37 protein-coding genes and 1 rRNA gene (1 of these 38 running past the window's edge) are annotated in these 51364 nt (G+C 40.4%); 16 read left to right on the top strand and 22 right to left on the bottom strand.

From position 1 onward, the window contains the following. A 16S ribosomal RNA gene (locus IEE83_RS32240) occupies positions 1–97 on the bottom strand; the annotation flags it as partial. A gap of 75 nt (positions 98–172) precedes the next feature. Between IEE83_RS32240 and IEE83_RS33370 the strand changes: the two genes are divergently transcribed. The 3 genes from IEE83_RS33370 to IEE83_RS32230 all read left to right on the top strand — a co-directional run bounded on the left by IEE83_RS33370 (position 173) and on the right by IEE83_RS32230 (position 3323). After that, complete coding sequence (locus IEE83_RS33370; RefSeq protein WP_262893283.1) at positions 173–304, top strand: hypothetical protein; 132 nt, start codon at positions 173–175, stop codon at positions 302–304. Between the two features lie 508 nt (positions 305–812). Beyond that, positions 813–2525: a GMC oxidoreductase gene (locus IEE83_RS32235; protein ID WP_194124808.1), complete on the top strand. Its 1713-nt coding sequence runs from the start codon at positions 813–815 to the stop codon at positions 2523–2525. A gap of 57 nt (positions 2526–2582) precedes the next feature. Continuing rightward, entirely contained in the window at positions 2583–3323 is a 741-nt protein-coding gene (locus IEE83_RS32230; RefSeq protein ID WP_194124807.1) for a DUF72 domain-containing protein, read from the top strand. A gap of 332 nt (positions 3324–3655) precedes the next feature. Here the strand turns inward: IEE83_RS32230 and IEE83_RS32225 are convergent, their stop codons facing one another. From IEE83_RS32225 to IEE83_RS32205, 5 genes are all read right to left on the bottom strand, one after another. Then, positions 3656–4636 (bottom strand): potassium channel family protein, encoded by a 981-nt coding sequence (locus tag IEE83_RS32225; protein WP_194124806.1) that lies wholly within the window; start codon positions 4634–4636, stop codon positions 3656–3658. Positions 4637–4801: 165 nt separating this feature from the next. Next, positions 4802–5848 carry a T9SS type A sorting domain-containing protein gene (locus IEE83_RS32220; RefSeq protein WP_194124805.1) on the bottom strand — a complete coding sequence of 349 codons (1047 nt, stop codon included), beginning with the start codon at positions 5846–5848 and terminating at the stop codon, positions 4802–4804. A gap of 765 nt (positions 5849–6613) precedes the next feature. Beyond that, positions 6614–7111, bottom strand: coding sequence for a GNAT family N-acetyltransferase (locus tag IEE83_RS32215; RefSeq protein ID WP_194124804.1), 498 nt, complete (start codon positions 7109–7111; stop codon positions 6614–6616). Between the two features lie 184 nt (positions 7112–7295). Further along, the gene (locus tag IEE83_RS32210; protein ID WP_194124803.1) at positions 7296–9770 is read right to left on the bottom strand and encodes a hypothetical protein; all 2475 of its coding nucleotides are present in this window, start codon (positions 9768–9770) and stop codon (positions 7296–7298) included. 108 nt (positions 9771–9878) lie between these two features. Further along, the gene (locus IEE83_RS32205; protein ID WP_194124802.1) at positions 9879–10874 is read right to left on the bottom strand and encodes a GlxA family transcriptional regulator; all 996 of its coding nucleotides are present in this window, start codon (positions 10872–10874) and stop codon (positions 9879–9881) included. A 130-nt stretch (positions 10875–11004) separates the two neighbouring features. Between IEE83_RS32205 and IEE83_RS32200 the strand changes: the two genes are divergently transcribed. The 4 genes from IEE83_RS32200 to IEE83_RS32185 all read left to right on the top strand — a co-directional run bounded on the left by IEE83_RS32200 (position 11005) and on the right by IEE83_RS32185 (position 13759). Next, positions 11005–11412 carry a VOC family protein gene (locus tag IEE83_RS32200; RefSeq protein ID WP_194124801.1) on the top strand — a complete coding sequence of 136 codons (408 nt, stop codon included), beginning with the start codon at positions 11005–11007 and terminating at the stop codon, positions 11410–11412. A gap of 91 nt (positions 11413–11503) precedes the next feature. Beyond that, positions 11504–11983: a hypothetical protein gene (locus tag IEE83_RS32195; protein ID WP_194124800.1), complete on the top strand. Its 480-nt coding sequence runs from the start codon at positions 11504–11506 to the stop codon at positions 11981–11983. 2 nt (positions 11984–11985) lie between these two features. Next, a complete protein-coding gene (locus tag IEE83_RS32190) occupies positions 11986–12483 on the top strand; it encodes a DUF1579 domain-containing protein (RefSeq protein ID WP_194124799.1) in 498 nt (165 codons plus the stop codon). 106 nt (positions 12484–12589) lie between these two features. Continuing rightward, the gene (locus IEE83_RS32185; protein ID WP_194124798.1) at positions 12590–13759 is read left to right on the top strand and encodes a peptidoglycan DD-metalloendopeptidase family protein; all 1170 of its coding nucleotides are present in this window, start codon (positions 12590–12592) and stop codon (positions 13757–13759) included. Positions 13760–13851: 92 nt separating this feature from the next. Here the strand turns inward: IEE83_RS32185 and IEE83_RS32180 are convergent, their stop codons facing one another. Further along, on the bottom strand, positions 13852–14133 hold the full coding sequence (locus IEE83_RS32180; RefSeq protein WP_194124797.1) for a hypothetical protein: 282 nt from the start codon (positions 14131–14133) through the stop codon (positions 13852–13854). 263 nt (positions 14134–14396) lie between these two features. On the opposite strand from IEE83_RS32180, the gene IEE83_RS32175 reads away from it, so the two are divergent. Continuing rightward, the gene (locus IEE83_RS32175; RefSeq protein ID WP_194124796.1) at positions 14397–16340 is read left to right on the top strand and encodes a tetratricopeptide repeat-containing sensor histidine kinase; all 1944 of its coding nucleotides are present in this window, start codon (positions 14397–14399) and stop codon (positions 16338–16340) included. 35 nt (positions 16341–16375) lie between these two features. Next, positions 16376–16996 (top strand): response regulator, encoded by a 621-nt coding sequence (locus IEE83_RS32170; protein ID WP_194124795.1) that lies wholly within the window; start codon positions 16376–16378, stop codon positions 16994–16996. On the opposite strand, the gene IEE83_RS32165 is transcribed toward IEE83_RS32170, so the two are convergent. From IEE83_RS32165 to IEE83_RS32135, 7 genes are all read right to left on the bottom strand, one after another. After that, on the bottom strand, positions 16973–18046 hold the full coding sequence (locus IEE83_RS32165) for an aminotransferase-like domain-containing protein (RefSeq protein WP_194124794.1): 1074 nt from the start codon (positions 18044–18046) through the stop codon (positions 16973–16975). The two genes, IEE83_RS32170 and IEE83_RS32165, sit on opposite strands and share 24 nt — an antisense overlap. 81 nt (positions 18047–18127) lie before the next feature. After that, on the bottom strand, positions 18128–19720 hold the full coding sequence (locus IEE83_RS32160; protein ID WP_194124793.1) for a sulfatase: 1593 nt from the start codon (positions 19718–19720) through the stop codon (positions 18128–18130). A 33-nt stretch (positions 19721–19753) separates the two neighbouring features. After that, on the bottom strand, positions 19754–21196 hold the full coding sequence (locus IEE83_RS32155; RefSeq protein WP_194124792.1) for an arylsulfatase: 1443 nt from the start codon (positions 21194–21196) through the stop codon (positions 19754–19756). Between the two features lie 440 nt (positions 21197–21636). Next, entirely contained in the window at positions 21637–23118 is a 1482-nt protein-coding gene (locus IEE83_RS32150; RefSeq protein ID WP_194124791.1) for an arylsulfatase, read from the bottom strand. Between the two features lie 131 nt (positions 23119–23249). Further along, complete coding sequence (locus IEE83_RS32145) at positions 23250–24701, bottom strand: sulfatase family protein (protein WP_194124790.1); 1452 nt, start codon at positions 24699–24701, stop codon at positions 23250–23252. Between the two features lie 3 nt (positions 24702–24704). Then, positions 24705–26297, bottom strand: coding sequence for a RagB/SusD family nutrient uptake outer membrane protein (locus tag IEE83_RS32140; RefSeq protein ID WP_194124789.1), 1593 nt, complete (start codon positions 26295–26297; stop codon positions 24705–24707). Between the two features lie 30 nt (positions 26298–26327). Then, on the bottom strand, positions 26328–29435 hold the full coding sequence (locus IEE83_RS32135) for a SusC/RagA family TonB-linked outer membrane protein (RefSeq protein ID WP_194124788.1): 3108 nt from the start codon (positions 29433–29435) through the stop codon (positions 26328–26330). 578 nt (positions 29436–30013) lie between these two features. Here IEE83_RS32135 and IEE83_RS32130 point away from each other — a divergent pair. The 7 genes from IEE83_RS32130 to IEE83_RS32100 all read left to right on the top strand — a co-directional run bounded on the left by IEE83_RS32130 (position 30014) and on the right by IEE83_RS32100 (position 39029). Continuing rightward, positions 30014–31081 (top strand): LacI family DNA-binding transcriptional regulator, encoded by a 1068-nt coding sequence (locus tag IEE83_RS32130; protein ID WP_194124787.1) that lies wholly within the window; start codon positions 30014–30016, stop codon positions 31079–31081. 179 nt (positions 31082–31260) lie between these two features. After that, positions 31261–32259: a Gfo/Idh/MocA family protein gene (locus tag IEE83_RS32125; protein ID WP_194124880.1), complete on the top strand. Its 999-nt coding sequence runs from the start codon at positions 31261–31263 to the stop codon at positions 32257–32259. 50 nt (positions 32260–32309) lie between these two features. Next, entirely contained in the window at positions 32310–33704 is a 1395-nt protein-coding gene (locus tag IEE83_RS32120; RefSeq protein WP_194124786.1) for a Gfo/Idh/MocA family protein, read from the top strand. A gap of 172 nt (positions 33705–33876) precedes the next feature. Beyond that, positions 33877–35199 (top strand): sugar MFS transporter, encoded by a 1323-nt coding sequence (locus IEE83_RS32115; protein ID WP_194124785.1) that lies wholly within the window; start codon positions 33877–33879, stop codon positions 35197–35199. A 302-nt stretch (positions 35200–35501) separates the two neighbouring features. Beyond that, the gene (gene nagA / locus IEE83_RS32110; RefSeq protein WP_194124784.1) at positions 35502–36707 is read left to right on the top strand and encodes an N-acetylglucosamine-6-phosphate deacetylase; all 1206 of its coding nucleotides are present in this window, start codon (positions 35502–35504) and stop codon (positions 36705–36707) included. 90 nt (positions 36708–36797) lie between these two features. Next, positions 36798–37568: a glucosamine-6-phosphate deaminase gene (locus tag IEE83_RS32105; protein ID WP_194124783.1), complete on the top strand. Its 771-nt coding sequence runs from the start codon at positions 36798–36800 to the stop codon at positions 37566–37568. A 72-nt stretch (positions 37569–37640) separates the two neighbouring features. Continuing rightward, positions 37641–39029, top strand: coding sequence for a putative oxidoreductase C-terminal domain-containing protein (locus tag IEE83_RS32100; protein ID WP_194124782.1), 1389 nt, complete (start codon positions 37641–37643; stop codon positions 39027–39029). A gap of 286 nt (positions 39030–39315) precedes the next feature. Here IEE83_RS32100 and IEE83_RS32095 read toward each other — a convergent pair whose 3' ends face one another. From IEE83_RS32095 to sov, 8 genes are all read right to left on the bottom strand, one after another. Continuing rightward, the gene (locus tag IEE83_RS32095; protein ID WP_194124781.1) at positions 39316–40242 is read right to left on the bottom strand and encodes an anti-sigma factor; all 927 of its coding nucleotides are present in this window, start codon (positions 40240–40242) and stop codon (positions 39316–39318) included. Next, entirely contained in the window at positions 40239–40949 is a 711-nt protein-coding gene (locus IEE83_RS32090) for an RNA polymerase sigma factor (RefSeq protein ID WP_310588631.1), read from the bottom strand. Before IEE83_RS32090 ends, IEE83_RS32095 begins: the two co-directional genes overlap by 4 nt. A gap of 223 nt (positions 40950–41172) precedes the next feature. After that, positions 41173–41901 (bottom strand): gliding motility-associated ABC transporter permease subunit GldF, encoded by a 729-nt coding sequence (gene gldF, locus IEE83_RS32085; RefSeq protein ID WP_194124780.1) that lies wholly within the window; start codon positions 41899–41901, stop codon positions 41173–41175. A gap of 112 nt (positions 41902–42013) precedes the next feature. Then, positions 42014–42529 (bottom strand): DUF4199 domain-containing protein, encoded by a 516-nt coding sequence (locus IEE83_RS32080; RefSeq protein WP_194124779.1) that lies wholly within the window; start codon positions 42527–42529, stop codon positions 42014–42016. A gap of 49 nt (positions 42530–42578) precedes the next feature. Further along, positions 42579–43139 (bottom strand): DUF4199 domain-containing protein, encoded by a 561-nt coding sequence (locus tag IEE83_RS32075; RefSeq protein WP_194124778.1) that lies wholly within the window; start codon positions 43137–43139, stop codon positions 42579–42581. A gap of 72 nt (positions 43140–43211) precedes the next feature. Beyond that, positions 43212–44495 carry a dihydroorotase gene (locus IEE83_RS32070; protein WP_194124777.1) on the bottom strand — a complete coding sequence of 428 codons (1284 nt, stop codon included), beginning with the start codon at positions 44493–44495 and terminating at the stop codon, positions 43212–43214. A 133-nt stretch (positions 44496–44628) separates the two neighbouring features. Further along, positions 44629–45009, bottom strand: a complete 381-nt coding sequence (gcvH, locus tag IEE83_RS32065; protein ID WP_194124776.1) for a glycine cleavage system protein GcvH — start codon at positions 45007–45009, stop codon at positions 44629–44631. Positions 45010–45086: 77 nt separating this feature from the next. Then, on the bottom strand, positions 45087–51364 hold the 3' portion of the coding sequence (sov, locus tag IEE83_RS32060) for a T9SS outer membrane translocon Sov/SprA (protein WP_194124775.1). It continues 898 nt past the right edge of the window; 6278 of the gene's 7176 nt are visible here — the last part of the coding sequence; its start codon lies beyond the right edge, outside the window; it ends in the stop codon at positions 45087–45089.

Below are 51364 nucleotides of genomic sequence, written 5' to 3'. Positions count from 1 at the left end.
CGCACCCGTACGACGGTGACATTGCTGCCCCCTCGCCTTGCATGTATTAAGCCTGCCGCTAGCGTTCATCCTGAGCCAGGATCAAACTCTCCATTGTAAATTTTTGTTTGTGGTAACCCCGAAAGATCCCACGTTATCTTCTTAAACGAACTATCTTGTTACTCTCTTCATCATGTCAAAGAACTGTGCTCCGCATCTTCCGGAACTCGCTGCGCTGATCGTTTTCAGCGCCGTACTACCCGATTGGGAGTGCAAAAGTGCAGCCTTTTTTTTTAACACGCAAGTGCAAAGCCAAAGTATTTAAAAATCTTTTTTGAAATAATTTGTAAGAAGCTCAAAATGAGGAAAATCCACCCCAAAGTTTTTTTGAAGTTCATCGATGTAGTTGAAAATACGCGAGATTTGGCCACGTTCATGGATAGTGAGGATTGGAGATAAGGTAAATTGTAGCTTAATCTCTTTTCAAAGTTGATGCAAATGATACCCGAAAGTTCTTTTTATAATTAGGAATCAAATTTCTTTGAAGAATTGTACTTCTAAGCACAAAACGAAGAACAATTCTTCACCTACTTTGGAAATACTACTTTCTATATCAAAAAAGGGTTAATAGATTTTTCGTTGTTTATATATAGGAAGAACTTTGCGCTACATTAATATAAGATTCGCAACAGCCTGACTACATAATGGCTTCAATTATAATCAGCCTAAACAGTTTTATTAATCTTACAGTAATTATATTAATCTCTTCCTTTTAAGATAAATAATTTGTTCGGCACGTCCGGATTACCATCACCCATGAACAAATTCCTGAAATGTCAAACCTTAATATAGATTCAGTAAAAGCTCGCACTTTTGATGCCATTGTGATCGGTACCGGGATAAGCGGCGGCTGGGCGGCGAAAGAACTTACTGAAAAAGGATTAAAAACACTCGTTTTAGAACGCGGAAAAGATGTCAAACATATTGTAGATTATCCAACTACCAACATGCAGCCCTGGGAATTTCCACATTTGGGACAACCCACTTTGGCGTTGCGTGAACAAAACCCGATTGCCAGCAAGCATTATATATTCAGGGAGGATTCGGTGCATTTTGTAATGAAAGATGCCGAACATCCTTATATACAAGACAAGCCTTTCGACTGGATGCGCGGATATCAGGTTGGCGGACGCTCGTTATTGTGGGCGAGACAAACCCAGCGCTGGTCGGATTTTGATTTTGAAGGTCCTGCCAGAGACGGTTTTGCTATCGATTGGCCAATTCGTTATGCAGATATTGCTCCCTGGTATAGTTATGTCGAAAAGTTTGCAGGCATTTCAGGAAATAAAGATGGATTGCCTCAATTGCCCGACGGCGAATTTTTACCTCCTCACGAACTGACGTGCGTCGAAAAACATTTCAGCGAACAAACTGCTAAAAATTATAATAACACCCGTCCGATAATAATAGGAAGAGCGGCACATATTACGGATCCTCAGCCAATTCACACGGAACAAGGCCGGGCAAAATGTCAGCATCGAAACATTTGTCAGCGTGGATGTCCGTTCGGAGGATATTTCAGCAGCAATTCATCAACAATTCCCTGGGCAGAACGTACGGGAAATCTGACTTTACAACCCTATTCTGTCGTTCATTCTATTATATATGATGAAAAGAAAAAGAAGGCAACCGGTGTGCGTGTTGTAGACACCAATACAAAAGAAATGACGGAATATTATGCCAAAATCATTTTCCTGAATGCCTCTGCCATTAATTCTAATTTGATTTTGTTGAATTCTACCTCCAACCGTTTTCCAAATGGATTAGGAAATGACAGTGGTGTATTGGGCAAATTTATCGGTTTTCATAATTATCGTGGACGAATCACAGCCGGTTATGACGGATTTTTGGATTCTACAACGGATGGAAAAAGACCCAATGCTGCTTATATTCCGCGTTTTCGTAATGTTGTTAAACAGGAAACTGATTTTCTCCGGGGCTATGCAGCTTCCTTTTCTTCCAACAAAATGGGAAACCCAACAGACGGAATTGGAGAATCATTAAAAGAACGTTTGCTAAAACCAGAAATCGGCGGATGGACTGCCGGTGCTCAAATGATGGGTGAGACTTTGATGAAGGAAACCAATTTTATAGCATTGGATCAAACTCGGAAGGACAAATGGGGAATTCCGACACTAAGAATGCATGTCGATTTTGATGATAATGACATGAAAATGGTCCAGGATTTTTATGTCCAACTTTCTGAAATGCTGGATAAAGCCGGATTTAAAAATATTAAAACATCAGATACCAAACGAAATCCGGGAAGCGAAAACCATGAAATGGGCGGGGCCAGAATGGGAAAAGATCCTAAAACTTCTATTTTGAACAAATGGAATCAGATGCACCAATGTTCCAATGTATTTGTAACAGACGGTGCTTCTATGGTTTCAACAGCAACCCAAAACCCTTCATTAACCTACATGGCGCTGACTGCGAGAGCGGTAGATTATGCAATTAAAGAAATGAAAAAAGGGAATATTTAGTTTGCCGGTTCTCTGGCAGGATTTTTTCTTATCCGTTGACGATTAAACGAATCATCAATGGATAAGAAAGCCAAAATTCACATTGGAACTTCGGGGTGGAGCTACAAACACTGGGCTGGAATTTATTACCCGGATGGCTTGAAACCAACCGATTATCTTTCTTACCATTCCAAACAATTTCACACCGCGGAAATCAATACCAGTTTTTATCATTTGCCAAAAGAAGAAACAGTTAAAAATTGGGTCAAACAAGTTCCTGACGAGTTTCTCTTTTGCCCAAAAATGAGCAGATATCTAAGTCACATGAAAAAGCTTCATGATGCGCAGGAACCTGTTGACAGATTTTGCAGCATTTTTGATGAAATCAAGCAACAATTAGGTCCTGTCCTTATTCAGCTTCCTGCCAGCGTACATTTTCATGAAGAACTTACCGAAGAATTTTACCAAGTTTTAAAAACGAAACCGGATTATAAATTTGCCATGGAAGTGCGTCACGAATCCTGGTTTTCTGATGAAAGTATTATGCTTATGAAAAAATTCGGAGTTTCATTAGTATTGGCGCATTCCAACAATTTTCCATATCTCGAAGCGATTACTGCCAAAGATATTTATGTAAGATTTCATGGCCCAATGGGCCTTTATTCTTCATCTTACGATGATAATTTTCTGGCGGATTATGCTGAAAAATTTAAAAGCTGGAAATCAGAAGGGCATAACATCTGGGCATATTTTAATAACGATATAAATGGATACGCGCTGGAAAATGCCAGAAAATTGATTGATCTGACGCAAGATTAATCTTCTTTTAAATGGAAAAATCTCTATTTAATTATCACTGATTAAGCTTGTATAATCCTTTGAGCAGGAATATCATTCCTCATTATTCAGCTTTTATTCAAAATATTAATAAATATAGATGGTCCTTCAATTATAAGTTGTTAGATATTTGAATTGGAGCAACTACTTTGAAAATTTGCATTGGAGACAAAGTTGCTGTCAAAAAACTGGTAATTGAATAAATCGCGTTTGAATTTGTCAAAAATATTTTCAAATCACTTTATCAGAAGAGAATGGCTCAGACTTGAAAGCCTGAGCCATTCTCTTCTGATAAGTGGTATTTATTATTCTAATCAACCTAACAAAACAGTAGCCGCCTTGATCTGCTGTCCGCTTCCCATTAATAATAAACCTTCTCCCGGCGTGGTTATGTAAGCCGGCTCGGGGTTGCGGTGGTATTTTCCATTGATCATTTTAACACCCAAAATCGTACAGCCCGTTTGCTGCCATAAATTAAGCTGTCCTAAATGAATGGAATTATGCACTTCAATTTCTGTAATCTGGAATTTTTCATTGTGCTGGGAACTGATAAGGGAAATGAATTCCTGAACATCGGGAATAAGTACCAGACTGGCCATATGTGCTCCACCCAGTTTGTCGGGCATGATCACGTTACTTGCTCCTGCAATTTTTAATTTGTTAACACTCTGGTCATAAGAAGCCCTGCTTATAATCACAATGGAAGGATTCAACTGTCTTGCTGTTAATACGATGAATAAATTAGCGGCATCGTCCGGTAAGGAAATGATAATGGCTTTTGCTTTTAAGATTCCGGCCTCAATTAAAACCTCGTCCCGGGTTGCATCAGCATAAATGATCACATCTCCCGGATGAGGCGCAGCCACTTTTGAAGATTCAATAACCGCAAATCTGACATCATTTTGCCTGAGAATCTCACAAGCCTGACGTCCGTTTCGCCCATAACCGCATACCACCACGTGGTTTTCCATTTTTTGCAGATAATTGTGTTGTTTATATTGCTGATATTCCCGGCTCCATTCTCCATCGGCAAGCAGCCTTGTTACGAGTGTCAGATAATACGCAACAAGCCCCACGCTGCTCACAATCAGAAGAATCGTGAAAAGACGGCCGCCATCACTCAACTTGTTCACTTCTCCATAACCAACCGTGCTGATGGTAATTATGGTCATGTAAAGTGAATCCAGCCAACGGTAATCTTCAATGATTACATAACCAAACGTACCGACCAATGTAAGGAAGCCCAGATATACCAGAGGGCTAAAAAACTTTTTAAAAAGTAACCAGCGATTCATCCATTATAGCGTTCGACAATTTACTAACCCAAAGTCCTTATTAAATGTAATGAGAAAAGCCATTAGCTAAATTAATAAACCTCTGATTGTCAATTGAAATTCTAAAATAACGATTCTATTACAATTTTAAGCCGGTTATGCAAGATTGGAATAAAATTGTTCAGATTACCTCGACACTATAATTTTCTGAGTTGCCCAGGAGCCATCAGTTTTCCCAATTTTCATAATGTAAATTCCCTGTTTCAGGTTTGTCACATTTACAGATTGTAAAGGCGTCTTGCCAGAATCATATACCGTGGCTCCGGAAAGATTTATCAGTCTGATATTATTCACATTAACCCAGTTATTCGTCTTGATTGTAAGGTGATCCGCAACCGGATTCGGAAATATTTCCAGATCTAAATTTTCAAATTCGATATTTTTAATAGAACTAAACGCAAAAGTTTCATCCTTATCGATCATTTTCAGACGGTAATAATTATTTCCATTCGACGGATTTGTATGTAAAAAATGATAATCCAGTCTGCTTTTACTTTCGACACCGGAGGCTACTGAGCCAATTAAATTCCAATCTTTTCCATCCTGACTATGCTCAATATCAAATCTGTCACTGTTCGTTTCCGAGGTTGTTGACCAGTCCAGATTAACCTGCGTATTTTCCTTAGTGGCCTTAAACGACAATAATGTTACCGGAAGAGGTGATATAACAGAAACCGGAGCGGACATGAGATCATTGCCTGGAATTAAATTTCCAGAAGGAGGATAGCTAAGGTTAAATTCTGTTACAACAGTTGCGTATAAAATCTCTGCATCACCTTTCACCGCCACTAAAGGAATCTTTACAGTTCCGTAACTTCCTTTCGGGATCCCATCCGGCACCGTCAGTTTGATAACCGTTGATCCTGAAAAAGTTGACATCTGGCTCACTATTATCACATCAAAAGGGACTTTCGAAAAGTCCAGAGGTCCGTTTACTTTCAGAATATATGGAATACTAATCGTAAACGTAGCATCATACGGTGTTAAAGCCTTCCCGGTGGAAAAACCACCTGAATAGTTGCCAATAATTACTTCAAGTGCTCCCTTTCCGTTTATTTGAAAAATAGATTGGGTGAAACCCATTCCAGACGAACCAGGATCAGCCTGTCCATAGATTGTTCTAAAAGAGAAAAGACTAATAATCAGTAGTAAAAATTTTGCGATAGATTTCATAATTTAAGTTGTTAGAAGAGGGTAAATTCGTCACCGTAAGGTCGTTGAATTAACAGTAAACAGACAGATCGTCCCAAGCTGAGCCTAAAACGATAGTCAGACACTTATTAATTTTCCTAAGTTCTTGAAAGCATAAATAGTAACCGCCAGTTTCAAATACTCACAGCAATATCCCAAACAGTTTTCGCCTGTTGATATGAACTATGACAGAAGCTGATTCGGTTAATTCGCAATACCTAGAAATGGCATCGGCGGTTGTTTTGTACCACTCTGTATCTCGACTGAATTTCAGAGTGTAACTTGTAGTGTAATGGGCTGTGATTCTCAGGCCTGAGAATTGTGTTAAGGGAAATTAAACTGTTTACAGGTTTCATAACGATGAGGGATTTTTGTTTTGTTCTTTCAATTCAATACATCTTAAACTCTTTAACCAAAGGCATTTAACTGTATCAAAAACGATGCAATTCTAATAAAATTGGAAACGCAAAACTATCAGTTCTTATTTAACGGTAATTCTCTTCTTTACCGTCGATCCTCTATCAATCAGAATTAACAGATTTCGTTAACAATCCTCACCCTAACTTTCACCCTTATACGTATTTCAATACATGATCTTCAATGGAAATAAATCAAAAAAATACATTTATAATTACATAATGATCAATTTTAATATTTTCCTCTTATCAAAATTTATTTCAGAGTTTTTCTCTGAAATCATCCCTGGTAGTTGCTATGCCTGCAAAATTGATGTTATGCTGTATATGCTCATTGAATAATTAAATGATAATAAACATTTTCGCCCATCATCCTCGGGAAATTAGCCGGCATATCTTCACTGTTCATTTTTATAAAACCATTTTTTTCATAAAATCTGTGCGCTGCTTTTAACATATGAACAGTACCCAAATAAAGATTTGTAATCTCTTTTTCTTTACAAAATGTTATTAAGGTTTCAAGTAATTGCTGCGCAGCTCCATTTTCTTTTCCACGAAATTCCTTTTTCACAAACATTTTTCTAATAGCTCCTGAATTACTTCCAAAACCAATTAAAGCTATTGAACCGACTAATTCATCTCCGTTTTTTGCTCCCCAAAAACCTCCTTTGGTATTATGATAATGTGTTTCGATATCTAATAAATCCGGTTGTCCTTCAAGTGTTACCGGAACATTAAATTCGATTTGCTGGATTGGTAAAATAAGATCCAAAATTTGTTTACAGTGATTATTGTAAATCGGTTTGATCGTCAGGGAATTATTCATCATTCTTATTTATGTTAAAATATATATAGTCAACTACATTGTTAACTTAAAGCTATTTATGATAATTCACCATTTAATCAATTTACCCGTTTTCGTCAGGCTGTTTTTTTCATTTTACCAAAAAAATCAGGGTTTCAGATTTCTATTGAAATAGACCTCTGAAACCCTGATCAGAAATTATTATCTACTACTCTCGGCCCCTGGGATTGCCTCTTTCTCTTGCCGGCTGTGCATTTTGTCTCGGAGCACTATTTCTTTGCGGATTTGCAGCCGGCTGTTGTCTTGTTTGAGGCGCGCGATTCTGATTTGGAATCACAGCAGGTCTGGAATTTTGACGGTCGTTCTGGTTTTGCTGAGCCGGTTGACGGGTCGGCTGATCTGGCCGGGTAATGGTTGGCCGGGCATTCTGGTTCCCATCCGCTGGTCTGCTAATATCAGGACGAGGATTTTGTCCATTTCCAATATTAGGTCTGGTCCGGTTGGGCACTGTATTTTGGTCGGAACCTGTGGACGGTACAGTAACATTCGGACGACCGTTCTGACCGTTTCCAATGCCCGGGCGCGTTCTGTCCGGAATCGTATTTTGATCTCTGCCCGTTGATGGACGCGTTACGTCAGGGCGACCCGCATTCTGACCGTTCCCAATTGCAGGTCTGGTTCTGTCAGGAAAAGTGGTTTGTCCCGAACCGGTTGAAGGTCTTCCGATATTTGGACGCCCATTTTGGTCATTTCCTGTTACAGGTCTTGTTCCATTTTGGCGACCTGGAATATTATTCCCGTCTGTTGGCCTGCCCGAACCCGGACGTACAGATGGTCTGAAAACGTTATCCCGCGTTGCTACTACATATTTTCTGTCGCGATACAAGTTGTTATTATTGTTTCCATAATTCGGTCTGCCGTTACCATTTCCGGGACGGTTAATTGTCATATTGGGTCTTGGACGATTTGGATAGCCGCCATTACCTTGTCGGCTTCCGTAATATCCGCCATTCCAACCCCAGGGACGATAAGGAGGACGATAGGCCGGAGGCCCAAACCAGCCGCCATAATTTGGTCGCGAACGGCCATAGTGATACCAACCCACATTAAATCCTAATCCAAAACTCATGGACCAGCCAGCCCAAGGATTGTAATGCATACCAAAACCCCAGGTCACCGGACGAGGCCGGTAATATCTTCCCCGCCAAGGACGATAATGCCAGCCTGTCCCCCACACAACAGTTGGCCCGTAAATGTAATTCCCCATATATCCCTGGGTATAACCAACATAGACATATTGCGGTGTAGTCTCGTAAATGTATACATAACGTGCATTGTACGCGCTGCTGCTTGGCGGAATTCTGTCTAAATCTGAGGGCCGTTCATTGGCAACCTGCCAAGGTCCGTATGGATTATTACTGATAAACCATATACCATTTTCCAATGCATAAAACTGATTGTTGGCAGCCTGCATAACGGTGATATTGGCATTTTCTGCAACCGAAAGATTTGTATTCTGAATTGGTACAAAACGTGGATCTCCGTCGTAATTCACTTCAACTCTCGCTGTGCTGCGGTCCACTTTGGCAGTTTGCGGGATTTGTGCTTCCATCACGGCATCATCAGCCTCTTCCGTACCTGCCACACTAGCCAGAACACCATCCTTTTCGGAACCAGCCGGAATATTGGCAAAAGCTGCCGGCAAAGCATCCTGCGGAACATATTGCCACGGTCCGTTTAGAGAAGTACTGTTATACCATCTTCCGGCAATCAAAATGTAATTTTTCTGACTGTCAATATCCTTGAAAATTTCGTCAAGCGAATTGTTCACATAGAGCAAAGTAGAACCCTGAACAGCCTGGTACGTCGGTTTTCCTTCCGTCTGAATTATTTCAGCAGGCTCAGTAACGACAAGAATATCCGTTGGCGTTGTAAATTTGTTGGTTTCCTCATTTTCCGAAGAAGCTTTTTTCTCTTCTTCTTTCATTTTGGCATCAACTGCTTTGATTCTGGACGGAATATTTTTGACATAAACCCATCCATCCTTAACCCGGGTCGATGAATACCAGAAACTTCCTCCATACAAATAGTACTTATTATCATCCGGATTTTTGACGATCAGATAAGGCGTATTGACAACCCTCGTCATTTGCAGGTCGTCATCCTTTTCTTCCATTGGCTCACCATCCAGAACAATCAGCGTCGTTGGTTTATCACGATAAATAATCAGTGGCGCATCATTTTTCAGGTTTTCTGCACCTTGTTCCTGGTTAATGGCAGCCTGAATGTTATCTCTGGAAAACTGTACCCGTAAGCCTGGAAAACCCTGCTCAACCGATTTTTTGAAATTATCAGTATCAATATTATCATCATCGGCAAACTTTGATTGACGTACCGTCACATTTTTCAGTGTTGTATTATTCCCGGCAGTTAGTTGTCCCTGAATCCACATGGCACCAAAAACTGGTTCGTCACCCGATTTTTTGCGGATAGAAACGGCCGCACGCGCGTTCAGATTATCTCCCGAAAGTTTTTCAGGTTGAAGTTGGTAAATGGAAATCGTTCCTCCACCCGAAAGCGGGATTTCCTTCGGCCAGGTATTATCCTGCGCCAGGGCTTTTACCCCGGCCAGACCGATCAGAAAAACAGCCGCAAGTATTACATTTTTTGATATGGCTAACATAATTTCATTTTTAAGTAACTGTCAGTAACATGAAAAACGTATAATCTGACTTACGGGACTTTGACACATGGAGGTATCAATTGGTTTAAAATGAAATGAACTATAAATTTATTTTGAGGCATAACCTATGCCTTCCATTCTGCCCACATTGAACTTTTCACGATATGATTTTGGCGTCATACCTGCACTTTTTTTAAACAACTGACGAAATGCCTTCAGATCATTATAACCTGAATTCAGCATTACTTCCAGTACACTCTGATCGGTTAATTCCAGCAATTTTTTAGCTGCTTCAATCCTGGTTTTTTGCAAATATTCTATCGGCGTTACGCCCGTGGCAAGTTTGAACCTACGTACCACATTTCGTCTGCTGGCGGGAATATCCTGAATCATTTCCTCAATGGTGCTGGATTCCTGATAGGCGTCTTCAATCTTTTTCTGCGCCATAGTCACCAGAATATCACCGTGATTCAGAGGTGGTTGAAAAGTGCCAAAGTATGCCTGCTGCTCACGGTCCATGTCAATGGCAAACAATTTGGCAATGTGAAGCACCACTTCTCTGCCGCAATATATTTTTAACAAATGAAGCATCAGATGAAAACTGCTTGTGGCACCACCGCTGGTATAAATTCCTTCCTCATCCGTCACAATCGCATCTCCATACAAACGCACGGCCGGAAAATTTGCTGCAAAAGCCGAAGTCGAATTCACGTGTGTCGTTGCACTTTTTCCATTCAGCAAACCAGTCGCAGCAAGTAAAAATGCGCCGGTACAAAAGCTTGCAATTTCAGCACCGTTCTGATACTGCTTTTGAAGCCATGGAATAAACTGGATATTTTCTCCAACTGCAACCTGTGTTACATCCGAAGCAAAAGCAGGAATTAGTATTATGTTTTGTTGTTCAGCGGTTTCTATCGGTTGAAGTTCATAATTACCAAAGGTCTGGTCGGCAGATTCTGATGCAAGTGTGAATAATTTTATATCAAAAAAAGAAGACTCGCCCTGAGCCTGATAAAATCTGTTTACCGATTCAAAAACATCCAAAATTGCCGCTACGCTAAGTAAACGGTGTCTCTTTGTAATTAAAAGCGCTAGTTGTACCATTTTCTCTTTTTTAGTTTATGACTAATGTATGCATTTTTGTCCCAAATCCCCCTTACTGTTGACTTTTTAAGCCTGTATTTTCCGCAGGCAATATACTTAATTTTGTCCTGTACTGTAATCAATAAATACCATGAAACTGATCCCGTATTTAAATTTCCAAGGCACCTGTGAAGAAGCGATTGACTTTTACCTGACGGTTTTCGAAGGGGAAATTGTGTATAAAGATTACTTTAAAAATGCTCCTATGGAAATACCAGAGGATTATAAGGAAAAAATCATGCACTGCCAGCTGGATTTTGGAGATAACACATTAATGGCCTGCGACGCATTTCCAGGTGTTGAAATAAAGGAAGGAAATGGTGTCGATTTATCTATCGGTTTTGATGAAGAAGTGAAGGCAGAAGAAATTTTCAACAAACTGGCAGAAGGCGGAAAAATCACCATGCCTTTCGAAAAACAGTTTTGGGGCGCCTGGCTTGGGCAACTAACCGATTCTTTTGGAAAAAAGTGGATGATCAGTACCAATATTCATGCATAGGTTTTAAATTTATAGCAGTTGTTTAGGCTCCACAAATATTATCCTGATACAGCGAAACGCCCCGCAAACTCCTACATTAAATGATATAAATATGGATGCAGTTTTTAAGAAATTAAATCTGAAAAATCAAAAAACGGTCGTGGTGTTAAATGCTCCGGATTCTTTCGGAGTAAATCTCGATAGTATCCGTGATAAAGCTGCGGTTGTTAATGCTCTTGAAGAAATTTCCGAAATAGATTTTATCCTGGTTTTTGTTACCAAACAAATTGAAATTGATAATCTGATTCCCAAAATTGCCCAGCTTTTGAAAGGCGATGCAGTGTTGTGGATGTGTTATCCGAAAGGAACTTCTAAAAAATATAAATGCGATTTTAACCGGGATACTGGTTGGCAGATTATGGGAAATTATGATCTGGAACCAGTCAGAATGGTTGCAATAGATGAAGACTGGAGTGCGCTAAGATTCAAAAAAGTAGATTTTATCAAAACAATGAAACGCTCTTCGGAGCATGCGTTGTCGGAAAAAGGAAAACTAAAATCAGGACAAATCAATAATTTTCACGCTGAGTAACTATGGCCCAAAGTAAATTTGAAATCTCTCTTGAATCCGGTGAACATCAAAAATTGCAGGCTCTGGTAGGAACCTGGGAAGGAATAACCAAAACCTGGTTTGAACCTGACGTTGTAGCAGATGAATCTCCCATGAAAGGTACTATTCGCTCAATACTCGGAGGGCGATTTGTGATGCATGAATATCAGGGAAGTTTAACGGACAATCCTTTTGAGGGAATCGCGGTTTATGGTTTTGACATTCAAAATAATGTTATTCAGTCCTCCTGGATCGACAGTTTTCATATGGGAACAGGCATCATGTTATCCATCGGAAATCCTGTTGATAACGGTTTTTCCGTTTTGGGCAGTTACGGCGGCCCAGACTTTCCTGAACCATGGGGCTGGCGTACGGTTGTTGAATTAGTTGATAATGATAAACTGATCATTACAGCATACAACATTTCTCCGGAAGGCCAGGAAGATAAGGCCACGGAAACTGTATATCGACGGATTGAATAAAAATTGATAGTACTTTTTGAATTGTGCAGACAGTGTCTGCACAATTCAAAAACATCCTCATGGCATGAATTTATTGCTTACCACTTTAAGTAATAAAATATAACCTATGAGATTATTATCAAGACTTTTCCTGTTCATCGCGATTGCTTTTTTTGCAATTTCCTGCAAGCGTGTGCCAGTTTCCCACTGGTTTCCGGTAACGCCACAGGAACATTACGAGCAGGAATTGTATAAACTTAAAGCAGAAAAAACTGTTGCAGCACAAACCTGGTTTAAGGCTGGAAAACAAGTTTTGAGTGATACCTTATTTACAAATGTCCCCTATCAGGAAAGATTTTATCTTGGCGATTCATTGCCGGCTCAATCTGTTCGGCTGAAAATACCGGAAGGCAGAAAACTGTTAATCGTTCCAACACGTAATGACGCGGATTCACTTTCAAAATTATTTTTGGAATTATACAGAATCAAGGCAAACGGAAAACCTCAGCGGATTGAATATCTCAAAACAAATGAAGATATAGTAACGATTAACGATTCGGAAGGTGATACGCTGTTAATCAGAATTCAAACCGGATTGAATGAAAAACTCCGTATTTCCTTAACACTTACCACACAGCCAACGCTAACTTTTCCACTGGCAAGTTATGGCATGCAAAATCTGATCAGTTTCTGGGGCGCGCAGCGGGATGGCGGCGTAAGATCTCATGAAGGAATCGACATTAAAGCACCCAGAGGAACGCCTGTTGTGGCTGTTGAAAATGGATTTATTACACAAACCGGCACAAATAATCTTGGAGGGAAAATTGTATTTTTATCAGCAAGCGGAAGTCCATATTCCATTTATTATGCCCATCTGGACAGTCAGCTCGTATCGGTAGGCCAGCGTGTGGTTCGGGGTGATACTTTGGGATTGGTTGGCAATACAGGAAATGCCATCACAACGTCGCCCCACCTGCATTTTGGAATTTATACCCGTGGATCCGGCGCGGTTGATCCGCTGCCTTTTATTAATGATAAAAAAGAAAAACTTCCGGCCTTGCCTGTAAAATCCATCTGGTTAGGAGATTCTGTACGTGTGAAAAACAAAGTGAATCTGTATGCAAGCAATGATTTTTCCAACGCACAGAAAATTCGTGTTTTACCAAGAAATGAAGTTGTCAAGATACTTGGTGAACTGGCAAAAGGTTACCGGATCGGATTATCCGACGGTACAAAAGGTTACATTCCGGCTACTGGTCTGCAATCTCTGGACAAGCAGGTTTCCCGCGGAAAATAGTAAATCCAGGCTCAGAGAAGTCAACTTTTAAAGCATTACGCATAGCTGACTTCTCTTTTAATTTGTAAAATCTTTCAAATCGTCTTCTGCCCCTAGTTACAAGGAGTATTCAAAAAATCATTCAACGCATCTTTTGACGCACCGGAATAGTATGTCGGGCAGGATTTAAAGAAATCATTTACTGCCGTTTTGTACGCCTCACATTTTGTTTTACTTGTAGGATCAGCCGCGTATGCGGTACCAGCGTTAGTTACTTTTTCCGCATTCTTTTCGCAGGATGTAGCAACAACAGGGTTTGATTTGGAGCAACTTAAAGCTATTCCCAAAACGGTACAGGTTACCAGTGTGCGCAAAATTGTAAGTTGAGTTTTCATAATATGTTTTGTTAAGGATGAATTAATAAATAGAGTTTGTTGATGAAGGTGCGTCTTGATTTATTTGTTGTTATAACTAATTATAAATGAGGACGCTTGGCTAACTTTGAACAATACAAAGGTAGTTTTGCCGGAGTGTGCCGATCAATCGTACAAAAGCACCATTTTTGAAAAATCATACTTTTAGAGGATATTATTAAAAGGTTTTATTTCAGACATTTATGCAAGTAATTTAACGGCATAATAAACCCCGGATCAGTTCAATGAAATCAGTTTTAAGCTCATTCATTTTGCTTTTTATTTGCTTTAAAGTGATAGCCCAAAAAACAACACTATCCAATATTGACAGAAAGGCAATTTTGCAGCGCATCAAACAAAGCAAGGAAGACAGCAACAGAGTGCTCGCTTATATTGAATACGGACAATTTCTGGAAGGAGAATATCTTGACAGCGCGGCCAGCTATTATATTAAGTCGGGAGCTTTAAGTGATAAAATAAATTATCAGGTTGGCCGCTTCAAGTTCAGGACAAACTATACCTATGTGCTGAATCTGCAAGGGAAATTTGCCCAGGCTTTAAAACTGAATCAGGAAAGTCTGGCGATTGCGAGGAAACTCAATAACCCGATTTATATCGGCAAAAGTCTGGCCAATATTGGTGCGAGCTATACTTACATAGGAAGTTTCAAAGAGTCGATAAAGTACTATCAGCAAGCAGCTAACATTTTTGAAAAAGAAGGAAAAACAGAATTTCTGGCGCAGTTGTATTCAAATATCGGTGCAGCTTTTGAGCAGGCAAATTTGTTTAACAAAGCTTATTCCTATAAGGTAAAAGCTGTGGCATTGGCAAGACCGATGGGTGATAGTTTGCTACTTGCTGATTTGTTGACGAATCTGGGTTTATGTGTTTTCAATTTGAAAAAATACAAAGAGAGTATCCCCTATCTTAATGAAGCACTGGTAATCGCAAAAAATATAAAATCCGACATTTTTATTGCTGAAAATTATAGCGGACTCAGCAGTGCCTACCGGAATTTGAACCAACTTGAAAAGGCAAAAGATTATGCTGAAAAAGGGTTGGCATTATCCCGTAAAAGCCATAATGTGTTTCTGGAAATGTCCTGCTTGCGTGATCTGATGTTTATTTATGAGGATCTGAAAAAACCACAGGAATCTGCAAAATATACCGCCGCGGCATTAAAAATTGCCGAGGAAAATGACATGAAAGATCATTTGGTTGAATTGTATGAAGATTATGCAGCGGATAAGGCACGGCAAAATGACTATAAATCTGCTTATGAATATCTTGATAAGTACATAAGACTGAATGATTCCTTGCAGGGAAAAGAGGTGCAGAAACAATTGCAGGAACTGGATACAAAATACCAGACCGTTCAAAAACAGAAGCAGATTATTTCATTGGAAAGAGAAAAAGAAGAAAGAAATACGATGATTTATAGCCTTGCAGCGGGCTTGTTTGTAATTATTATCATCGCAGTTTTAATATACCGAAACGTTAATATCCGCAAACAAATTGCTGAAAATGAGGTTATCCAGTTACAGCAGGAAAGACAATTGCTTGCTACAAATTCAATTTTAAAAGGCCAGGAAGAAGAACGGACCAGGGTTGCACGTGATTTGCACGACGGACTTGGCGGACTTTTATCCGGCATTAAACTCACACTCAATTCTGTGAAAGGAAATGTAATTTTACCCGAATCCAGTGCGCTGTCATTCACACGCGCACTAAGTCAGCTCGACGGCGCCATAAGCGAAATGCGCCGGGTGGCTCATAGTATGATGCCGGAAACTCTGGTTCGTTTCGGCCTCGTGGATGCGTTGAATGATTTCTGCGATGGAATTAATGAATCAAAACAGCTACATGTCAATATCCAGACTTTCGGTTTTTCAGAAAGACTGGATTCTCAAATTGAAATTGTACTTTACCGGATTGTGCAGGAATTGCTGAATAACGTTATCAAGTACGCCGAAGCGACAGAAGCTCAGGTTCAGCTTAGCAAAATAGGGCAAAGTGTGAGCGTAACGGTGGAAGATAATGGTAAAGGATTTGACACTTCGATTCTTCAAAATAATAAAGGCGCAGGGTTACAAAATGTCCAGGCAAGGGTTGATTATCTTAATGGGAAACTGGATATACAGTCAAAACCAGGGGAAGGGACTTCTGTATTGGTAGAAATTGAGGTCTGAATTACTTTTATTCAAAATGAAAAAACTTCTTCTCAATGGCTGTAAAAATTTTAATCGTAGATGATCATCCGCTGGTAGTGGAAGGGTTAAAATCTTTGCTGGCAAAGGATGAAAGTGTTGAGGTAGTTGGTACCGCGTCCAATGCTTTTGAAACCATTTCCTTTTTAAAAAATAACAAAATTGATGTTGCTTTTCTTGACATAAATCTGCCGGACATTAACGGAATTGATCTTTGCAAAAAAATTAAAGATCAATTTCCAACGGTAAAATCCCTTGCGTTAAGCACTTTTGGTGAGCGTGCTTATGTATCACGAATGATTCAAAACGGTGCCTGCGGTTATCTTTTAAAAAGTTCTTCACGGGAAGATATTCTGGAAGCTATCCGGCAAGTTATGGCCGGCGGTTATTTCATGAATGTCAATTTTGATCAAAATCAGACCACTGAAATTTCACCAAAAACAATTCCTTTTTTAACCCGAAGAGAAAAGGAAGTTTTGTTGCTGATCGCCGAAGGAATGACAAACCCTCAAATTGCTGAAAAGCTTTTCGTGAGCGTTACTACTGTGAATACACACCGGGCAAATTTGCTGATGAAGTTTGATGTAAACAACACGGCTTCCTTAATAAAGATCTCAGCGGGATTGGGTTTGGTCTAAACTTTCTGCAATAATTGTTAATCCCTCCGTCAGGATTTTTTCATCCGAAACGCTTCCCAATGCTACCCTAATTCCATTATACTTTGGATCCCCGTTTACATTGTAACCTCCACTTGTAACCACATCAACGCCTTTCGCCGAAAGATTTTCTCCAAATTGATTTGGGTTAACAGTTTCAGAAAGTGGAATCCAGAAGTGAAAACTGGTTGGTTGGGTAATCATTTTATTACCAGACAAAACTTTGGCAGCGACTTTTTGTCTTTCGGCAGCAATGTCCTGTTTTTCTTTTATAATCCGGCCAACTTCGCCTGATAAAATCCAGCTGCTGATCAATCTGGTAAACAAAGTTACAGAACCGCTGGACGTAATTCTAATCAAGGTCAATACCTGAGCCAACCATTTTTCAGGAACAATGATGTAAGATGTTTTCACACCGGGCGCCAGAATTTTGGCAAAACTGTAAATAAAAAATCCACGTTCAGGCGCTAACTGAGCAAAATTTGGAAGAATTTCAGGTTCCAGAAATCCATACGCATCATCGTCAATCAGTATTAAATCAAACAGTCGGGCCACTTCTACAATTTCCAGTCTACGCTCCAAAGGCATGATGAAACACAACGGATTGTGAATAGTCGGCATCAAATAAACGGCTTTGATTTTTTGACTGAGACATAATTCCGCCATGGCTTCCGGTTTCATTCCTTTATCGTCAATCGGACAGGAAATTAACTTAACGTTCATGATTGATGCGAGACCGATAAATCCGTTGTACGTAACAGGATCAACCAGAACCGCTCCGCCGGAAAGTCCGGTTGCTAAAAGAATTACGGTAAGCGCATGATGCCCGCCGCAAGCTAAAACCACAGATTCCGGCATCACAGGATAATCCGGTTTCGATAACCATTGTGATGCAATTTTCCTGTCTTCCGGATAACCGCCCGAAATTTCCATTTTCAGATAGGCATCGTTGGGTTCAAGTGCAGCTAAAGCATTTTGAAATAAAGTATGCTGCTTGTCCAGGACAGGGTAATTGAAGCGGAAATCGATCATAACAGGTATTTTAAAATCTCGACAATATTACACAAAGGACCACAGAGCGGACGCCGTGCGATTCAAAGGAGGGCAAAGAGATTATTCTCTGTGAATCTCTTTTTTACCTCTGGTTTTCTCTGTGTAACTAATTATTTTATTAGGCCAGGGAACAACTTTTCCATCCTTTTTATACGTCGGCCACTGCACGGCCCATTTTTTTAATTGAATGGTAAAAAGATTCGCCAGTTCCTTTAATTTTTGAGGATTTTCTGCTGACAAATCATGCTGCTCTCCAATATCATTTTTCAGATTATACAATTCCAGTTTACTTTTCCGATAATCATAAATCAATTTCCAATCCCCTTTCCGAAATGCGCTTGAAAAATGAATATTAGGCCCTTCGGCTGGAATCCAGCGGTTTGGGTGATGCCATATCAATGCTCTGTTTTCATCCTTCAAAGCGGGATTTTTCAAAATTGAGAGAAAACTCTTCCCATCAATTTGCTGAATAATTTTCGGATTACTAATACCCGCAATTTCCAGAATTGTCGGAAAAAAATCTTCAATAATCACATATTGGTCCGCAACTGATTTGGGTTTCACAACACCTAACCAGCGCACCAGCATTGGCTCACGAATTCCTCCTTCATACACAGATCCTTTCCCGGCTTTCAGCGGTAAATTATGCGTCCAGGCTTTTCCTCCACGCTGTGGTGTAAGACTTAATCCACCGTTGTCCGACATGAAAAGGATGACTGTATTTTCAGCAATTGTCCGGTCGTCCAGAAAACGCAGTACATCACCCAGACTTTTATCCATACCTTCAATCAGCGCAGCATATTTTGCCTCGGTACTATCAAGACCAGCTTTTAAATATTTTAGAACAAAACGTTTGTCGGCATCCAAAGGCACGTGGACTGCATACTGGGCCAGATATAGAAAAAATGGTTTTTTCTCTGTCAATGGCTTTTCTAAGGCTTTCAAAGCTTCTGTCGTAATCGCATCGCTTAGAAAAACGTCGCTGCCGTAATAAGCTTCCAGACCCTGAACAGCATTCCTGCTTGGTTTTCCATTTTTGGCATTATCATAATTTTTTTCCCCCAGATAACTTGCCGGATGACCGATTTCATTACCGGCAATATTAACCTGAAAACCCAGATTTTTCGGATCAGAGCCGGGCGTCCCGGCTGATCCAAAATGTGCTTTCCCGCTGTGAATCGTGTAATAACCGGCCTGACTCAAAATAGCTGGCAGTGGCGTTCCGTAAAATGTGTGAGGAATTCCGGCTACCGGACTGAATCCGTTTATATTCCAGTCTACCGGATTGAGTGTTGAATCTGCAAAATCTGTATTTTTATTTTTGTCCGGTGAAGTCCAGTGCGTAACGCGGTGATGCGCCGCATTAACGCCTGTCATCAAACTTACCCGCGAAGGTGTGCAAACCGGCATCGCATAAGCATTGGTAAATTTCATTCCTTCTCTCGCCAAACGCTCCATATTTGGCGTATGGTACCGTTTGTTAAATTCAGTAACTTTTGTCCAGAACGGAACCGAAGTATCCTGCCAACCCATATCATCGACAAGGAAAACAATAATATTGGGCTGAGTTTTTTTGTTTTGTCCAAAAGAAAAAAATCCCGAAACCAGCAGAATTGCCAGTATCGGGAAAGTTTTTAGCGGGTTATAATTCATGTTCAGGAATATTTCAGTTTGAAAAGCAATTTGTCATTTCCCGGCCTGACTTACAAATGGAAAAATGCTGGATTCGACATGCGACTTGTTCATGATCTGTCCAAGTTCTTTTGCTTTTGCAGGAAATTTCTCCGCAATATTAATACGCTCACCTGCATCTTTGGATAAATCATAAAGTTCGACCGGTGCATTCGGATGGCCTGCTGCCTTCAGCCTGACCGCTTTCCAGTTTCCCTGACGCACCGCCTGCCGACCGCCTTGCTCATGAAATTCCCAGTATAAATAATCATGTTTTTTCTGAACACCTTTTCCGGTAATGGACGGAACAAAGGAAATTCCGTCTGTTTTTTTAGTAAGTTTTGCACCTGCCAGTTCAGCGAATGTTGGGAGGATATCCCAGAAAGCACCGATGTAATCATTTTTGGTTCCGGGTTTAATCACGCCCGGCCAGCGTGCTGCGAATGGCTCACGAATTCCGCCTTCGTATAAATCACGTTTTACACCTTTAAAACCTGCGCTGCTATGAAAAAATACAGGATCAGCGCCGCCTTCCACATGCGGTCCGTTATCACTTGTAAAGATTACCAGCGTGTTTTTATCAAGTCCTTTTTCTTTTAATTTATCTAAAATCTGGCCTACGTATAAATCCAGTCGCGTAACCATTGCCGCAAAAGCAGCGTGCGGATATTGCTGCGATGCATAACCTCCGTTAGTCGCATTCGGACCATAATCAGCTCCTTTGTAAGGCTGTTCATCAAACTTTCCCTTATAGTATTGAAAGATGCTATCCTCAGGAACGATCAACTCTGCATGTGGTAAAATATAAGGCAGAAATAAAAAGAATGGCTGTTTTCCATCTTTTGAATCCACGAATTCCAGTGCTTTTTTCTGGATCAGATCCGGTGCATATTCTTTGTTATAAAGCAGATTCTGATTGGCTTCCAAAACCACCTTTTTCTGGTTTTCCCAAAGATGATCAGGATAATAACGATGCGCCAGACTTTGACAATTGTATCCAAAAAACTGATCAAAACCTTGTTTATTCGGATCGCCGTAGGAACCAACCGGACCTAAACCCCATTTTCCAAAAGCACCAGTTGCATAACCTGCTTTTTTCAAAATTTCAGCAACAGTCACGACGGAATCTGCAATAGGCTCCTGTCCTTCCGGATCAACGCCTTTGTTTCCTCTGATGTAGGTATGCCCGGTGTGTTTTCCGCTCATGAGTGACGAACGCGACGGCGCACATACAGCGGTTCCGGCATAAAATTGTGAAAATTGAACGCCTTCTCGCGCGAGCCGGTCGATATTTGGTGTATGAACTAACTTTTGTCCGTTGAAACCGACATCGCCATAACCCAGATCATCCGCCAGAATGAAGATAATATTGGGCCGTTTTGTATTTTGAGCGAAAGATGAAGTGGCTTGAAAAAGTCCGGTGAGTAGTAAGAAAAGCAAAAAGTATTTCTTTGTCATGAAATTTTAATTTAATCAACTGTGTTACATTGCAGACTTTACGGAAACAAAAATCCGTTAATGAAGAAGTGACGAAGTTAATTTGACAGGCTGCAAAAAAATTCACCACTCCTGATACCCCGCGACAGCCCAGCCGAGCAAGCATGAATTGACAACCACCGAAAATCCGGCAAGTCCGGTTTGTGCTGTCTCTTGGGTATCAGGAGTGGATATATATTTTCAATCAAAAATGGTTATCGTAATTTGTTGGATAGTAGAATATTCTTTTGATTAATATACTCTACTTATTTGATAGACAAAGTAAAGATTTTGTTTTGATACTACCAAAGGGTTTTGATAAATTATTTTACTTAGAATAGTCTTTTTTAACCGCAATGGACGCAATAGAACGCGCAATGGGCGCAAGATGAAACAATTGCGTCCATTGCGTTTAGGAAAACTTAAAACTTGGGATCAATAAATTCCCATTCCTTAACAGTCGCATTCAAATGTTCTTTCTTCACAATCGCATCCAGTTTTGAAATAATTTCCGGATGTTTTGAAGCAACATCTGTTGTTTCTTTTTCATCAGAACGCATATCGTACAATTCCCAGGCAGCATTTTTATTTTTTCGAATACCGCTTTTCACAGCTTTGAAATCAGCAAAGCGAATGGCTATTTCTCCTGACTTTTCACCAAATTCAAAGTACAAGTATTCACGTGTTTTGGGTTTTCCTTTTCCGGTTAAAACAGGTAGTAATGAAATCCCATCCGAAGGAGGCGCAGTAATTCCTGCGATATCTGCGAAAGTAGAAAACATATCATATTGAACAGAAACAAAATCCGTCGTAGTACCGGCAGCGATTTTTCCCGGCCATCTGGCGATAAACGGCTCACGGATTCCGCCTTCGTAAATATCCATTTTCAGACCTCGCAAACCGGCCACGCTGTTGAAGAAATTCGCATCCGTTCCGCCATTAAATGTGGTTCCATTATCACTTGAAAACATAATGATCGTGTTTTCATCCAGTCCCAGTGCTTTCACCTGCTCCATAACTTTCCCCACCTGCTTATCCAGGTAAGTGATCATGGCAGCATACGTTGCATGCGGATATTTTGTGGATGCGTAATTCTTTTCTCCGTAGTAAGGTTTCTCCTCAAATTGCCCGATGTATTCTTTTACTGCCTCATCCGGAACCTGTAATGACGCATGCGGGATTGTCATTGGTAGATATAAGAAAAAGAATTCTTTTTGGTGATCACTGATAAATTTCTGCGCTTTATCTGCAATTTTATCAATAGCATATTCATTCCCTATAAAATAATTAAAAGCACTATCTGGCGCATCGGCAGACAATTTTCTGTGTACGTCAATGACCGGATTATTTAGTTTGTCCCATTTGCCATTTTCCCATAAATGCGTCGGATAATAATTGTGAGCCTGTTTTTGATCGAGATATCCGTAGAAATAATCAAACCCCTGCTTGTTCGGATCACCGGTTGTATTGTTCATTCCCAAACCCCATTTCCCGAACGCACCTGTAATATAACCTGCGTTTTTCAAAACTTTTGCTATCGTTAATGTTCCTTCGGGAAGCGGCATTTGTCCGCCTTCTTTATCATCGGCAAAACCGCCCATTTCATAATTTCCGCGAATAAAAGAATGTCCGCCGTGCCGACCAGTTAGCAGCATGCAACGCGCCGGAGCGCAAACGGGCGTGCTTGTGTAATGTTTTGTGAAACGGATTCCCTCTTTGGCAAGCTTGTCAAGATTTGGTGTTTTTATCTTTTTCTGACCGTAAGCACCAAGTTCACCATAACCTAAGTCATCGGCATAAATGTAAATGATATTCGGTTTTCTGGCTGGTTTTTGGGCGAAGGAATTTGTGATAAAAAAAGGTAGTGTTGTAAAAAACAAAATGAAAAATCTGTATTGTTTCATAACCTAGTTGGGTTTAGATTTTAATTTTTCAGCCCGAGTGAAAAGCAAAAGAAGTCAAGTATTGGACACCTGACTTCTTTCAGCTTTTTTTTCCTTTATAAGGCATCATCAACTAATGATATCAGCTTGTTTTATTTCTCAATTTTTCCGCCCGGTCTTCTGTTTTTTCCGGTTTTCTTATGCAAATCATCGCCTAAATCTTCTCTTGCAGCATCTGCAATTTTTTCAAGTTCCGCTACAATTTCAGGGTTTTGAGAATAAACATCATAACGCTCACCCGGGTCACGACCCAGATTGTAAAGTGCAACCGGGAAATCATGATTTTCAGGCGCAGGGCCAGGCTGACCGTCTTTTCCTGGCAAAGAACCTTCATAAGTACGTCCCGGATGCGGGAAAACAAGTTTCCAATTGCCCTTACGCACTGCTTCCAGACTGTTTTGACGGTAATAATAAAGGAAATTTTCTCTTGGCGTTTTGCTGTCATCACCTTTCAGCAAATCAACAAATTCAATTCCGTCAATTTTTTCTTTGGGAGATTTTGAACCTGTCAATTTAACCAGTGTAGGCAAAATATCAATGTTTGATAAAAGTTTGTTTGACACTCTTCCCGCAGGCACCACACCTGGCCAGCGGATAATCGCCGGAACACGTTGACCGCCTTCAAATGAAGTCCCTTTTCCTTCACGGAATCCACCTGACGAACCTGCATGGTCACCATAATTCAGCCACGGACCATTATCGCTGGTGAAGATCACAATCGTGTTATCATCTAAACCTTGCGCTTTCAATTCTTTCATGATCTCTCCTACCGACCAATCCAGTTCTGTCAGCACGTCTCCAAAAATTCCACGTTCACTTTTCCCTTTGAAATTAGCACTTGCAGCCAGGGGAACGTGCGGCATAGGTTCCGGAACATATAGAAAAAATGGCTTTTTCTTATTTTTCTTGATGAAAGAAACAGCGTGTTCCGTAACAGTTCCGGTAATCAGACTTGCGTCATTCAGGTCTTTAATTTCTTTCACCTGCTTATTGCCTTCAATCCAGAAAAGCGGCGGATACTGCGCTTGCTTTTGCCATGGATGGAGTGGCCACATATCGTGAGAATATGGAACGCCATAATATTCGTCAAAACCTTGCTTTAAGGGAAGAAAAATAGAGTCATTTCCTAAATGCCACTTACCGAAAATCCCGGTTGTGTAGCCATTTGCTTTCAATAATTCAGCGATTGTTTCTTCATTTGGATTGAGTCCCAATCCTTGTTTCGGACCAAAAGCGCCGGCAACACCGACACGGTTTGGATAACAACCTGTCAGCAAAGCCGCACGTGATGCGCTGCAAACTGCTTGCGCCGCCATAAAATTGGTAAACCGCGTTCCTTCGGAAGCCAGTTTGTCAATATTTGGCGTTTTGTAACCCAGCGCACCGGTAACCGACAAATCACCATAACCCATATCGTCAATAAAAAACAAAACGATATTGGGTGTTTTTGAAACCGGTTTCGGGGCCATGGCTGCCATAAAAACAGCCAGACCTAAAACAAAACAGGAAACGATAACGAACTTTAATTTTTTAATACTAAGCATATTTTACCAGCCTGGGTTTTGTGTCAATGATGGATTCAAATCTCTTTCTTTTTGCGGAACCGGCCACAAATAATGACGGCTTACATCAAAAGTTTTATTCACCGAAACAACCTGAACAGTTGCCAACGCTCCGCTCGCATCTTTGTAAGTAATACCATAAACTGGTCCCGGAATTACTTTTTCAGCGGTTTTCCAGCGACGGATGTCAAACAAATGCTGACCTTCAAAAGCCAGTTCAACCGTTCTTTCACGACGAACAATTGTACGCAGTTCAGTTTGTGACAATGTGGTTACAGAAGGCTGTTTTACATCGTTTCTACCATTTCTTACCGCGTTAATTGCAGCGAGAACGCTTGCATCGATTTGTCCGGTTTCAATTTTTGCTTCGGCGTAAGTCAGCAAAATCTCTGCATAACGAAGCAAAATAATATTGATTCCGCTATTTACCGGATTCGCATAATCGTCTGCAATAATGTATTTTTTGATATTAAAACCAGTTGTTGAAGCAATGTAAGTACTTCCGACAGCATCCGCAGTTCCGCTTGTTGGCGCCGGTTTGAATGCAATACCGCTTGGCAAAATATCACCATCCAGAAAAACAGAATATTTCAAGCGTGTATCACGGTTCGCGTAAGGTGTTGCAGGATTGTAACCGCTAGCCGCATCCGTAATTAATTTTCCATCCAGCGTTTCGTACATATCAACCAACGCTTTGGTTGGAACATAAGCGCTGCCGCCGTTTTTCTGGCTGTATGGTGCCAAAATGGAGAAAACGTTAATTGGATAAGTATCCTTTATAAATTGTCTGTCAAACAAAACTTCTTTGTTATTTTCAGCGGCATAGGTGAACAACTTTTCGTAAGATTCGTACAAACCGTAAATGCCCAGTTTCATTACTTTATCAGCCGCATCAGCCGCTTTTTGGTAACGACCCGCATACAAATTTGCTCTTGCAGCCAAACCTAATGCAGCGCCCTGGGTTACTCTTCCTTTGTCCGTGGCGGGATAAGTTGTTGGTAAAAGTGCGGCGGCCTCAGTTAATTCCTTATCAATAAAATCCCAGATTGCCGATACCGGTGATTTTACCAAAGCTCTTCCTTCATCAATTGTAATCGAAGAAGTTACCAACGGAACATCGCCATAAAATGCGGCCAGTTTGATATATTGGTAAGCACGTAAAACCTTGGCTTCACCTTTCAGCTGATTGATCAAAGCTGTATTTGTTGACGCTACTTTATCAACATTTTCCAAAAAATAACTCGTCGCCCGAATTCCTCTGTAAGCTCTTCTCCATTCGCCAAGGACTTTTGAGCTTGTTCCGTCATAGGTTCCAAGTTCTATATAAGCCTGCACATCAAAGTTCTGGTTTGTGTGCGCAATGTCCGTCAATGCGTCCCAACTGATAATGTTTGTACTATCCAAATCGGTATACAATCCGTTTACGGCAAGTTTCGCATCCGTTTCAGTTCTCCAAAAAACATCCACAGAAAGGCGGTCGTTCGGGACAGTTTCCAGAAGATCATTGTCGCAGGAAACCAGAGCAATGGTTGAAACCGCCAGCGACAGGATTATATATTTTAATTTATTCGTTTTCATGATTTTCAAGTCAATGGTAATGAGTTACGATCAGAATTGCAGATTCAAACCAGCAGTATACAAGGCAGTTTGCGGATAGTAAACCGCACGTCCGGATGGAGCTTCTGGATCGAGATTCCACTCGTTCAGTTTCGAGATCGTAAAAAGGTTAGTAGCAGAAACGTAGACACGGATTTTGTTCAAATGAATTTTCTGCGTGATCGGCGTTGGTATGTTATAAGCCAATTGTACATTTTTCAAACGCAGATAAGAACCATTCAAAACCAGACGATCAGAAGTTGCTACGTTTCTCAGATCATACTTAACCGGACGAGGGAAACGCGCGTCTGTATGTTCCGGCGTCCAGTAATTGTTTGTATAAATCTCATGCGTAAAACCTTCCTGATTTCCCATTTCAGCCAAAGCACCGGCCAACCGAGAATTCACTTTTGCAGCTCCCTGGAAAATGATATTCAGGTCGAAATTCTTGTAAGAAAGATCTGCGTTGAAGCCGAAAGTATATTTTGGGAAAGAATTTCCGATCGCAGTCATATCATTTGCATCGATTTTTCCGTCGCCGTTCAAATCAACATACTTAACATCTCCCGGTTTTGTATTTGCTGCGTAAGTCGCTTTGTAATCCGTGATTTCCTGTTGTGTCTGGAACAAACCGTCTGTTTTATAACCCCAAAGCGTGTTGATCGGCAAACCTTTTTTGATGATGTAACGAGGATCAATATCGGAACCGGTAATGTATGGACCTGTTCCTTTAAGATCCGTAACCAAATTGGTGTTGATACTTAAATTACCACCCACGCTATATCTGAAACCCGAAGCACTTGGCACACCGCGATAATTGGCACTGAATTCCCAACCTTTATTTTGAACTGAACCTGCATTTTGCGGAGGTGCAGTCAAACCGATTGTGCCCGGAATATCAAGATTCAGCAAAATATCGTTTGTCTGTTTATTGTAATAATCAACGGTCAGGTTTAATCTTTTATGAAGGAAAGCAGCATCCACACCTAAATCAAGCTGCGTGGTAGATTCCCAGCCCAAGTTTGTATTTGCCAAAGTATTCTGACGATAACCCTGAACAGGCGTTCCACCGAAGCTGTAACCATTGGCCGTTAGCGCTGCGTAATAACTGTACAAATCAACCGACTGATTTCCGGTTTTACCATAAGAACCTCTGAATTTCAAATCGTTAACTGTACTTTCCAATCCTTCCCAGAATTTCTCTTTTGAAATTCTCCAACCCGCAGAGAAAGAAGGGAAAAAGCTATATTGTTTTGAACCGGTAAATTTGGAAGAACCGTCATAACGGCCATTTACTTCGAGAAGATATTTACCGTCATAGTCATAATTCACACGGGCGAAAAAGGATCTCAAACCATACTCCGCGTCACGACCGGAATTACTTTTTGTCCCGTCATTTGCACCTTGTCCGATGGATCCGATATCATTATTATAAAAACGCTCACGGTACGCGGACAGAAAAGTTTGGGTATTTCCGATTTGAGAATAACCAACAAGCGCCTTCAAATTATGACTTCCAAAACTTTTCTCGTAAGTCAACAAGTTGTTGATTGTATATTCACGCAACGTGTTACGGATTTCATACAAACTGTTGTTGGCAATTGTTTTTGTGATATTCGTATTCTTATCCGTATTGGTATATGAATTTGTATAGTTTTTCTGCTGCGTATAAGTGCCTCTTCCCGCAAACTGCGTTGAGAAAACAAGTCCATCGGCAAGCTCAAATTCAGCTTTAAGAAAACCCGATAGGTAATCCGTTTTCTGTCTGGATTGTCCCCCGATTTCAAGAAACATTAATGGATTATTTCCCTGCGTGCTTAAGCCATAAGTTCCATCAGGATATTTTGGAACAGCCCAAAGTGATCCGTGGAAAAAGTTATTCAGTGGAGAAATCACATCTCCGGTTGAAGGATCCGTATTGGTTGTCGGATTTTCTGTGCTCGTTGTGCGGTAATTGATATTAGCGCTAACACGCACTCTTTTGGAAACATCATAATCCGTATTTAACCTGAATTCCCCGATTTTATTCCCAAAATTCATAATTACACCTTCCTGATTTTGATAGCGCACACTTAATCTTGTGCGTATCACATCATTACCACCAGCAACAGATAAGCTATGATTTTGCTGAGGCGCAGAACGAAGCAAAGTCTGGAACCAGGTATTTGGCAAAGGATATTTTTCACGATCTGTTGCATTTACATAAGCCTGGATCGATTCCTCTGTGAAACGCGCTGGAATTGCCGAACCAGCGTTGGTGTAAGCAGCTACCTGCTCGCGCATGTAAGCTTCCAATCCCATCATTTTAGGGACATTATTAGATTTTTGGATGGCGTAGTAGCCGTTATAATCAACCTGTATTTTGGATCCTTTTGCTTTTTTTGTCGTGATCAAAACAACACCATTGGTTGCACGCGAACCGTAAATGGCCGTCGATGCAGCATCTTTCAAAATAGAAACGGATTCGATATCGTCAGGATTGATATTAGCTAATTGCTGTTCAATACCGTCAACAATAACAAGCGCATCATTTTTCCCAAGATCATAACCGCTTGTACTGCTTCCATTTATATTAAAAGTTGTAATACCACGAACACGGATTGTAGTATTTGATTTCCCCGGAGCACCGCCCAAATCATTGACAGCAACACCAGGCATCAAACCCTGAAAAGATTGCTGAATATTTGAAACTGGTCTACGGGCAACATCCTCACCTGAAATTGTTGATACAGAATTGGTAAGACTATTTCTCTTTTGTGTTCCGTAACCTACAACGACAACCTCATCAAGTTGCTTCGTATCGGCCGCAAGCTGGATATCAACAATACTTCTTCCCTTCACCGCAGATTCTTGGGTAACGTACCCGATACCGGAAAAAACAAGAATTGCATCCGAAGGAACGCTCAATTCAAATTTTCCGTCGGCATCTGTTGAAGTACCTACCAGCGTATTTTTCACGATAATATTGACACCGGGCAAACCGTTTTTGTCAGTTGTTGATGTTACAGTTCCTTTTACGGTAACGTTCTGTGCAAAAGTCTGTAAGCTGATAAAAATAAAAGCAGATAGAAAAACCCACTCCCGCAGGTTCGGGATTGATTTTGATAGATTTTTTGACATTTTAGGACTTGGTTAAAAAAAATGGGATGGTTTGTGTGAAACCTGGATATAATCAATCATTCAGACCGGTCCAAAAACCGGAAGGCGAAAGCTCAAAACGATAAAAATGATAGTTAGATAATTAAACGCAACAGAAAGTTTGACTAAGCAGAGAAGACGAAAAGAAACCCGGATGGATTATTTCTGATAACGTAAAATTTGAAGTTTTCATAGTACTAAACAGTTTGGTGGTTGTGGGTTGTCGGATTACAAATTAACAGATCTTTCGTCAAGACTATTTAATCTATTAAATTGGTGGACAAAGTAAAGTACATAATTATTAATTAGCAACCGGAGGCAGGCTCATTTGACTTCAATAAATGAAATTTAAATAATTATCATATAAATAATTTGAATTATTTAAATTAAAGTTTTTGACTTAGGAATAATACCTGGCAACTCTGGTAAGACCCGTATCTATTTTGTTATTTACAAAAGGCTGATTACATTGGATTATCGTACTGCCACGATTTTCGTGCCGTCCGGTCAGCAGAAAAAATCTCATTACTCAATCAAACGATCAGCGAATATTTATTTCAATGGAAAAAGATCCGACGTACTTTGGTGTCAAAGAAATTGCCCGCAGAGCAAATGTATCGATTGCAACGGTCGACAGGGTAATTCACAACCGCACAGGTGTTTCGGAAAAGACTAAAAAAAGAATTAACGAAATCATTAAGGAGCTCGACTATCAGCCAAATATTCTGGCGAGCCGGCTGGCTTCGAAAAATATCATTATTCTGGCCGTATTAATTCCAAGAGTTTCGGATGAAACAGATTTCTGGGGTGCGCCGCTTTATGGCATTCAACGGGCTGAAACTGAAATTAAACCTTACGGAATTCAAACCATTACATTTTTCTTTGATCTGAATGATGAAAATTCTTTTGAAGAACAGGCTAATCTGATATTGGAAAAAGGTGTAAACGGCGTGCTGCTATCCCCTTCTTTTATCGCTCCGTCCATAAAATTTACCGAAGAATGCCGGCGACTGAAAATTCCTTTTGTATTTATAGATTCCAATATTCCCGAACAGCATAGTCTGGCCTATATTGGTCCGCATTTATTCAAAAGCGGATATCTCGGGGCGAAATTACTGACCTATCGTAAGGAGACAAAAGGAAAAATTTTAGTCGTAAATATTTCAAAAGAAATAGAAAACTACAATTACCTTCAGATTGAAGAAGGTTTCCGAAGTTACCTTAAAGAGAATCAGTTAAACTTTGAAATAATCCGCGCTGATATTAAAGAGACGGATTACCTTTCAGTAGCCAAAAACCTGACGCAGGTTTTTACTATAAATGAAGATATTGAAGCTATTTTTGTTACCAATTCCAGAGTATTCTCCGTGGCGACTTTTCTGGAAAACAAACATAAAAAAGATATTGCGCTGGTTGGTTATGATTTTTTGAAAGAAAATATTCAGCACCTGAATACCGGAACAATTGATTTTCTGATTTGTCACAAACCGGAAGAACAAGCCTATCGCGCCCTTATGGCTTTGTATCAAACATTAGTGAGAGGACAGCAGGTCGAGAAAACGCAGTATATGACAATTGATATTATCACCCGGGAAAATCAGGAGTTTTATCAAATACTACCCGTTTAAGAATCTGCCGTATTTTTCAATTTTACTTTTTTAAAACAAATAATTATTTAGCCAAAGCAGAATTTTTAATACATTTTTTCAAAAAAGTCAATGTATTTTAATTTTGTTGGTATATTTACGGGTACGTACCCGATTTGTTTTTTACATTTGGACTATTCCTAACCTTTAATACTACAATGATGGATTCTTTTGACCGGAGGCACTTCATTAAAACAGCGGTAATCACTGGCGTTGGTTTGCAATTCGCAGACATTTTGCCAACTTTGGCGCACCAGGCCAATGGTAAAAGAGTCGGAATTATTGGACTAGATACTTCACATAGTACCGCCTTTGCCAAAGCACTCAATGCAGCAAATCCGGATCCGGTTTACGACGGCTATAAGGTTGTCGCTGCTTATCCGCACGGAAGTAAGGACATCGAATCCAGCGTTTCCAGAATTCCGGCTTACACCGAAGAAGTAAAAAAACTGGGCGTGGAAATTGTGGGTTCCATCAAGGATTTACTTTCGAAAGTAGATGTGGTTTTGCTTGAAACAAACGACGGACGACTGCATCTTCAACAGGCTCTGGAAGTTTTTAAAGCTGGCAAAAGAATGTTTATCGACAAGCCGGTGGCTGCGTCGATGAAAGATGTGCTGGCCATATATGACGCTTCAAAAAAATATAATATTCCAATTTTCTCTGCTTCCTCCCTTCGTTACATCAAAGGAATTGAAGCCATTGATAAAAAGAAAGTACTGGGCGCGGATACGTACAGTCCGGCAACTTTGGAAAAAACGCATCCTGATTTTTTCTGGTATGGAATCCATGGTGTTGAAACATTATATACGGTGATGGGAACCGGGTGTAAAAGTGTAAGTCGCGTAAGTACGCCAGATACTGATATTGTTGTCGGTGTATGGGCAGATGGACGAACGGGCACTTTTCGCGGTACTCGTACAGGAAAACATGATTACGGCGGAACGGTATTTACGCAGGACGGAAATAAAATTTTAGGCCCTTACGCCGGATATGAACCGCTTTTGGTTGATATTATTAAATATTTCAAAACTGGTGAAGTACCTGTAACTCCGGAGGAAACCATAGAAATATTCGCTTTTATGGAAGCCGCTGATGAAAGTAAAAGACAGGGTGGAAAAAGTGTTACACTTGAAAGTGTGATGAAAGCCAGTAAATAAAGGGATCAAGATATCTTACTAAGATTATACAAAAACTTAAAGTTTATCCCATGAAAACCAAGGATATATCATCAGTTCAGGATACAAAAACGGAATCAGACAATAATAATTCCCGAAGAGATTTTATTAAGAAAACACTGGCCGGAACGGCGCTTCTTTCTTTTGGCGGCATTCTTCCAGGTTTCAGTGCGAAAAGTTATGCAAAAATAATAGGGGCGAATGAAAAAGTTCGCGTAGGTATCATGGGTGTGAACAGCCGTGGTTTTGCTCTGGCGAGTAATTATGCTTTGCAGCCCAATTGTGAAGTGATTTATATTTCTGATGTAGATTCACGAGCTGCTGCAAAATGTATTGCAAAGGTTGAAGAACTATCCGGTTCCAAACCAAAAAATCAGCCTGATTTCAGAAAAGCGCTTGAAGATAAAGACATGGATGCGCTTGTGGTAGCTGCGCCAGATCACTGGCATGCACCAGCTGCAATTCTTGCTTCCAAGGCTGGAAAACACGTTTATCTTGAAAAACCATGCAGTCATAATCCTCATGAAGGAGAACTTTTGGTAGCAGCTGCTAAAAAATATAAAAACGTAATCCAAATGGGCAACCAGCGCCGTTCCTGGCCAAATGTTGCTTTGGGTGTAAAAGAAGTGATCAACGGAACAATCGGTCGCGCTTATTTTGCCAAAGGCTGGTATACCAACAACCGTGCATCCATCGGAATTGGAAAAGAAGTGGCAGTTCCAACCTGGCTCGACTATGAATTATGGCAGGGACCGGCGACAAGAATGGCTTATAAAGACAATCTTGTCCATTACAACTGGCATTGGCTTTGGAATTGGGGAACAGGAGAAGCCTTGAACAACGGAACGCATATGGTCGACTTAATGCGCTGGGGTTTAGGTGTTGAATATCCAACACACGTTACGTCATCCGGAGGAAGATACCGATACAAAGACGACTGGCAAACGCCTGATACACAAGTTATCAGCTGGGATTTCGGCAATGATAAAGGAATGACCTGGGAAGGCAGAAGCTGCAACGGACGAACCAACGAAGGCGCCAGTGTAGGTGTTGTTTTTTATGGTGAAAAAGGATCAATCCAGATCGAGCCCGGAAATTCATATAAAGTATATGATCTGGAAAATAAACTGGTGAAAGACGTCCAAAACGATTACAAGATCGATGCAAGAAATAAAATGGATCCGTCACAAGCCCTGGACGCAATTCATATCCAGAATTTCTTTGATGGAATTAAAAAAGGAACCGTCGTAAATGCTGAAATCGTAGGCGGTTACCAAAGTACATTACTTTGTCAGCTCGGAAATATCGCTGTCCGTTCCGGCGGTTCACTTGATATAGATCCTACAAACGGTTATATCAAAAATAATAAAGAGGCTATGAAACTATGGAAACGAGAATATGCAAAGGGCTGGGAACCTACGGTTTAGTTTTAATTTAGTTGAAAGCGGCCGCCGCGCGGTTGAAAATTGAAAGTTGAAAGTGATGAGTAAAACCAAATAATGAAATGATTTCGACCTTTTTCTATCCAAGTAATTAAAAAACTCATAATCGGCCAAAGTATTAAAATGAGCAACACTTTCAACTCTCAACTAAAGAAAAATGAGTTCTCAATCCATTGCCATTCCTGCCAGTCAGCTTAGTAAGCGGGATACGACTATTTCGATTTTGATCATCGGTTTGATGTTTTTCATTTTTGGATTTGTTTCCTGGGTCAATTCTATTCTGATTCCTTATTTCAAAATAGCATGTGAACTGACCAGTTTCCAGGCTTATCTGGTGGCTTTTGCTTTTTATATCGCCTATTTCGTCATGTCTGTTCCTTCCTCTTATCTGTTGAAAGCAGTTGGCTTTAAGAAAGGGATGATGATCGGTTTTTGGTGTATGGCAACAGGTGCTTTTATTTTTGTGCCGGCGGCGATGTCCCGGACTTATGAAATTTTCCTCCTTGGGTTGTTTACCATCGGGATTGGTTTGGCGATTTTACAATCTGCGGCAAATCCATACATTACGATTTTAGGAGCAAAAGAACGTGCTGCCCAGCGGATCAGTATGATGGGAATTTGTAACAAAGCGGCCGGAATATTATCTCCGATTGTTTTCGCCGCTGTCATTCTTCGTCCGACTGATACTGCGCTTTTTTCTCAATTAAGTTCTATGACCGATGTAGAGAGAAGCGGCGCGCTGGATGAATTGATCAGGCGTGTTATTAACCCTTATATCGGTCTTGGCAGTTTTCTTTTTGTATTAGGATTTCTGGTTTACAAATCTCCCCTGCCCGATATCGACACGGAGCATGAAAGCGAAGAAATTGCCACAGCAAATGCAGGAAAAACCAGTATTTTCCATTTTCCTCATCTGATTCTGGGTGCTCTGGCAATTTTTCTGCATGTTGGAACACAGGTAATTGCGATCGATACCATCATTGGTTATGCCAATTCGATGGGGATAAATTTATTGGAAGCGAAGGTATTTCCATCTTATACTTTGTTTTGTACAATCTGTGGTTATCTGATCGGGATTTCTTTGATACCAAAATTTATAAGTCAGGTTAACGCTTTAAGAATCTGTACACTTTTCGGCACAGCTTTCACTTTGCTGATCATTTTCACGCACGGACAAATTAATTTCCTTGGTCACTCTACTGATATTTCAATCTGGTTTGTGGTGCTTTTGGGATTGGCTAATTCGTTGGTTTGGGCAGGAATCTGGCCATTAGCTTTGGATGATCTGGGTCGATTTACCAAACTTGGCGCATCAGTTATGATTATGGGATTATGTGGAAATGCAATTATGCCGCTTTTCTATGGCTACATCGCTGATTTATATGATGTGAGGATTGCTTACTGGGTTTTGTTTCCATGTTATCTATATCTGGTTTTCTATGCGATGAAAGGTCATAAAATACGGAAGTGGGCGATTTGATTGGATTCCTTATATCACCCTTTCAGGGTTTTGAGATTTAATACAGACGACTGTCTTCTATAAAAATTCCATCCCTTCGGGATTATAAAAAACAGACAATAACCAAAAACAAAACATTAAAATCCTTGATTGGTTTTATAACTACTAAATTCTGAAGACCAATCCCGAAGGGATGATATTATTATAGAAAAGATACTTTCGAATAATATTTTAACCCTGAAAGGGCGGCCCGCGCAGGGTGACATATGTTGGTCGTCAATCGCTGATTTGATCAACTAAATTGAAATATAAAAACACAAATAATGACCTTTACCAAAATATTCAACGGAAAAATACTGACACCTCACCGCATCATTGATAACGGTTGTGTGATTATTGAAAATGGTATTATCCGTGAAGTCAGTGAAAAGAATATTGAAATTAATGACACCATAGAAATTGACGCTCACGGAAAATATATAGCGCCCGGTTTTATTGATCTCCACATTCATGGTGGTGGCGGAGCAGATTTCATGGACGGAACCGAAGAAGCTTTTTTGACAATCGCTAAAACGCATGCCAAATATGGTACCACTTCCATGGTTCCGACAACGCTAACCAGCGAAAAAGAAGATTTATTAAAGACGCTCGATCTTTATGAAATAGCCAATAAAAACAACAAAAAGGGAGCCCAATTTTTGGGTATGCACCTGGAAGGCCCATACTTCGCTATGGCGCAGCGAGGCGCTCAGGATCCAAGATACATCCGTGATCCAGATCCGGAAGAATATAAGGAAGTACTCGCACACTCCTCCTCCATTACAAGATGGAGCGCCGCACCAGAGTTAAAAGGAGCCATTGATTTTGCAAAATATTTAAAATCAAAGGGTGTTTTAGCAGCTCTTGCACACACGGATGCGATCTACGAAGAAGTACTCGAAGGTTTTGAAAATGGCTATACGCTTGCAACGCATCTATATTCAGGTATGTCGGGCGTTACAAGAAAAAATGCTTTCCGCTACGCAGGTGTAATCGAAAGTGCATTTATTATTGATGCTATGGATGTGGAAATTATAGCAGACGGCATTCATCTGCCTGCTCCGTTATTGAAACTTATCATGAAAATAAAAGGCCCGGATAGAATTGCTTTGATCACAGACGCCATGCGTGCCGCCGGAATGCCGGAAGGTGATAGTGTTTTGGGACCTTTAAAAACTGGTTTGAAAGTAATTGTTGAAGACGGCGTAGCCAAGTTACCCGATCGCTCTTCTTTTGCAGGCAGCGTTGCTACTGCCGACAGACTGGTTAGAAATATGATTAATATGGCTGATGTTTCTTTGTTAGATGCGGTAAAAATGATCACCGTAACACCTGCCAGAATCATGAATGTGCATAATCGAAAAGGCTCACTTACTTCTGATAGAGATGCGGACATTGTGATTTTTGACAAAAATATTAATGTGGAAAAAACAATTGTTGGCGGACGAGTGATATATGACTCGTTAAACGCAGGGTTAGATGAGTTTTAACGCTGAGTTTCGCTGTTTTGAATTTCTTAAATAATGCTGTGTAACTCTGCGAGGCAACTCCTTTTACTCTGCGTTTAAAACCTATATAAAATGAAAGCCGGAAATTTAGAAGTAAAAATATTTGATACGAGACAGGAAATGGGCGCTAGTGCTGCCGAAACGGTGGCTACAAAAATAAGGGAATTGCTTAAAGCCAAAGAATTCATCAATATCATATTTGCCTCTGCTCCTTCTCAAAATGAATTCCTCGCTGTTTTATCAGAAGAAAAGGACATTGCCTGGGAAAGAGTAAATGCCTTTCATATGGATGAATATGTAGGACTTCCCAACGATGCATCACAGAATTTTGGTTATTTTCTCAAAGTCAGACTTTTTGATAAAATCCCGCTTCATTCCATTCATTACCTGAACGGAAATGCAGCTGATATTGAAGAAGAATGTGAACGTTATTCCAAATTGCTTGCCGATTTCCCGACAGATATCGTTTGTCTGGGTATTGGAGAAAATTGTCATCTCGCTTTTAATGATCCGCATGTTGCCTTTTTTGATGATCCGCTTATTGTGAAAAAAGTGAGTCTGGATGACGCTTGTCGCCAGCAACAGGTTAATGATGCCTGTTTTGATTTTTTTGACGAAGTGCCTCAATTTGCGCTTACGATCACCATCCCTGCTTTGCTTAAAGCAACATATGCTTACGCAATTGTTCCCGGTGTTAAAAAGGCAGAAGCAATTCAGCATACCATTGAAGATGAAATAAGTGAAGCATTTCCCTCTACAATTCTGCGTAATCATCCTCAGGCGATTTTATATATTGATAAAGATAGTGCGGGGAGATTGACGGAAACTTCGTCTTATAAATAAATATGGCCGATATTTCTGCGAAAAGATCAGCCAGAATCATTATTTAAACTTTCCACTGTCAATCAAGATTACATGAAGGGAAAACTTTTGACAATCGCTTTAACAGGTATTATCGCATTGAATCAGGGATGTACTACCAAAAAAGAAGAAAAACCGGAGCAAAAAGAAGAAAAATCACTTAGTTTGATCGTTGTTGAACCAGGCCATTTTCATGCCGCTTTGGTTCAAAAATCGATGTATCCGGATGTGAATCCACTTGTGCATGTTTATGCATCGGAAGGACCGGATGTAAAAGCATATCTGGATAAAGTAGAAAAATACAATACCCGTGCAGAGGACCCTACGAAATGGGAAGAGAAAGTTTATACCGGCCCGGATTTCCTTGAAAAAATGTTATCTGAAAAGAAAGGTAACGTAGTCGTTTTGGCAGGAAACAATCAGAAAAAAACAGATTTCATAAAGAAATCTGTTGATGCAGGCCTAAATGTTTTCGCCGACAAACCGATGGCAATCGATGCGGCTGGTTTTGATTTATTGAAAGAAGCATTTACAAGTGCAGAAAAAAACAAAGTTTTGCTATACGATATCATGACAGAGCGTTATGAAATCACAAACACCTTACAACGTGAGTTGGCTGAACTTCCTGATATTTTTGGTGAGTTACAGAAAGGAACACCATCTGATCCGGCTGTTGCCAAAGAAAGTGTTCACCACTTTTTCAAGTATGTTTCAGGCGAACCATTAGTACGCCCAACGTGGTTTTTTGACGTGAATCAGCAAGGTGAAGGTATGGTGGATGTAACGACGCATTTGGTTGATCTTGTTCAATGGAGCTGTTTTCCAAATATCGCATTGGATTATCAAAAAGATATTAAACTGCTTTCTACCAAGCGTTCTTCTACACAACTGACGCCTTCACAATTCAAATTGGTTACAAAAAGCGATACTTATCCTGAATTCCTGAAAAAGGATGTAAAAGACAGTACGCTAAATGTTTATTCAAACGGCGAGATCAATTATGCTTTGAAAGGCGTTCATGCAAAAGTATCGGTGTTATGGAAATTCCAGGCGCCGGAAGGAACCGGTGACACGCATTATTCGATCATGAAAGGCTCAAAAGCGAATCTTATCGTTCGTCAGGGAAAAGAACAGAAGTATAAACCAGTTCTTTTTATCGAGCAGGTTAGCAAGGATAAAGGTTATGAAGAGGCTTTGACAAAAAGTTTTAAAACTGTACAGGATAAATTCCCGGGTATTGAATTGAAAAAGAATGCAAAAGGCTGGGAAATCAGTATTCCTGCCAAATACGACACCGGTCACGAATCACATTTCGCGCAGGTTGCAAAAAAATATATGGAATATCTGAAAGATGGAAAACTTCCGGAATGGGAAGTTCCTAATATGATTTCAAAATATTACACAACTACGCAGGCGTTGAAACAGGCAAAGGGCGGGAAGTAAGAGTTATCAATCCAAAACAGAAAGCGGTATGTGATTTTAGATCCATATCCTTTCTGTTTTATGTTAATTCTAATAATTCAGGTGTAGTTAGATGGAGTTGTTGATATTAAAACCATTCACAGAATCAGAATTTTTAACATCCGAAGTTGTTCAAGGTTTTGAAGTATTGGTCAAAGATATCTTTGATGTATAAATTATATAGCTGTTAAACTTAAAACGTCCGCACCGAAAGTTTCCTTTCCATGCGGACGTTTTATTAATGTTTTGAGCAGATTGCTTTTATCTTCTAAACCTTACCCATCACAAACATATCTTCCATTGTAGGGCTTGGGCTTCCTCCTGTTTTTTCAAGCGTGATCGCAAAAGCTGCGGCGCCAGGATTTGCCTGTTTCATTTTCAAAAGTTTCTTACTGAATTCCTGATCTAAAACACCCATATCAACTGGTTTTCCATCTACAATAGTCCAAAGCTGATATTGTTTTCCTTGCGGTGCTGCCGGCAGATTTTGAACATCCAGTAACACTTCATTCGTTTTAGTATCCCAAATTGCTGCAACTGCACTTTGTGGAGATTTCTCCAGACCTGCCATTTTTACAACTTTGTAATTTGGGTTCCTGTAAAGACTTGCTAACGTTTCATTGTATTCAGCATCCTTCTTTATTTCATCAACCTCCGACTTCAACGTTTCAGAACTGGCAGCCAGTTCTTCGTTTTGTTTTTTCAAATCAGAAGTTTTCAAAACCGACCATCCAAAAAGCAAAGCAAATATAATCGAAGCCGCTGCCGCAAATTTTGCCCAGGCAGGATAAATTACTGTTCCGCCTGTATTTGATTCATTAGTAAAAACAGTGCTTTCCGTTGCTACCGGCTCTTCTGTTATAATTTGTTCGGTAACTGGTAAAATTTTAATCGTATTTTCTCTATCTGCTTCTTCCAACGCCGACACATCCGTGCTGATTGGTTCTGCTGATTCAGGTTTTGTAACCTCATCGAAATTCATCTGAGCAAAAAGCGTTTCTTTCAAAGAAGCTGGTGGAGGAGTCTGGTATTTGAGCGCATATTGTTCCAAAGCGCTTTCTGTACGCATTAATTCCTCTTTAATCTCAGGGTAAATATGAGACATACACTCCACTTCCTGCTTCTCCTGAGGAGAAACGGTGCCCAATACATATTCCTCTAATATACCGGACTCTATGTAGGCTTGGATATTCATACTGCAAAGTATTGTTTTAACTCTTGTAATGCTGTTCGGATCCTTGATTTCACTGTACCCAGCGGAATCTGTAATTCTTCGGAAATTTCTTCATGTGTATAGCCTTGAAAATAAGCCATGTCGATGAGAATCTTCCGCTCAGGCCGAAGCATATTAACGATTGATTTAATCTCCGAACTCGTGGTATTCAACTCTTCACTCACGTCTGGTTCATTCTGAACAGAACGGTTTTCTATATCATCCATCACAGGCTTTCTGCCTTCCACGCGGGCGGCATCAATCGCTCCATTACGGGCAATATTCAAAATCCATGTAAATAGTCTTCCCTTTTCCGGATTGTACGAGGCGATGTTTTTCCAGATCTTCAAAAATGATTCCTGCAATACATCTGCCGCTCGTTCCTCATCACGCAATGTTTTACATATGATATTAAACAGTGCCCCAGAGTAGTGATCGTAGAGGAATTCGAAAGCAGCACGCTCATTTCGTTTGAGCGCAACTACTAGTTCTTCTTCCGAATATTTTACTTTGCTAGTCGCCAAGAGTCGCTTAACATTAAATTTTACATTTCTTATTGGCAAGCTAATAAAATTTCCCAAGAACTGGGTATGTGGTATGTATATTATTACATTACCCAAACCATTATTTGAAATTGAACTTAGGATAAAGGATGGAGCCCTTACCGTAAGGCTTGTTGGGTTATTCATCTTAGTGTGTTTTTCTTAATATACGTACAAAGCAGAATCTTAGATCAATCGCTGCATTTAAGAATAAACAAAAGTTGAAAAATTTAAAGGAAGAACGGAGATGTCCTCCCGGAAAGTCAATGGGGGCTGATCTAGTTCGTTGTCAAGCTGTATCAGTTAACAATTCTTAACACAGAACTCAATAATTTCAATTAACAAATTTGATAAAAATTACACCGGAATATTATCTGCGAAGAGCCTCTACACGCCAATAGGTAAGATAGAGGAAAAATACCATTAGACTGATGAGATAAATGACATTGCGGGAATCAATCAATCCTTTCCCCAAGGACCGATATTGCTCGTCTAGGGCGGTCCAGCTAAATATTTCTGCCAGTAAGCCGCTTTCCAATAACGTAGATACCGATCCAAAACCAATGTACCAGACAAATGCCAGGAAAACTCCAAGTATAAAAGCAATGATCTGGTTTTCATTAAGAGAGGACGACCAGATTCCCATAGAAACCAAAACCCCGCTAAACAGGAAAAGACCGATATATGATCCAAAAACAGCAGCAGAATCAATATTCCCAACCGGGTTCCCAAGTTTGTAAATACTGAAATAATAAAGCAGCGTTGGCAGGATCGTTAAAAGTACCAGAATCCAGTTTGCGAAGAACTTTCCAAGTATTAATTCCCAGTTACGAATTGGTTTGGTAAGTAATAATTCCAGCGTTCCGGTACGACTTTCTTCTGCCAGTGAACGCATCGTAATGGCCGGTATTAAAAAGAGCAGCACATAAGGTGCCAGACTGAAAAACGAACCAAGATCCGCATATCCGTAGTCCAGTACATTGGAATCCGGAAAAACCCAGACAATAAGCCCCACAGCGATAAGAAACACTGCCATAACCATATAGGCAACCAGTGAATTAAAAAAACTGCCTATCTCTTTTTGAAAAATTGTAAACACTTTATGAACTGAAAAATGTAATTTAATTAGCAGTGATCAATCAACAAACGGGATCTGCCTGATAGTTATTTTAAATTGACGCGATCCGGCGCTTTCAAGTACTGGTTTGAAATTATTCAAAAACCGGTTTCTCCCTGCGAATAATGGCAGCAATAATTAAAGAGAAAATAAAACCCATAAACAGATAACCAAAAACGCCCGCTGCAAACATAATTCCGGGCGAACTAAATTTCTGTGACATTTCCATATATCTGTCAATTTGAGCATCATCCAAACCCTGTGCTTCCATATCTGCTCTTGCTTTGTCAAGCGTTTGCGTCATAATGGTCGGATCAATAAATTTGATATACACCATGGCAAACATCGAAGCGAAAAAACCCAGAATAGCAGAAACCAAACTTCCTAAACCTAACCCTTCTCCGTAGGTCATGAAACCTTTGTTTACTTCCCGGAATTCTTTCATGGCCAAAACAATGCCGACAATCATGATGACATAAGATAACATGGCCAGCCACTTGTTTTGCGATTGACCAGAAACATTCAGAATGGTTGTGAAAACCATAATTGCTACGGATGTCAGAATTCCATATTTAAGAGCGGTGCGGGCAGTAGAGGCTTGTTCTTCCATTTTGGGTAGTCAGAGGATTTGTGTTTTGGGTGATGTGACCAAGGTAAATTTAAGGTTTATTATGAAATACTCCATAATCCTGTTTCCTGAAAATCAGTGATATAATCAATATTGGAATAATTGCCATCACCGTTTTTTTGCTGATCTCGTCTGTAATGATTTCAGAGGGATCCATCGCCTGGATACTGGCAAACATTTTCAGATATTCTGCGTTTCCAATGTTCTTAACAAGCTCCTCTTTTCCCTGCTCTAAAAGCGAACCCATTTCAGCAAGATAATTTGTAAAAACCGAAGGATCGATATAAGTGATGAATAGATAAATAAGCCATCCGTTTATAAATGCAGCAATGGTATTTACCACATATCCTATTGTCAATGCTTCCCACAAATGCAGAAAACCATTACCGATTTTTTTTCGAAAATACCAGCACGCTCCGGCAATCATGATCACATGAATACCCATATCCATTACTTTATTATTTCCCAATGGTACTATACCCAGGGCGTAAAGCCCAAGAAAAAAAGCGAATGCCAGAAGTCCGGTGATTAAACCAAAAACCATTGACACTTTTAAAAGAGGTTTATTGAAATACTCTAAGATTGATTTCATGATAAATAATGATAGAATGACAGGTTGCCAAACCATTAACATGATTTGGCAACCTGTCATTCACTATGAATTTTAAAACCACTCCAGACGGCTGTTATTAAAAACGCCGCGCACGGCGCCTTTTAATGTCTGTCCAAGGAATGGGGTATTTTTAGATTTTGAATAGGTTTTGCTGAAAGTCCAATCTGCTTCCGGTTCAAAGAATGTAAGATTGGCAACAGAACCTTCGGCAATTGATATTTCTTCAAGCCTTAATATATGTCTTGGCCTGGCCGTTAATTTCTCCACAATTTCCTCATCACTTAATCCGCTGTACATTTTGGCAAGAGAAAACACCGTTTCCAGTCCTGTAATCCCAAAATCTGCATGATCAAATTCGAGATTTTTACTTTCTTCATCATGCGGATTATGGTCCGAAACAATGGCATCAATAGTCCCGTCAAGCAAACCTTCTCTAATCGCTTCGTTATCTGACGGACTGCGGAATGGCGGATTTACTTTTAAATTTGTATCAAAATCGATTAAATCTTTATCCTCAAAAGCAAGCTGATGTGCTGCCACATCACAGGAAACCGGCAATCCTTTTTCCTTTGCTTTGCGAATCAGATCTACCGCTTCTTTTGTAGAAACCAGTGAAACATGGAGTATCGGCTGGCCCGTTAATTCCAATGAAGATTTATCCAAAGCATACTCCAGTAATTTCAAATCCCGGTTCAGCATCATTTCTTCGGCAAGCGAAGGCATTCCTTTCATTCCATTCAAAGTACTGGTAATGCCTTCGTGCATCTGTCCAAAAACAGTCAGCTGCGTATCCTCCGGACGATTCATCAGCAAAGCATTTAAAGGTTGCAGGTAAAGAATCGTTTTAAGAAACAAATCCGCATTTTGAACCGGATGTTCTCCATCTGTAAAAGCAATCGCACCGGCAGTATGCAGGTCAATCATTTCTGTAAAGTCAACACCTGCTGTTTTTTTTGTAACAGCCGCGGCAACATGCAGTTTCACCAGACTTCCGCGTCCCGACTGGCGGATATAATTTAAGGTATCCTTACTGTCAACGACAGGTTGTGTATTGGGCAATAAAACAATTTCCGTAAACCCGCCGCGAGCAGCAGTTTCACGTACAGAGGTAAGATCTTCCTTATGTTCAAAACCAGGATCACGGGAAGCAACCCGCATATCGATCCATCCTGTGGAAACACACAATCCGTTTCCTTCTTTTACTTCTGCACCTTCCGCAGATAAGTCATCCCCTATCTGCGCTATTTTTCCATCCACGACCAGTATATCTCTAACCTGATCATGGAAAGATGATTTTTTATCAACGATTCGAACCGATCGAATTAATACTTTCATAAATTGTTGTGACCGCAATAAGCGAATTTATTTTTTCGACATTGAATATTACAGCAATGCGATGATTCACCTTTAATTAATTCTTTTTTCAATAGGCAAAAAAAAAGCTCCCTTCGGAGCTTTAATGCTTTCATCATTCTCCAATAAATTGTTTGTAATCTTCGGCAGATAGCAAACCTTCCGTGTCTTCCGGATTAGCCAAGGTTATTTTAACCATCCAGCCTCTTCCATAAGGATCAGAGTTTACCAATTCCGGTTCAGCATCCAATTCATCGTTCACTTCTGTAACCGTTCCGGCAACTGGAATGAACAAGTCAGAAACTGTTTTAACAGCCTCTACCGAGCCAAAGACCTCCCCTTTTTCGAGCGAATCCCCAACTGTATTAATGTCTACATACACGATATCCCCCAATTCTTTCTGGGCATGATCTGTAATTCCGATAAAAGCCGTATCACCTTCAATACGGATCCATTCGTGATCTTCTGTGTACTTTAGTTCTGAAGGGAATTCCATGGTATATTTAGAGTAAGTTTTGAATCGTATTCAAGCGCAAATTACACGATGTCCAATGTATTTTCCAAATCGAAATTTTATTCAGCCAAATTGAACTTCAACTGAACACCACCGGAAGTACTTGCCCGGTAAAACGAGTTGGATACCAACGGGTCATTAAATGTCCGGTCAAAATAAAACTGGCAGCTTAAACGATTGTTGACAACATAATTAATCGTAGGGTGCAGCTGGAAATTTATATTACCTGCAATCGGAATATTTTCTCCGTCAAATTTCCGCTGGATAGAACGGGTGTCGCGGAAAGTAAGACCAAGCTGCATCGTCATATCATTTTTCAGCTTCTTTTTCACACCATTAATCTTGAATGGAAGCGGAACATTATTTTTTGTAAAACCAATATTAACCGTCACATCCTGGTTAAACAATTCAGCAACCTGCGAGTTGGAAAGATTAAGGGCAACCGTTCTGTCGCGGTTATAATCGATACTTCCTGTGATCCGGCTTTGTGTTCTGAAAGTAACCCCGATCAAAGGAGCGAATTTCTCCGAAAGCGTAATGGTGCTCATCGAGAAAACCGGCACGTATTGTCCAAGATAATTTGTCTTGGATGATAATGGATAACCAGTCACCGCCAGATTTACATAGAGCGCAGAATAATCAAGATTTGAAGTAAAGTTACCAACACTATAAGTTGATACATACTTATGTTTCATGCTGAAACTGCTGAATACTTTCTTAAACCCTGGCAGTCGGGATAATCCGTCATAGTTGATATCCCAGTTTGGCATCGGGAATTTCAGGAACGGATTGGTACGAACTGTCTTTGGATCTTTACCAGTATAAGCTGCAAAGAATGACGAGATCAAAACATCCTGAGAGTTTTCATTATACTCTCCGCCGCTGCCATTTTCACTATTCAGACGATCACGAAGTATGGCACGGTAGGTAACAAATTTATCAAAAACAGGTGACGAATTATCTTTCCGGATTTTGGCAAATGCAGTTCTGAACGACATAAATGACATACTGAACTGGCCATTTCTCAACGGATTTTCATGTGCATAACTTCCGGTGGAATCCGGGCGGTAAAATTCCTGATAAGCATCCTGCCGCGTGAGCCTGACTTCGATCTGCATCCTGAAATCCTTAAACGGTTCGAGCGAAGTATTGGCTGCAAAGTTTTTGGCAATGGTTTGCTGGAAAGGCTGGTTTTGTTCCTTACTGGCGGTAATCCATCCTTTTTGTCCGGCCTTGGTCTGGAAATTCCTGTCCTGCTGACCAAGGACAAAACCTAATCCCGGCGCATTGGCATTATCAAGACCAAAATGTTTTGGTGCTCTTAAATATCCCGGAAGTGCCGTTGATTCCAATACTGAATAACTCACATTGATACCACGAACCGTCATCAAAACACGGGTAATATTCTTCAGCAGATTTGTTGACCGCAGATCGATGTCTTCAATATCACCCGGACTTCTTGCAAAATTCTTCCTTTGCGCAGAAGGTGTATTGGCAAATTTCAGGTAACGCAACTTGTTATAAAGCATTACAAAATCCACTTTCCCGGAAATTCCTCTTTCCCGGCTGTTCCGGATAATATCTCCAAACGGAAGACTGTCTGCATCAACTAATCCCAATGCATTTGCCTGGTAATTGTAATCAATCGAATGCGAGTAATCAGCCGTCATCCAGTCGAGAAGCGGGATTTTATCCAGTGGCAGACGATATGTCAATTTTATTTTCTGGTCAAAATTCTTGATCCGGCCCAGTTTCATGAAATTGTGCCATAAAGAATCTTTCTTTTGCGAAGTATTGATATCACCCATCGGCTCATCGATAATCGAATTGGCAGAAGCGTTATACAACAAATTCATATTTTTGGTCAGATTCCAGCCAAAATCGTAATAACGGTTGAACCAGAAATATTTCTCAAACATAGGTACCTGGCCGTCCGTGGTCAAATCAGCATTCCTGAGCTGCGTTCTTGCAAAACGACGATCAACATCAGCCCGTACGGAAACCATGTTTGGCAATAATGTCAAATTGAAATCCCTTATAAATTCTGCATAACGGTTTGTCGCTTTCATTTTTTTGAAAGGCTCAAACGGTTTGGGCTGACTGCTGTATATGTAATTAATCCCTCCTTTATAGGCTCTTTGGTTATATTCCTGGGTTAGAATATTCCTTCGGGTATCATCACTGAAAGCGTAAGTAAAGGAAAAGTTTTCAAAATCATAAAAGTGGTTTTTAACTCCTGGTTTCGTTTTTATTTTTCTGACATTTGAGAAGTTTATCCCTCGCCGGACCTCATTCTCCTCGACGAGTTGCCGGTACCCCGTTCGCTCCTCATCGGACTGTAAATTGGCAAGCGTGGTTGATAAAGGTACGTCAGGGTCGAGTGGATCGAAATGCGGTTTGACATTTCGACGGTCATAATTTACAAATAACGGAATACTGAAACCCCATTCCTGAGGCAGCAATTTATCAACAGCAATATTGGAAGAAAAACCATACTCAGTAGTAAGATTTCTCGAACGTTCGCCAATCCGCTGCTGAACACTTCCAAAACCAAAAGTTTCAATATGTCCTGATGCCGTTACCGTAGCAAAATCGGCAAGTTTTGCATTTAACTGCGCAATAGCCGCCCAACCTCCATGGTCATCAAAACCTTCCGCATGCATTTCGTCCGTCCAGATACAAAATGATTTGGAACGTTCGTCGGCTGATTTCGGATTTCGCATACCAATCATCATCACACGAACAGCACTCAAATCCGGATTACCGACAACCGTTATTTTATATCTTCCGTCCGATGTCATCATCACATAAGGAGTCGACTGATTTCTGCCTAATGTCTTGTTTCTATTTGTTTTGGCAAGTACCAGATCGGACAGCGCAATATTCAGTTCATTACTTTCCGGCCAGATTAACGCATTATCTGTGACATTTTCAGCCGTTGATGTAAGATTTGAAATATCAATTTCATAGTAGTTTTGGGTAAGATCGGTACCGATGCGCATAAATGCCCCAACCATACTGTTTTCATTCGCATCGTTTTGCATGTGTATGTACATGCGCAGGCGTTTACGGAACAACAGATCCAGATTTACGTTCTTATAAACCGCTCTTGAATCACCATCACGAAGATCTGTAACACACAAACTCATCGATTGCTCGTTAAGCTGTAAAGTTGGTCTTTGCGTAAAATCCTGGTCACGCTGCCAGCCGGGAGGCAATTGGTAAACGTATTTTTTTTCACCGCTTCCAACAGGAGCAGCTTGACCATTTTCTTCAATACTTACCGTCCCAACTGTAAATTTGGCATCATAAGGTTCTGGAACTTCTTGCAAGCCGGCTACATCCAGATTGTAAGTATATTTACGATACTGCTGCCCAATCATTTGAAGCTGCGCAAAACGCAAAACTACCGGCTGCTGAAAATCGGTCAGGTACATGCGCATGAAACGGATGGATTTGAAACCACTGATGGTCCCAACCTGGCCTGAAAATTCTTTTACAGGAACACGGAACAAATACCAGTTTTGTCCGTCAGTTGTCGTCTGATCGACAATATATCCATTACCAACTTTAAGTTGTCCTGGCTGCAAGTCAATTTGATATTCATAATAAGCTTCATTATCGTTGATGGTATTGTCAACGTTCATATCTTCACCATCCGGAACACTGGTAGACGCAGGTGTAATTTCCGACGCATTTCCGGCACTTTCAGGAGAGTTGTTCTCCATACCAATATAATCCTTGTACCGTTGAAGCACTTTCAGGTTCTCGGCATCCAGATCTGCTCCAAGGAAATATTTAAAATCATCTCCTGAAGGGTCAGCAAGTATTTTTGCTTTTGCTTCCGCCGTCAGGTTCGCTGGTAAACGATCCAGGTATTCTTTGAAAAATGTTCTTTCTTCTTCGTTGCTTAAACCATCCAGACCGACATCCTGTTTTTGACGAGCGCCGGCTTCGTTACTGAATGCATTAATCAAATACTGAGATTTGGTAACCTGCCCCCAAATGGTCTGTTCAACATTGTCTCCGACAACCTTTGGGACAATTGGTAATCCATTTTCAAAATTATAACGTTCATCAGGAATTACATCTTCCGAAATATCGCCAAGGTTGAATATCAGTTTACCACCTGTTGTGTTATTCGTATTGAAGACTCCGGGGGTACCAGGAGTTCCATCACGAATTATCCCTTTGTCACCTGTGATAAAGGGATCAAGCATCCAGAATTCAATACTTTCAATGTTTGCATTATCAAAATCATTATCTGAAGTTATAGCCCTGCTCAATCCCCCGAAATTTGTTCTCGTTGTTTTTAAACGTCCATTTACGTCCAAATCAGTTTCATAATTATACATTCCGCGTTCGTTCGGATAGTATGCGATGTCTAATACATTTTGTGGATAATTAATCAAACCCGCCACAGATCTTGCTGGGAAAATATCCTTTGGGAGATATAATCTTTCATAAAAATTCTGACGATCAGCATCCGTGATATTCGTTGGAGGCTGAGCACTTCCTCCTAAACCTGCTGATCCACCAAAAAGGTTATCGACAACATAAGCAGAAATTTTTGCTCTTTTGTAACCATAATTCAGCGATTTTCCGTCGAAGCCTTCATGAAATTTTGGAGGCACTGCGGATAATCTCCACTTCTGCGGCTGACGTGCCAAATCATAAATGGTCCTTGTAGATTCAAAATCATCAATCAACGAGCGGTTGTTAACCTCTTTTGAAACACCAGGGAACAATTTGGCAAACTCGCCTTTGAACTGAATTGTTGACATTTCCTTCGTCTGTAAAAAAGGAAGTGCATCCAGCCAGCGCGTCAGGAAAGGAACATTTCTATGAAAATTGACACTGAAACCCAGCATCGTATTATTTACCGGCTCATTTCCGATCGCGACACGTGTCAGGAATCCGGCAGGTTTTTCATGATAGCGAATGGCTGTCATTCCTATACTCAGATCCCGGTTGACGACATAATCCAGGTGCGTTCCGAGTAATGTTCTGATTTGGTTCTGGAACATGTCGGGACGTTCATATTCAATGACAATTTCCCGCCCTGAATTCATTACACTGCTATTCAATATCCGAACACGGCCAATCTGTGCTTCAACAATATAATCCGAACCGGCAGCCAGTGGAACTCCACCGGAAGTAACCGTTACGGATGTTTCCAAAACACCATACGGCAAAGAAACTTCTGTTCCTCCGCTGGACTGATAAGAACCTTTAAGATAAAATTTGTTATGTGTGGTAACCTGCTGCGCATCGATCATCGTCGTGCGGTACAGTTCGTTAAAAACATATTTTGAACGATATGCTTCTTCCGAAATCCGGTTTGTCAGGTTAGATCCGAATGGTTCCAAAACCGGGAAGAATACACGGCCCGTTTTTGTGTCAATCGTAACACCGTCAACAAAGTCAAAATTTCCGTCAGGCTGTAAATCATTAACCGGATTCAACCGGTCAAGTCCCATTACCCGAATCAGCGGAATATTGGCCAGATTACTTTCCTGTAAGTTGGGATTATCTATCCCGGTAAGGTCATCTTTATAAATGACACGAAGCTGGAATCCCGTTTTATCAATGGAACTGGTCCCAAGTGTATAGACGTTTTTCATCATCAAATCCCACATTGGCAACTTCGTATTGTTACGAATTGTGGACGATTTGATCAATTTCAAAGCAATAACCTCGTCATCTTTACGATTCTGATAATCCTCTGTAAGCTCCCCTACTTTATAAGATCTTCCGTTAAATGTATATTCATAAGCCACACCCAGAACTTCGTCATTTCTCAACGGCGTAGTTAACGAAATATAACCTAACTGAGGATGAAAAGTAAATTCACGATCCTGAACAAGCTTTTTAGCTCCTCTTAGCAATTCGTAATCGACAGTCTTTTCAAAACCTAAACCGGTAATAGCTGAATTGGTATTATCAACCTGACGAAAAGCGGTGTTGTTGGTAAGTGTCTGGAATAATCCGTTAGTTGCGTTATCCGCTGGTAAATTGGAGCGAATCGGCTGAAGATTTGTGTTAGTCGTTCTGTAAGGTACTGGTTCACCCAAATCTGTAAAACCAACAACGTTACGCAGTGACTCCGTTGTCGTAGTTCTGTTTGTCACATAAACTTCCATCCTGGTAATGGTAATACCGGAAGTGATCTGTGGCGTATTTTTTAACGCAGCTTCGTATTTGCTTCTGAAAAACTGGGAAAGGAAGAAGTTGCGGTTTTCGTCATAAGTATCAACCCGGATTTCAAAATCCCGGCTTTGCGCTCCTCCACGCAACACAATCCGTTCTTTACTTGAACGTTGCTGAGATGCCACAA

This window comes from Dyadobacter subterraneus, from assembly GCF_015221875.1.
Classification (GTDB): Bacteria; Bacteroidota; Bacteroidia; order Cytophagales; family Spirosomataceae; genus Dyadobacter; species Dyadobacter subterraneus.
Note: the sequence above shows the minus strand (reverse complement) of the source record. Positions and strands in the feature narration are given on the sequence as shown.

Coding starts and splice junctions, on each gene's coding strand:
- IEE83_RS33370 (WP_262893283.1), top strand. CDS start 173: ATGTCAAAGAACTGTGCTCCGCATCTTCCGGAACTCGCTGCGCTGATC.
- IEE83_RS32235 (WP_194124808.1), top strand. CDS start 813: ATGTCAAACCTTAATATAGATTCAGTAAAAGCTCGCACTTTTGATGCC.
- IEE83_RS32230 (WP_194124807.1), top strand. CDS start 2,583: ATGGATAAGAAAGCCAAAATTCACATTGGAACTTCGGGGTGGAGCTAC.
- IEE83_RS32225 (WP_194124806.1), bottom strand. CDS start 4,636: ATGAATCGCTGGTTACTTTTTAAAAAGTTTTTTAGCCCTCTGGTATAT.
- IEE83_RS32220 (WP_194124805.1), bottom strand. CDS start 5,848: ATGAAATCTATCGCAAAATTTTTACTACTGATTATTAGTCTTTTCTCT.
- IEE83_RS32215 (WP_194124804.1), bottom strand. CDS start 7,111: ATGATGAATAATTCCCTGACGATCAAACCGATTTACAATAATCACTGT.
- IEE83_RS32210 (WP_194124803.1), bottom strand. CDS start 9,770: ATGTTAGCCATATCAAAAAATGTAATACTTGCGGCTGTTTTTCTGATC.
- IEE83_RS32205 (WP_194124802.1), bottom strand. CDS start 10,874: ATGGTACAACTAGCGCTTTTAATTACAAAGAGACACCGTTTACTTAGC.
- IEE83_RS32200 (WP_194124801.1), top strand. CDS start 11,005: ATGAAACTGATCCCGTATTTAAATTTCCAAGGCACCTGTGAAGAAGCG.
- IEE83_RS32195 (WP_194124800.1), top strand. CDS start 11,504: ATGGATGCAGTTTTTAAGAAATTAAATCTGAAAAATCAAAAAACGGTC.
- IEE83_RS32190 (WP_194124799.1), top strand. CDS start 11,986: ATGGCCCAAAGTAAATTTGAAATCTCTCTTGAATCCGGTGAACATCAA.
- IEE83_RS32185 (WP_194124798.1), top strand. CDS start 12,590: ATGAGATTATTATCAAGACTTTTCCTGTTCATCGCGATTGCTTTTTTT.
- IEE83_RS32180 (WP_194124797.1), bottom strand. CDS start 14,133: ATGAAAACTCAACTTACAATTTTGCGCACACTGGTAACCTGTACCGTT.
- IEE83_RS32175 (WP_194124796.1), top strand. CDS start 14,397: ATGAAATCAGTTTTAAGCTCATTCATTTTGCTTTTTATTTGCTTTAAA.
- IEE83_RS32170 (WP_194124795.1), top strand. CDS start 16,376: ATGGCTGTAAAAATTTTAATCGTAGATGATCATCCGCTGGTAGTGGAA.
- IEE83_RS32165 (WP_194124794.1), bottom strand. CDS start 18,046: ATGATCGATTTCCGCTTCAATTACCCTGTCCTGGACAAGCAGCATACT.
- IEE83_RS32160 (WP_194124793.1), bottom strand. CDS start 19,720: ATGAATTATAACCCGCTAAAAACTTTCCCGATACTGGCAATTCTGCTG.
- IEE83_RS32155 (WP_194124792.1), bottom strand. CDS start 21,196: ATGACAAAGAAATACTTTTTGCTTTTCTTACTACTCACCGGACTTTTT.
- IEE83_RS32150 (WP_194124791.1), bottom strand. CDS start 23,118: ATGAAACAATACAGATTTTTCATTTTGTTTTTTACAACACTACCTTTT.
- IEE83_RS32145 (WP_194124790.1), bottom strand. CDS start 24,701: ATGCTTAGTATTAAAAAATTAAAGTTCGTTATCGTTTCCTGTTTTGTT.
- IEE83_RS32140 (WP_194124789.1), bottom strand. CDS start 26,297: ATGAAAACGAATAAATTAAAATATATAATCCTGTCGCTGGCGGTTTCA.
- IEE83_RS32135 (WP_194124788.1), bottom strand. CDS start 29,435: ATGTCAAAAAATCTATCAAAATCAATCCCGAACCTGCGGGAGTGGGTT.
- IEE83_RS32130 (WP_194124787.1), top strand. CDS start 30,014: ATGGAAAAAGATCCGACGTACTTTGGTGTCAAAGAAATTGCCCGCAGA.
- IEE83_RS32125 (WP_194124880.1), top strand. CDS start 31,261: ATGGATTCTTTTGACCGGAGGCACTTCATTAAAACAGCGGTAATCACT.
- IEE83_RS32120 (WP_194124786.1), top strand. CDS start 32,310: ATGAAAACCAAGGATATATCATCAGTTCAGGATACAAAAACGGAATCA.
- IEE83_RS32115 (WP_194124785.1), top strand. CDS start 33,877: ATGAGTTCTCAATCCATTGCCATTCCTGCCAGTCAGCTTAGTAAGCGG.
- nagA (WP_194124784.1), top strand. CDS start 35,502: ATGACCTTTACCAAAATATTCAACGGAAAAATACTGACACCTCACCGC.
- IEE83_RS32105 (WP_194124783.1), top strand. CDS start 36,798: ATGAAAGCCGGAAATTTAGAAGTAAAAATATTTGATACGAGACAGGAA.
- IEE83_RS32100 (WP_194124782.1), top strand. CDS start 37,641: ATGAAGGGAAAACTTTTGACAATCGCTTTAACAGGTATTATCGCATTG.
- IEE83_RS32095 (WP_194124781.1), bottom strand. CDS start 40,242: ATGAATATCCAAGCCTACATAGAGTCCGGTATATTAGAGGAATATGTA.
- IEE83_RS32090 (WP_310588631.1), bottom strand. CDS start 40,949: ATGAATAACCCAACAAGCCTTACGGTAAGGGCTCCATCCTTTATCCTA.
- IEE83_RS32080 (WP_194124779.1), bottom strand. CDS start 42,529: ATGGAAGAACAAGCCTCTACTGCCCGCACCGCTCTTAAATATGGAATT.
- IEE83_RS32075 (WP_194124778.1), bottom strand. CDS start 43,139: ATGAAATCAATCTTAGAGTATTTCAATAAACCTCTTTTAAAAGTGTCA.
- IEE83_RS32070 (WP_194124777.1), bottom strand. CDS start 44,495: ATGAAAGTATTAATTCGATCGGTTCGAATCGTTGATAAAAAATCATCT.
- gcvH (WP_194124776.1), bottom strand. CDS start 45,009: ATGGAATTCCCTTCAGAACTAAAGTACACAGAAGATCACGAATGGATC.